This is a genomic window from Peribacillus acanthi, from assembly GCF_003073175.1.
Lineage (GTDB): Bacteria > Bacillota > Bacilli > Bacillales > DSM-1321 > Bacillus_BN > Bacillus_BN acanthi.
Genome location: NZ_QBBX01000001.1, coordinates 69,827 through 117,684, shown reverse-complemented (window position 1 = coordinate 117,684; position 47,858 = coordinate 69,827). Strand labels below are relative to the sequence as shown.

Sequence of the window (47,858 nt, the reverse complement as noted above, 5' to 3'; positions counted from 1 at the left end):
CTCCAACTTTTTTCGCAAAAGCACCTATTCCCACCTTCATAAATGGAAGCTGGAGTGGGGGAGTTGATGCTCCTACCGAAATTGCCTTATCTGCAGTGCCTGGTGATCCCACAGTCCAGACGTTAGGTCCAGAATTACCATTTGATGTGACAGCTATGATTCCATGCTCCACTGCATTATTTAAAGCGACGGTAATCGGTAAATCTGGACCATTAACCGAATTACCTAGTGATAAATTCAATACATCTACTTTATCTTGAATCGCGTAATCAATGGCAGCAATGACCTGTTCCGTATTACCAAATCCACCTGGACCTAGTGCTCGATAAGCATAAATTTCCGCTTGGGGTGCAACACCCATCAGCTTGCCATTCGCTGCTATAATTCCGGCTACATGAGTTCCATGCATGGTAGACAAATCCCCGGCATTCTTCGTCTCCATTGGATCTGAATCACCATCTACTAAATCCCGTCCTCCTTTATAAGACCTTTGAAGATCAGGATGCATGTAATCTATTCCCGTGTCGATCACTCCCACTTTGACTCCTTTTCCCGTTAGCCTCCGATTTTCCTCATCAAAATAACCTCGTATGGCATCGCCTCCGATGAACGGCACACTCTCTTTTAAATCCGTCTGGTATGAAAAGACTTCTGACACTTTATCCACCATACGATGCTGCTCTAAACGTTCAAGGTCTTCCCGTTTCCCTTTAACCGAAAAGCCTTGCAAAGCAAAGGAATAGACTTTTCGAATCTCGATTCCTTTAAAGTCAGACAGAAGCTGGTCCATTTCTTGTTTAGTCACCTTTTCCTTAGTCGTGACTATCGCTACTATTTCTTCTTCAGAGTGAGTAGGCAACTCAGGTATAGAAAGTATCTTAGAATAGGTAAAGGACGTTGAACAAATAAAAAATATAAATGTGAAAAGAAAGACCTTTTTTAGCATATTCATCCCTCCTTTCCATATCGTGTCACTAGAAGTGAAGTCTATACATTTGAAATTCGAGGCTACTATGATTAGAAAACTAGGCTTCATTCGTAATAGGTTAAAAGTAAAATAAAAATCCACAGGTGATTTCACCCGTGGATTCATGTAAGAAATTATTTATTATTAAAATAGGAGCTAATCGCATCAGCAATACGCTCAGAAGCGTGTCCATCCCCATATGGGTTTTGAGCTTTTGCCATTTTCTCGTAAGCTTCTGAATTCGTTAAAAGTTCAGTTGCTAATTGATATATCGTATCTTCCTCAGTACCAGCTAGCTTTAATGTGCCCGCTGCAATACCCTCAGGTCTTTCAGTCGTATCACGTAAAACTAGAACGGGAACCCCTAAAGAAGGTGCCTCTTCTTGAACTCCACCTGAATCTGTCAAAATCAGATGAGATCTTGAAGCGAAGTTGTGGAAGTCAAATACATCAAGCGGCTCAATTAATTGAATGCGAGAATCGTTCCCCAAGATTTCGTCCGCAATTTCCCTAACAACAGGATTTAAGTGTACAGGGTAAATTACTTGCACATCAGGCTGTTCTTCCACAATACGCTTCACAGCCCTGAACATATTTCTCATCGGCTCACCAAGGTTTTCACGACGGTGTGCTGTTAGAAGAATCAAGCGGTCATTCCCTAATTTATCTAATACTGGGTGGGAATAGTCGTCTTTCACTGTTGTTTTCAGTGCATCAATTGCTGTATTACCAGTGATGAAGATTGTTTCTTCTTTCTTATTCTCATCCATTAGGTTTTGAGCCGAGATTTTTGTCGGAGCAAAATGAAGGTCTGCCATCACGCCTGTTAATTGACGATTCATCTCTTCAGGGAATGGTGAATATTTATTCCATGTACGCAAGCCAGCTTCAACGTGCCCCACTACAATTTGATTATAGAAGGCAGCCAAACTCGCAATAAAAGTAGTCGTAGTATCGCCATGAACTAGAACGATATCTGGTTGAACTTCTTTCATTACTTTGTCTAGACCTTCTAATCCTCTTGTTGTCACATCGATTAATGTTTGGCGGTCCTTCATGATATTTAAATCATAATCAGGTGTGATAGAAAAAATTTCTAACACTTGGTCAAGCATTTGTCTATGTTGGGCTGTAACCGTCACGATAGACTCGAAACGATCGGGATGTTTTTGGAGTTCCAATACTAAAGGAGCCATTTTAATAGCCTCAGGTCTTGTACCAAAAATAGTCATTACCTTAATGGGCTTTTTCATCTTGAATCACCTTTTTCTTATTTAGTTCCAAACAAGCGGTCACCAGCGTCTCCTAGACCTGGAACGATATATCCTTTTTCGTTCAGCTTTTCATCTAATGCTGCGATGTAGATATCAACATCGTCATGAGCTTCTTTCACTGCATCCACACCTTCTGGAGCTGCGATTAGACACATGAATTTAATATTTTTTGCTCCGCGCTTCTTTAAAGAGTTAATCGCTTCGATAGCCGATCCACCTGTAGCTAGCATAGGATCAACTACGATGAAATCTCTTTCTTCGACGTCGCTTGGAAGCTTCACATAATACTCAACTGGCATTAATGTTTCTGGATCACGATATAGACCCACATGTCCAACCTTTGCAGCAGGGATTAATTTAAGAATCCCATCTACCATACCAATACCAGCACGTAAAATAGGAATGATACCTAATTTTTTTCCAGATAACACTTTAGATTTAGCCTTGCTTACTGGAGTTTCAATTTCTACTTCCTCTAAAGGAAGGTCTCTTGTAATTTCAAACGCCATTAATGTTGCTACTTCATCCACTAGCTCACGGAATTCTTTTGTTCCAGTTGCTTTTTCGCGGATAAAAGTTAATTTGTGCTGAATTAATGGATGGTCAAACACGTATACCTTTGCCATAGGGATCTCTCCTATTCATTTTCAAGTTCTAAACACACTTCTGTACATTTTACAGAAAAAAACATGGAAGGGCAATAAAGAGAATGTGAACGATTGCTTTTCTCAAAAAAACCCTCAGCTAAATTGGGCTGAGGGTCTGTATATTACAACGAAGGATATAATTCGAACTTACTAGAAAGCGCTTCTACTCGCTTACTAGCTTCTTCAAGCTTGCTTTCATCTTCATGGTTTTTCAAGGCTAATCCAATGATTGCAGCGATTTCGTCCATGTCTTCAAGACCAAAACCACGAGATGTAACAGCTGCAGTTCCGATACGGATACCACTTGTTACGAATGGGCTTTCTGGATCGAATGGAATCGTGTTTTTATTGACAGTTACCCCGATATCATCGAGTACCTTTTCAGCTACTTTTCCTGTTAATCCAGTGGAGCGAACATCGACTAATAGTAGGTGATTGTCAGTTCCACCTGAAACAAGGTTAAAGCCTTCATTCACTAGGCCTTCTGCCAAACGCTTTGAATTATCAAGAATTTTTTGTGCATAGTCCTTGAATGATCCATTTAATACTTCACCAAAGGCAACTGCTTTAGCCGCGATAACATGCATTAGTGGACCACCTTGAATACCTGGAAAGATCGATTTATCGATTTTCTTCGCGAATTCTTCTTTACAAAGAATCATGCCACCGCGTGGACCACGAAGTGTTTTATGAGTTGTAGTCGTTACAAAATCCGCATAAGGAACTGGATTTTCGTGAAGGCCAACTGCTACTAATCCAGCAATATGGGCCATATCGACCATCAAGTATGCGCCAACCTCATCGGCGATTTCACGGAAACGCTTGAAATCGATCGCACGAGGATACGCACTAGCACCCGCTACGATCAGCTTCGGCTTATGTAGTTTTGCTTTTTCTAATACATCATCATAATTGATGAGATGTGTCGTTTGATCAACACCATATTCAACGAAATTATACTGAACACCACTAAAGTTGACTGGGCTACCGTGAGTTAAATGGCCACCATGAGAAAGATTCATCCCAAGAACTGTGTCACCTGGTTGAAGAACAGTGAAATAAACTGCCATGTTCGCTTGTGCGCCTGAGTGAGGCTGAACGTTCGCATGCTCTGCGCCAAAGATTTCTTTAGCACGATTACGAGCCAAATCTTCTACTATATCTACATATTCGCATCCACCATAATAGCGCTTAGCTGGATAGCCTTCTGCATACTTATTGGTTAAAACAGAGCCCTGCGCTTCCATGACTGCTTCACTTACGAAGTTTTCAGAAGCAATTAGCTCAATTTTCGATCTTTGACGTCCAAGTTCTTCTTGAATTGCTTGAAACACTTGTTGATCTTGCTTTGCTAAATGATTCATTGCCTTCCTCCTTCATCTTTCTCCGAACGCCTAAAATTTCACGCCCGCAGTCCTTCATCCTTCTAGTATATCTTTTTGAAAGATTTAATCATCTATATTCTATCACGTTCGACTTCTAAGTGGTAGTATTGTCTTTTTTTCGAGAAAATTTATTTTATCTAACATAATATCGAACATTATTGTGAAAAAATATTATAATGTACGTCTTTTAAAAATCAGTCCATTTCCAGTAGATAAGCCCTCCTAGTTTTTCACTTCTATTTTGGGTACGATCTTAAATTTAATTGCTCTTGATTTTGCTTTTTTTACTGAATGGAAGGGGATTTTCCGAATGGGGCCTTGGTTTTACCGAACGGGCCGCTCTTTTTACCAAAACAAAGTCACTTTTTACCGAAACAGTCCCTCTTTTTACCGAAACTCCCTCTTATTTTACCGAATCCTCTTTTATTACCGAAATAGGTCCCCATTTTACCGAACGGGCCACATTTTTTACCGAAACAGCCGTACTTTTTACCGAAACACCGGCTTATTTTACCAAACTCACTTTTATTACCGAAATAGGCCCACATTTTACCGAACGGGCCACATTTTTTACCGAAACAGTCCCTCTTTTTACCGAAACTCCCTCTTATTTTACCGAACCCACTTTTATTACCGAAATAGCGCACATTTTACCGAAACTCCCTCTTATTTTACCGAACCCATTTTTATTACCGAAATAGGCCCCGATTTTACCGAACGGGCCTCATTTTTTACCGAAACAGCCGTACTTTTTACCGAAACACCGGCTTATTTTACCAAACTCACTTTTATTACCGAAATAGGCCCACATTTTACCGAACGGGCCTCATTTTTTACCGAAACAGCCCCACATTTTACCGAAACACCCTCTCATTTTACCGAACCCACTTTTATTACCGAAATACCATCTTATTTTACCGAACCGTATTTTCCACATAAAAAAGCCTTGCTCCCTCGGTTAATCACCCGGGGAGCAAGGCTCTAATTCATGAACAATTTTCATTTGATTTGGTTTTTTCGTAGACAGCCCTAGTTCCGCCAATTAACTTCGGTCGGCTGTATGCCATGGTCACATGAGCATGTCCGATATTTTTTTGACTGCTTCGAACCGGTACAGCTACGGGTTTCAAGTGCATACCAATAAAGGTGTCACCAATATCAATGCCCATATCTGCCTTTATATTCTCTACTACTACCGCATCATCCAGTCGTTCGAATGCGGTGGCAGCTAAGGCTCCCCCTGCATTTCTGACAGGGACGACACTGACTTCTTCATAGCCATATTTTTGAGCAGTAGTAGACGTAAGGACAAGGGCACGATTTAAGTGCTCACAGCATTGAAAAGCAAGCTGGACTCTTGTTTTTTCATGGAATTCATGAAAAATAGAAAAAATCGTATCCGCTATCTCCATCGTCCCTGCTGTTCCAATTCGTTCTCCTGCTATTTCACTTGTGCTACAACCAATCACCAGTAATTTTTTATCATTAATAGCTACCGATTCCGAAAAATCATTAAGTATTTTATGGAGTTGTCCTTTGAGCAAAGTCTGATCCATTAAACAAGCCTCCTTTTCGAAAAGGGGCGGAGCGACGCAAAAAGGAATGTTTAAGTCAACAAATTCTAATAAAACAAGGATTATCCTAATTTGTTGATTCGTTCTTGCTCTGCTCACACCACCTTAGTGTCTTCTAAGAATGACAAGGGCTTTTACACAGGAAATATGACCTGCAATAATCGTTCTTATGAAAGATTTTGTTCCTCATAACTAGTGATTTTCCCAACACGATTGGCATGACGACCGCCTTCGTATTCGGTCATGAGCCAAGTTTTAGCGATTTCTCGAGCCAATCCTGCTCCAATCACTCGTTCTCCCATCGCTAGCATATTGCTGTCGTTATGCTCACGCGTTGCTTTAGCGCTGAACGTATCATGGACTAAAGCGCAACGAATGCCTTTGACTTTGTTAGCCGCAATACTCATGCCAATTCCAGTGCCACAAATTAGAATGCCACGGTCGAACTCACCATTTGCTACTTTTTGCGCTACAGGTAGAGCATAGTCAGGATAATCTACAGATGTATCGCATTCACATCCAAAATCCTCAAACTCTATGTTCATTTCTTCCATTAACGATTTAATTTCTTCACGGATATTTAAACCTCCGTGATCCGATGCTATTGCAACCTTCATGTCATGTCCTCCTTTTCATTAAGCCATTTCTTATTATTCCCTATCTTATCAGAAAAGCTGACATTCGGTTTTTTAAATATTACTTGGTGCTGTTAAGCTAGCTTGTTAATCAACACCGAAAAAGCTTTCATAAATTAGACCACAACTTAAACTTGGAATCTTGTAATGGTTTGCTTTAATTTTTCAGCTTGTCCTTGTAGTTCCTTCGCAAGGACTTCTACATTAGCTATGACATTCGTTTGTTCTTGTGTAGCAGCGGTAACTTCCTCTGCACCAGCCGAGGTTTCTTCTGCGATTGCAGCGACTTCTTGAGACTGACTTGACGTGTCTTCTATGTATTCCATTTGTTTATCCACTAGGACTGTAATGTCTTGTACAGCAGCTGCCACACTATGGATGGTTTCTGTCATTTCGGCGATAACCCTTGTTGAATCAGAACCTTTTTTCGCTTCAGTATTGGCCGTGTCAACCTGTTCGCTAATTTGTTTAACAACAGATTGAACATCTAGTTGGATATTTTGGATTAAAGAAGAAATGCCTTGAACGGCCTTTGCACTTTCATCTGCAAGCAAACGAACTTCTTCTGCAACAACTGCAAAGCCTTTTCCATGTTCCCCAGCACGTGCCGCTTCGATGGACGCATTTAATGCCAACAAATTCGTTTGTGCTGCGATATCTCCCACCAGTTGAATGATTTGTTCAACTTTCTTGGCATTATCTTCTAATCGTTTTACTGCTACTAACGATTGTTGATTTTCATCAGCTAACTTTTGAATTCCCACTATTAAAGAGTGGAGAACTTCTTTGCTTGTTGATAGTTCTGAAAGCATTTCATTAGAAATATCAGAAGAAGTATTCGCTTTATCTTGTACCTCTTTAGCAATCGTAATAATATCCTCTACAGACTCTGCTGTATTTTGGATAGATACGGCTGAGCTATCAGCCCCTAATGATATTTCTTGGATGGTACGGGAGATACTTTCCGCTTGCTCAGCAGCTTGTGATGATTCTTTCGAAATGGCAATTACCTTTTCGTTTGTCTCGCGGAAGTTTTCATCAATACTTTGAACCATGCTTCTCAAGTTGAATAGCATATGATTGAAAGCAATGCCCAGTGAACGAATTTCATCATCAGATTTAGAAAGCTCTAAATCTTCCCTAATATCCCCTTCAGCTGCTTTTAACGCAACATTTTCAAGCTTCTGCAACGGTTTAATAATGAATCCGGCAGCGAAATATGCTAATACCCCTGACCAGAAAATCCCTAATGCTAGTGTAATAATTGAAAATAAACCTTCATTTATTCCACTAAAAAATGTTGGATGGACATAAGAAATAAAAAATCCACTTGTCGAGTATGTAATAAGTGCTAAAACCGTAATGAACAAGGCAAGTTTTTTTCTAAGCCCAAATTTGAAATGCTTTTTCTCCTCCACAGTCATTCTCCCCTTAATGAATTTACTTCATTTTTTCTATTAGTTGATCTATTAGGTCCTTTAGCTCATCAAAGGTCTGCGAATAAATCTCCTTTGAACCGCCGAAAGGATCAAAAACGTCCTTATTATATTCATCGGTTGAAACATATTCTTTTACAGTGAATATTTTACCTTGAGCATTGGGAAACATCTGATTAATTGCGTGTTTATGCCCCTCCGTCATTGTCAGGATATGCGTTGCCCATTCCAAATCCTCTTCACTTAATAAACGAGAGGCATGGTTATGGGAAATTTGATTTTCATCTAGGACTTCTTTCGCATATCGAGATGCAGGTTGTCCATGACTTGCATACACTCCAGCTGACTTTACTTCTAGACCTGGGATGTTCTTGCTCCTTAAAATAGCCTCGGCCATAGGACTTCTGCATGTGTTTCCTGTGCAAACAAATAATACTCGATTCATAAGATAAGGACCTCCTCTAAAAAATAGTATAAATTATCCAAACTTTTTTCCATACCCCTATTATACCTTCGTAGCTATATTTCCACTTAAAGTTTCATGATAACCATTCATAAATATGGTTTTATTAAATGTGACAGAATTGGCAAGATTTCGTAGTTAATCAAAATAAAAAAAGATTGCCGAGAAGTGTTCGGAAATCTTTAAAGGTAATTATAATGGTAACAAAAGCTTAATTCCAAAAGCTATTAGAATACTTCCACCAACGAATTCGCTATACTTTCCGACGAACCCTTGTACTTTCTTCCCAAGTATCAATCCAGCCCATGTTAAAAATGTTGCAGCAAGTCCAAAGAATAAAACAGTAACCAAGGTTCGTGCCCCGTAGATTCCTAACGTCAATCCGACTGAAAAGCTATCCAGGCTTACACTTATTGCAAATAATACCAAACCTATTCCCACAGGCGCCAGGATCGTTTCTTCCTCTTCTTTAAATCCTGTTATGAACATTTGGATTCCCATGATGATCAGTAGGATTCCCCCTGCATATGACGCAAACATCCCAAACTGATCAGACAAGAACCTTCCTGTCGCCATTCCCAATAGTGGCATCCATATATGAAAAAAACCGACCGTAAGGCCAATGAAAAATATCCTTTTTAACCTTAACTGATACATCCCCATACCCAAACCAATCGAAAAGGCATCCATGCTTAATGCAAAGGCCATGATTAATAGTGTAAGTACTTCTCCAACTACTGTATTCAACGTTCTACCCCCTTGGACGTGCCTACGATTAACTTATGTTCGTCCAAGAGAAAATAGAATAAAATTGGTTATGAGATTACAACTCAAAAAAATAACACATGACGTTCCGTATTACTCCGCCATGTGTTTTATCGTTTTATCTACCATTTCAAACATATAGTACCTATTCCTCTATAATCCTGTGTCCTGCAGCTTTCATCAGACGATTCATGATTGCTTGTCCGATTCCTACTTCAGGAAAAACTTCGCCAAAAATGACATCTACATTTTGATCATCGAAGTTCCGTAAAGCTTCGTAAAGTTTAGCGGCCACTGTTTCTAAATGAGCCGCGGTTCCGACCGTTTCAATATGGTCCGCCTGATAGAAGGACTGATTTTCTTCTGTTGTTAAAACACCTACCTGTAACCCTTTTTCCTTCGACTGATTGATTTGTTCTTGGATGAAAGAAGGATGACCTTTTACTAAAGTTAACGATGCCGCCGGAGCATAATGTGTATATTTCATGCCAGGAGATTTAGGTGCTTCTTTTTCATTTTGAAGAGCGGCATCAATTTTTACTTCTCCGATTGTTTCTTCTAATTGTTCCTTTGTTATGCCACCTGGTCTTAAAATGACAGGAATGGACTCTGTACAATCCACCACTGTGGACTCCAACCCTACTCCTGTTTCTCCGCCATCCACAATTCCGGCTATTTTTCCGTATAAATCCCTTTTTACATGGTCAGCCAAAGTAGGACTCGGCTTCCCTGATGTATTGGCGCTTGGAGCTGCAATCGGAAGACCGCTTTCCTTTATTAACGAATGAGCAACCGGGTGATCTGGCATACGGACCGCCACAGTATCTAGCCCTGCTGTTACAAGCTTCGAAAGACCTTCTTTTTTCTTGAAAATTAGTGTCAATGGACCTGGCCAAAATCGATCCATTAATACTTCAGCTTTCTGGCTAATTTGTCCAACTAACGCTTGGAGTTGTTCTCTTTCCGCAATGTGGACAATCAGTGGATTATCACTAGGACGCCCTTTTGCCTTGAAGATTTTCTCTACCGCTCTATCACAAGTTGCGTCTGCTCCTAGGCCATAAACCGTTTCTGTTGGAAAAGCCACTACTTCTCCCTCTTTTAAAAGCTGAGCTGCTTGTGTAATTTGTGGATATTTTTCATTTTTATCCACATAGTTATCCACTATCCATAATTTTGTTTCCACTTCTTCCGCACCTTCTATCTTTCACTCGTCTATACTTTTTCGAATACCGAATTATATTGATTTATTAACCTTTCCTATTTTATCATACCTATTTTTGGAGGAAAGCATAAAGTAATGCTTGACAATAAAAAAGATGTTATCCACAAAATGTGGATAACAATGTAGAAATGGTGGATAACTTTGTGGATATATAACACCTTTATAGTGTTATCCCCATAAAAAAGACGTTTTCATTGTCGTGAAGGCTCGTAACAGGTGTGGATATAAGAATTTCCTCTGGAAGGTTACTTTTTTCCAACCCTTCAAATCCAATTGCTTGAAACAAACCTTTACTATTAGCGTTATGAGTCGCTAAAAATAGATGGGTTAATCCATTTTGCTGGGCAATTAATAACGTTTGTTGAAGAAAGGCTGGAATTTTTTCCGGTGAAAAGCCTGTGGAAAAAACAAAAGATCGTAACAATCCTTTATCCTCAAAACGTTCAATCCCAATGGTCGCAATGATTTTTTTCTCCACATCTTCCAGTAAAAAATAATCTGTGGATAAATTGTGGATAGCATCTGTAGACAATCCTGCTTCCTGTATAAAGTCTATCAAAGCCTCTCTATCACTACTTTCAGCCTTCCTCATTACCATCATACTTTATTCTCCTCCCTATTCTTCTCTTCTATTAACTAATCTATGAACTCAATAGAATGTAATAGAACAAAAAAATAGAGAAATAAAGATGAGGTCTTTCCTTACTCAGTGTTTTAGAAAGATATGAGGAATCAGCTCCCCTTTTATCCTTTTTCACTGATGTAGGTCCAGACCTCAGTCGGTTTATTAAAAAATGTCTTTAAATAGCTCGATTAGGAAGAATTTTCTCTCCATTGGCTGTGAGCTTTCTTGTACAAAAACCTTACTATCTGTGTTTTGGCTTTCAGCATTTTGATTTTCTTCCATTACTTCAGGCTCATAATCTACTCCATCATTTGCAACAGGTGTATTCGCTTCTATTTCAAAAGTATCCTCTTGTCCATTTGTAACGGGAGTAGCCTCTTCAATTTCAGAAGTATCCACAGCCTTATCCACATTTTCGATTACCGCTGTCTCATCATCTTCAAATGAACCTTGTGTTACAGCCGTTCCGCTTGAGAAATCCAAGAAGCAAAGCGGAGGAAATAGTACGCACCACCAGTTGGCTCCTTTTCCTTCTCCTAGAGTAATTACAATTGCTTCATATTCTCCGGCAGGATATAAGTATTGTCCATATAACTTGGTTGGAAAGTTCGCTTTTCCAAATGAAACTTTTACACTTTGGTTTAATTCATATTCCTGTAGTTTTTCCATCGCACGTTTTTCCACTTCAGGCAGGTGATTCTGGATTACTGTTCTAGCGTCCTCTAAGCTTGTTAAATCCTTCACCCATTCTGTAATGTCTGCATTCACAGCATCACGAATCGCTCTTTTTACTTCTTGATCTTCATGGTTATCACTGTTAGCTAGAATACGTAAACGAATAGCTTCTTTTGGAATGACCACCGTTTCTTCCATCGCGTTTGCACGTTCTTCTTTTGGCATATATAAACTTAATATAGTTCCCATCGTCAATAGAACTAGATAAAATGCTGAAAGGTACTTTTTATTAATTTTCATGTTCATTTCTCCTCCCTTACAGCACTAAGTCTAGTCAAAATTCTCTTATCTTAAACTAGTAAATTAGAAAAAATTTTATAAGGGAAATGGGATCATAACATTTATCAAAATCTAGCATTCTATTACTTCTATATTTTTTCAAAAAAAAGAGAAATAGGCTTTATCCCCATTTCTCATATCAACCTGTAATCTCCGCAAAAACCATCCGGTCTTTTCCGTTAATGTCGAATTCAACGGATACTATAGCTGCAGGGAAGGCTTTCTGTAGCATGGACTTTACCACTTCACCTTGTCTGAAACCCACTTCAAACCCGATTATCCCTGGATTATTAATGACACTAGGTAATTGTTCCATTAACCTTCTATATAATACTAGGCCATCATCTCCAGCAAACAGTGCGCGATGGGGTTCATGCTCTGTTACGACCACCGACATCTCTTTCATATCACCAAGAGGAATGTATGGTGGATTGGAAAGGATGACATCAAACCTTTTTCTTTCATTTATAAAAGGAAGAAGCAGATCTCCTTCTATAAATGACACTTCCGCGCCTAAATAATTGGCATTGTTTTTAGCAACTTCTAAGGAAGGAGCCGCAATGTCACTAACGGTTACTGCAAGTTTCGGGTTCTCCAATTTCATTGTGATCCCAATTGCCCCACTACCAGTCCCTACATCAAGCAATGTAAGGTCTGGCTTTGTTCCCCATATGGAGTTGATTTTCTTTAAAGTATGATAGACCAACTCTTCTGTTTCTGGTCTAGGGATTAATACTTCTTCATTGACCTCAAAACGACGCCCGTAAAATTCTTCATGCCCGATGATATACTGAACCGGCTTCCCTTTCACATGCTCATGGACAGCTTGTTCAAATTTCAGCCACGCTTCCTCGGGTAATAAATCTTGCATGCTAGCGAAAAGACGCGAGCGCTCCATGTTTAAGATGTGTCTTAATAACAATTCACCAGCATTTTCATCACGATTTTGTTCTTTTAATAAAGAAGAAGCCCAATTGAGGGCTTCATATATCTTCTTGGTCATATTACTCACCTGCGTTTTGCAGCTTATCGGATTGATCAACTAATACAAGCGCATCAATCACTTCGTCTAACTTACCTTCCATAACTTGATCAAGCTTTTGAATCGTTAAACCGATTCGGTGGTCCGTTACACGGTTTTGAGGGAAGTTATACGTACGAATACGCTCTGAACGATCTCCTGTTCCGACCGCAGACTTACGATTTTGATCATACTCAGCTTGGGCTTCTTGTTGGAACTTGTCATAGACACGAGCACGTAAAACTTTCATGGCTTTGTCTTTGTTCTTATGTTGGGATTTTTCATCCTGACACGAAACGACGATTCCAGTTGGAATGTGCGTTAAACGAACAGCTGACATCGTCGTGTTAACACTTTGACCACCTGCTCCAGATGAAGCAAACGCATCAAAACGAATATCTTTGTCATGGATTTCAACTTCCACTTCTTCCGCTTCCGGCAATACAACAACAGTAGCAGTAGATGTGTGGATACGACCACCTGACTCTGTTTCAGGAACACGTTGAACTCGGTGTGCACCGTTTTCAAATTTCAGCTTGGAATAAGCACCTTGACCATTAATCATAAAGATGATTTCCTTGTAACCACCTAATCCTGTCGCATTGGATTCAATAACTTCAGTTTTCCAGCCTTGAACCTCAGCATAACGGCTGTACATGCGATACAAACTGCCTGCGAACAAAGCAGCCTCGTCTCCACCTGCAGCTCCGCGAATCTCCATAATAACGTTTTTGTCATCGTTCGGGTCTTTTGGCAATAATAATACTTTCAGCTTAGCTTCAAGCTCTTCCATCGAATCTTCAAGCTCGCTGATTTCTTGTTTCACCATTTCACGCATTTCTGCATCCAGCTTTTCTTCTAGCATAGATTTTGCTTCTTGTAATTGCTCACGGAATTCTTTATATTCACGATACACATGAACCGTTTCTTGAATAGTAGATTGTTCCTTTGAATATTCTCTTAACTTCTTTGGGTCATTAACGATTTCTGGATCACTTAAAAGCTCATTTAATCTTTCGTAACGATCTTCAACCGCTTGCAAACGATCTATCACAATGTTTCACCTCGAATTTTATACATACCTCTCACTATTATAGTACACTTAAATTGTTAACGTCAAAATTCCATGTATGTAAAATCCCCTGCCATCAATTGACAAGGGATTTGTAGCTTATTTATTTCGTTGTTCTTCAACCTTCACTTCAATGTTATATTCAGGCAGTGCTTTGGCTAAAGTGCTATGCAGCCAAGCCTCTTGATTTCTTTTTTCCTCAACGGATTCAAAAATCCCTTTGCTATATGCTGTCACCCATAAGTCGTTCCCATTTAAAGTGATTGGTCCTGGTACAAATGTTGTTTTTTCCAATACAACTAATCTGGCAGTATTTACATCTGAATTTTGTGCCGCATTATATTCTCCTGCACTAAGAGGATAAGGATTGTTTTGCGCATATGGATTAAGGTTAGGATCATAACTTCTTTCTGGAGAATAACGGATTCCACCATCTTCGTACGCGTTTGGCTTGTTGGTAATTAATCGTGTTCCGTTTTCATCCTGAAATTTATTCTCATGGGCATTATTATTGACGCCACAAGCTGAAAGGAAAACTACTGACATTAGTGATACAGCTAACAATTTGTGCATGTCACGCACCTCCTGTTAGTAGCTTTTCCACTTTTAAAGATGGTCTACAATGCAATTTTAGCCAAAAGATTTTTTTAATGGTACCCTGAAAAGCTAAAAAGGAACACCATAAGTAAGCGGACCTCAAGAGGAGCTCGATATCGAAGCATATATACTCTAAACCATGCGCGGCCCTTTGGTTAATTTGTCGAAAAATCGATATTTGTGGATTTTCGATTTTATTTTTGGCCGTTTCGATTTTATTTTTCTTGGTTTCGAATATATTTTTCCCGTTTCAATTTTAAATCCTTCAGTTTCGATAAAAGGTACATGGCCCTTCTAAGAATATTGAGTTTAAGTGCAGAATTGATGATGAAAATGTATATTGGAGCATTAAACGGAGATAACATATTGAGAATTTTACAATACTAATAAAAAAAACCCTATACATTAGGGTCTTTTCAATCTATATTGTTTCTTCAACGACTTTTGTTTCCACAGTTTCAGTTGTTTTGCCAGGCACTTCGTGGTGATGGCGGCAACGAGGCTCATATGCTTCTGAAGCCCCCACGAGTATGATTGGTTCGTTGTAAGAAGCTGGTTTTCCATTGATTAACCTTTGAGTTCGACTAGAAGGTGATCCGCATACAGCACATACAGCTTGTAATTTCGTAACTAGTTCAGCTAAAGACATTAGTTTGGGTACCGGTCCAAAAGGCTCTCCCCTAAAATCTTGGTCAAGTCCAGCCAAAATTACTCGATATCCGGTATCTGCTAGGTGTTGGGCAACTTGTACAATTTCCTCGTCAAAGAATTGGACTTCATCAATGGCAATTACATCAATTTCCTCTGAGATAAATTTAAATATATCTGTGGATTTTGAAATAGACAATGCCATAACTGAGGTTCCATTATGTGATACAACCGCTTCTTCCGCATATCGATTATCGATTGCAGGCTTAAACACAATCGTTTTCTGTTTAGCAAATTGTGTTCTACGTACTCTTCGAATTAATTCCTCGGATTTTCCTGAAAACATGCTTCCACAAATCAGTTCCATCCAACCTGATTGTTTCATTACATACATGAATGAGACCTCTCCCTTCCTATGTACCCTATTGGAAAGCTGAAGCGTCATACGACAAAACCAGCTTATATATATTAAAAAGTTCAACACAATCAAGACAAGATTGTATTTACCACTAAAAATCGTCGGAAAATGCTAAAAATACCCCTTAAAAGAGTAAAAAAACAGGCAAGTGGTTTAGTTCTTGCCTGTTTTAGAAGTTTAAAATTATTTAATACCGTATTTTTTGTTGAAACGATCAACACGGCCGCCAGCTTCAGCGAATTTTTGACGTCCAGTATAGAATGGGTGACACTCGTTACAAGTCTCAACGCGCATTTCTTTAGCTACTGAGCCAGTTTCAAATTCGTTACCACAAGCACATTTAACAACTAACTTATTGTAATTTGGATGAATTCCTGCTTTCATTCTTTTCATCTCCTTCCGCCCTGAATCATTCTGAAACAGAGTTATATGCACTAATAAAGTGATATTAGCTTTTCACATATTTTTGTAAAACATACTATTTGATTATAGCAAGGTCAATTCTATTTTGCAAACAGGAAAATCCTGTTTTTCCTCAAAAAATTGACCGTTGTGTTCCGTTACAGCCACTTGCTTTCCGTAGGGAGGGGTGGGGCCAACTGGACGATATACTCTACCTTTTCCCTTTATTGCCCAATAGAATTAAATGCCTTATTACAGCTTATTTACGGAAATGTATTTCAAATAATTAACAATTATGACCCTCGCTTCGAGGTATTGCCTTTCATTTCTTCTTCCAGCATGGCAAAGAATTCTTCATTGCTCTTCGTCTGGCGAAGTTTACGCAAGAAACGTTCTGCGAAATCAGGAGTGTCTGACATCGTTTTACGAATTGCCCACAGCTTATCAAGATGATCTTTTTGAATTAACAATTCTTCTTTACGTGTTCCAGAACGACGAATATCAATTGCAGGGAAGATTCTTCTTTCTGCTAACTGACGATCTAAATGAAGCTCCATATTACCTGTTCCTTTGAACTCTTCATAGATGACATCATCCATTCTTGAGCCTGTATCGATTAAGGCTGTTGCCAAAATCGTCAAGCTTCCGCCTTCTTCAATATTACGGGCCGCACCGAAGAATCGCTTAGGTCGATGGAATGCAGCTGGGTCGATACCTCCAGAAAGAGTTCTTCCGCTTGGAGGAATGACCAAGTTGTAGGCACGAGCTAAACGTGTGATGCTATCCATCAAGATAATAACGTCACGTTTATGCTCCACTAGGCGCATCGCACGCTCCAACACTAATTCCGCGACTTTAATATGATTCTCTGGAACCTCATCAAACGTTGAGCTTACAACATCACCAGCAACAGAGCGTTCAATGTCCGTTACCTCTTCGGGACGCTCATCAATTAAAAGAACGATCAATTCCGCTTCTGGATGGTTCGTAGTGATTGCATTCGCAATTTCCTTAAGAAGCATCGTTTTACCAGCTTTTGGAGGAGCGACAATTAATCCACGCTGTCCAAAACCAACTGGTGCAATAACATCCATAATACGTGTTGATAAGTTTTTTTGTGTAGTTTCCAGCTTGATTTGACGGTTTGGATATAAAGGTGTTAATCCTGGGAAATGGACACGTTCTTTCGCAGATTCAGGGTCATCTCCGTTTACGGCTTCCACATGCAATAATCCGAAATAGCGCTCATTTTCTTTTGGTGGACGTACTTTACCTGATACTTTATCTCCATTACGTAAATCAAATCGACGAATCTGTGAAGCAGAGATATAAATATCTTCCGAACTAGGAGAGTAATTGATTGGCCTTAAGAAACCAAATCCTTCAGAAGGAATAATCTCAAGTACTCCTTCCATGAAAAGCAATCCATCTTGTTCTGCTTGTGATTTAAGGATGGAGAATATCAATTCTTTTTTTGTTAATTTGCTGTAGTAAGAAATCTTATATTCCTTAGCCAGCTCGTACAATTCTTTTAATTTCATATGTTCAAGCTTTGAAATCGTTAAATTCATCGTGACACCACTCTTTTTAAATTTGAAAAAATCATAGAAAAAACTAACGTTTGATTGAAAAAAAACGCAAGCGTAGACGCACCTTGGTTGCTACCTAAGGCTGAGTATTTAATTCAATCTTGAATGTTTAAATAAAGGAATTTGTTTTTCTTTTTAAAGAAGACAATATTGAAGGATAAAACTTTACAACTCTTGAAGGGTTGGAGTAATTTTGAGTATTAATCTTTTTCCACAAATAGATAATCACTGTCATTTATTCGGGGAAGTTTCACTCTATTGTACTTTTTCTACGGAGAATATTCAACTTAAATGTTGAAGCGAGCTTTTTCAGCTCGCTTCAACCTTATTATTTTACTACTATCGTCAAGATTGGCCTATATTATTCCTATCAGTGACTTTTTATTTAATAACTAGATTTGGTTTTTTCTTTAAGCTATGACGTCCATCAATGAAACGGACCGTTCCCGATTTTGCACGCATAACTAAAGAGTGTGTTTCCCCGTAGTTCGCTTTATATTGGACACCACGTAAAAGTTCACCGTCCGTTACACCAGTAGCAGCGAAAATAGCATCGTCACCACGAACCAGATCTTCCATTAACAAGATTTTATTAATGTCTAGTCCCATTTTTAAACAACGTTGTGCTTCTGCGTCGTTTTGAGGAAGAAGTTTACCTTGGATTTCCCCACCTAGACATTTTAATGCTACTGCAGCAATTACACCTTCTGGAGCTCCACCAGAACCAAATAGAATGTCAACACCCGTTTGATCAAAAGCTGTGTTGATAGCACCCGCAACGTCACCATCATTAATCAGCTTGATTCTTACGCCTGCATCTCTTAGAGTTTGAATAAGTTCAGCGTGTCTAGGTCTATTTAAGACAGTAGCAACAACATCTTGAATATCTTTATTTTTTGCTCGAGCAACCGCTCTAACATTGTCTAGAACCGGGGCATCAATACTAATTTGGCCAACAGCTTCCGGTCCAACTGCAATTTTATCCATATACATGTCTGGCGCATGCAATAGATTCCCATGGTCCGCAATGGCCAATACCGCTAACGCATTCCATCCACCAGAAGCCACAATATTCGTTCCTTCTAACGGATCTACAGCTACGTCCACTCTAGGACCATACCCTGTGCCTAATTTTTCACCAATGTAAAGCATTGGAGCTTCATCCATTTCACCTTCACCTATAACAACCGTTCCTTTCATTGGAACCGTATCGAATACATCTCTCATCGCAGAAGTTGCAGCACCATCCGCCTCATCTTTTTTACCTCGTCCCATCCAGCGAGCTGAAGCTAATGCAGCTGCTTCTGTAACGCGGACAAGTTCCATCGATAAACTTCTTTCCATTCTGATTTCCTCCTAAGCAATATATAGAAATGCATAAGGTACATGCGTTTGAATAATCCGTATAACACATTAACGAATATATTGTAGCACAATAGTAAAGATTAGTGACAAATAAACTCAATTTTTTTAATGGAAGTCTTTACAACTCCCCTAATGCTTGGAGAATGCTGTGTGTTTTTTCGACAAGTTGGGCGTAAAACTATAAAAGTTGGGCGTAAAATCAGAAAAGTTGGCCGTTAAACTAAAAAAGTTAAGTGTAACTTCATTGAACTTGGGCGTATCACGCTTTTATGTATGCTAGAACGGAAAGAAAAAACCTATCTTCACAATTGAAAATAGGCTTTCTTTATTTCATTAAGAACTCTTCAGTTGCTCAACTTCTTCTTCAGTCATTTTTTCTCGCCAGACGGTTGCACCTAATCCATTTAGCTTGTCCACTAGATGGCTATAGCCTCTGTCGATATGATCTAAGCCCGTTATCTCTGTGATTCCTTCTGCCATTAGTCCAGCAATGACAAGTGCTGCACCTGCACGAAGGTCACTGGCTTTCACTTTGGCTCCTTGTAATTGGACAGGACCATTAATGATGGCAGAACGGCCTTCTACTTTGATATTGGCATTCATTCGGCGCAATTCATCAATATGTTTGAAACGAGCTCCGTAGATGGTATCGGTCACCACGCTAGATCCTGTTGCCTTCGTTAATAAAGTAGTGAAAGGCTGTTGCAGGTCTGTGGCAAAGCCCGGATAGACCAATGTTTTAATGTCAACAGATTTAAAGGCTGGGCCTGGAGTAATAAAGACTTGATCATCCCTTGTTTCAACGCTGACGCCCATTTCCCTTAATTTTGCAATCAAGGATTCCAAATGCTGAGGAATGACATTATCGATTAAAATGCCTTCTCCTACTGCAGCTGCCATAATCATAAATGTTCCTGCTTCTATTCGATCAGGTATAATGGTATGACGGCATCCTTGCAGGCTATCTACTCCATCGATACGGATGATATCGGTTCCGGCTCCCTTTATCTTGGCTCCCATATTAGTCAATAGAGTGGCTACATCAATAATTTCAGGTTCTTTAGCCGCATTTTCAATGATGGTACGACCTTTTGCACGAACTGCAGCGAGCATAATATTAATAGTAGCTCCCACACTTACTACATCCAGATAAATCTTTGCGCCTCTTAACTCATCTGCACGGAGATAAATTGCACCTTGTTCATTTGTAACTTGAGCGCCAAGTGCTTCAAAACCTTTAATATGCTGATCAATCGGTCTTGGACCTAAATAACAGCCTCCTGGAAGTCCGATGACCGCCTTTTTAAACCGACCAAGCATAGCACCCATTAAATAATAGGAAGCACGAAGCTTTTTTACACGACCATTCGGAAGGGGCATTGGAATCATAGTACTCGGGTCAACTCTCATTTCCCCGTCATTGAATGAAACCGATCCACCAATTTCTTCTAATAATCCTTTTAAGATTTCAACATCCGAAATTTCTGGTAATCCTTCAATGGTAACTGGAGAATCTGCCAAAATGGTTGCTGGAATTAAGGCCACCGCACTATTTTTAGCTCCACTTACACGAATTGTCCCTTTAAGAGGGTAACCGCCTGCAATTTTAAGCTTTTCCATATTATACTCCCTTCTGCGTAAAAGCCGTTCGAAAGAAAAAAATATTACTACATTCATTTATATCCATGTTTTACCAACAGATTCAAACATAATTTGACATTATTCTTTATCTTATAGTTTACACAAAATTCTTATTCTCATGTAAATTTTGATAAAAAAATTAAAAATGAGGATATAGTAACAAGATTTCGAACGTTTTATTCAGAAAGATACTCTTTTCTTATGATCTTCCTGCCCAATCTTTTAAAAACGCTTCTATTCCTTTATCAGTCAATGGATGATGGAACATCCCCATGATGACTGTGAATGGTACTGTAGCGATATGGGCCCCTTTTAATGCAGCTTCCGTCACATGCATCGGATGACGGATTGAAGCTGCAATAATTTCTGACTCAATACCATGGATTGCAAAAATATCAGCAATATCAGAAATCAGTTTCAAGCCATCGTGACCGATATCGTCCAACCTTCCTAAAAACGGAGAAACATATGTAGCCCCAGCACGTGCAGCCATTAACGCTTGGTTCGCACTAAAAATCAACGTTACATTCGTTTTGATTCCCTCTTTTGTAAAGGTATGCACAGCCTTTAATCCATCTGGAGTCATCGGTACTTTAATAGTAATATTAGGCGCAATAGCCGCTAATTCTCGACCTTCCTTGATCATACCATCATAATCCAAAGCGATGACTTCTGCACTTACTGACCCTGATACTAAATCTGTGATTTCCTTTAATCTATCAGGAAAAGAAATATTTTTTTCCTTAGCTACTAAAGATGGATTCGTTGTCACCCCTGATAGTAAACCAAGCTCATTAGCCTCACGAATTTCATCTATATTTGCAGTATCAATAAAAAATTTCATGTCTATACCTCCCATTGTAAATCTTATGATTACTTTTTACAGTGATATTAATTCGATACCCTCTCATACTTCTGATAGGACAAAGGAAACCGCCTGTATGGGGCGGTTTCCTGAATCATTAAATAAAATTTATTAATGGAATTAAGCTTTATTACTTGAACCGAATTCACGCATTTTGCCGATAACGGTTTCTTTAATTGCGTCACGACCAGGGCCGATATATTTACGTGGGTCATATACTTCAGCATTCGAGTTTAATACTTCACGAACAGCTTTTGTAAACGCGATTTGGTTTTCTGTATTCACGTTGATTTTGGACGTTCCTAAAGAAATAGACTTTTGGATGTCTTTAGTAGGAATTCCAGTTCCGCCGTGCAATACTAATGGAATGCCCGTCAAATCACGAACTTCTTCCATTTCTTTGAAGCCTAAATTAGGTTCACCTTTATAAGGACCGTGAACAGAACCTAGTGCTGGCGCAAGGCAATCTACACCTGTTTGTTTCACTAGCTCTTGGCACTCTTTTGGATCCGCATAAATTACGCCATCAGCGACAACATCATCTTCTTGTCCACCAACAACTCCAAGCTCAGCCTCAACAGAAACGCCTTGTGAATGAGCAAGTTCAACCACTCTTTTAGTCGTTGAAACGTTCTCTTCAAAAGGACCGTGAGAAGCATCGATCATAACAGATGTAAACCCTGCTTCAATCGCTTCTTTACACTTATCATAGCTTGATCCATGATCAAGATGAATCGCAACTGGTACTGTTATCTTCATATCTTCTAACAGACCTTTTACCATCATAACCGTTGTTTTGAAACCACCCATGTGGCGTGCAGCACCTTCGGATACACCAAGAATTACTGGTGATTTTTCCTGTTCTGCCGCAGCAAGAATAGCTTGAGTCCATTCAAGGTTATTGATGTTGAATTGGCCCACTGCATACTTTTCTTTTAGTGCTTTGTTGAGCATATCAGTCATTGAAACTAAAGGCATTCTATTTCCTCCTTGTAGTAGAAACTATCCAAACTGCTGTAAGGTTTAGATCCCCTTTTCAATTTTTCCCTAAAAAGAAGAATCCCTATACTAACCAACTTTTTAAGCCCCTACAAAAAATACACCTTTAGCATATCAATTGAATGAAAAAACGGCAACAAATTCACATGTAATCATTGAATTTATGAAATGAACGACCTTAAATCAAATTAGGATGTTTTAATTGGTAAGTATTGGCGTACAGCCTTTCGCATGTCATCGATGTCGAAAGGTTTTGCGAAGTGAGTCAGTGCACCCAAATCCTTCGCTTCTTGAATCATATCAAGTTCTCCATAAGCAGTCATAATAATGACTCGAATATCAGGGTTCAGCTTTTTCATGCGTTTTAAGATTTCAATCCCATCCATTCCTGGGATTTTCATATCTAATAACACTAAGTCAGGAGCTTGGTTGGTAACAATATCTAATGCTTGAATTCCGTTTGCAGCTTGAAAAGTTTTATATCCCTCTTTTTGGAATACTTCATTCAATAAAATCCTTATACCGAATTGGTCATCTACGATTAATAGTTTTTCTCCCATGCCAGCACCTCGTTTTTGTAGTTACCCCTTTTATTTACAAATCTATATCTAATATTTAATCTTTATAAATAACATAATATACATTCTGTAGAAATGCTCAATATTCCTTCCTTTTTTAAAAAAGTTCAACCGACAAATTCTGCACATTAGCTTTTTTCGCATAGATTGTTGTTTTTATACTATATAGTTTGACTGTAGATTTCCTCTACAATCAACTCAGACTTTTAAAGCAAATTAAATTGAAAACAAAGTTTACGAAAATAGCCATTTATTATTATTTCGCTATAAATACCCTACATTCGCATTTAAATGTTCGATGATTTATAATTTGAACTACTCTCATTTATTTCTGTGATTTGTAAAGGAAGGAAAACGTCATGCTAAAAATTTTTTCTACGCAACTACAAGGTAAGTTTAAACCGTTTGTAGATGATGAAAGCTCAATAGAAGAGGCAGCACGCTTAGTAGCTCAAGCAATTGTTGGAGAAGGGAATGTCTATTTTTACGGTGGCGATGAAATGGGTGGGGTACTATCAGAAGCTCTGTTTGGTTTAGAGCCATTTCCACGTGCCAAAAGTTTGGAATGGAATGCAGGAGAATTACCTTGTACAACAATCGATCGTGCAATCGTTTTTTCGCGTTTCTCACAGGATGAAGAAGCAATAAAAATAGCCCAGACTTTAGAGCAGCAAGATATACCATTTGTTGCAGTTTCCACCGTTGAAAAAAAGGATGAAGTGGGATTACATACAATTGCAGATGTGCATATTGACTTAAAACTACTAAAAGGATTACTTCCAGATGAATTAGGAAATCGGTTTGGATATCCGGCTCTTATGCTTGGCTTGTTCGTCTATCATGGCATTAAGTTCACCCTTGATGAAATCTTAGGTGAATTAGAGGAAGAGGAAGAAGAGTTGTAAATAAAAGGAAGTTTCAGATGTATTTTCTGCTACCTAAAACGACCTGAGTTGTTTGTCAAAGATACATTCGTAATACTTCGTGGTGTGACAATTCGAAACATCTTATTCTTTGTCCTGCGAAAAAGCAACGGATAACCCATTTAGTATAAAAACACCAATCTATGCAAAAAGAATAAAAACAGGCGGTCCAAGAAAGGATCCGCCTGTTTATTTTCATTTATATTATTCCGCAGATTTTAATGATGCTTCTACAAAGTCACGGAACAATGGTTGTGGTCTAGTAGGTCTAGATGTGAATTCTGGATGGAATTGAGAAGCCACGAACCAAGGGTGATCTTCCAATTCAATCACTTCAACTAAACGGCCATCTGGGCTCGTTCCTGAGAATATGAATCCTTTCGCTTCCATTGCTTGACGGTAGTGGTTGTTAAACTCATAGCGATGACGGTGACGTTCGTAAACGACTTCATCTTCATAAGCAGCCATAGCTTTTGTTCCTTCCATCAACTTACAAGGATATAAACCTAGTCGAAGCGTTCCACCAAGATCTTCAATATCTTTTTGCTCCGGCAGTAAATCAATGATAGGATGCGCAGTTTGTGGATCAAGTTCTGCTGAATGAGCTCCTTCTAACCCTAAAACGTTACGAGCAAATTCAACTGATGCCAATTGCATACCTAAGCAAATGCCAAGGAAAGGCTTTTTGTTGACACGTGCATATTCAGTCGCAACGATTTTACCTTCGACACCACGGTCCCCAAATCCACCTGGAACAAGGATTCCGTCAACACTACCAAGTAATTCTTCTACATTTTCTTTATTAACATGCTCAGAGTTAATCCACTTGATTTGAACGTCCGCATCAAATGCATAACCTGCATGTTTTAACGCTTCCGCTACAGAAATATAAGCATCTTGTAATTCAACATATTTCCCTACTAAAGCGATTGATGTTTTCTTAGACAAGTTCAATACCTTGTCTACAAGTGCTTTCCATTCTGTCATTTCAGCTTCACGAGCCTCAAGCTTTAAGTGATCACAGACGATTTGATCTAGGTTCTGATCTTGAAGTGCTAATGGCACTGAGTATAAAGTATCCGCGTCACGAGCCTCGATTACAGACTTTTTATCGATATCGCAGAACAATGCAATTTTATCCTTCATATCTTGAGAAATAGGCATCTCTGTACGAACTACGATTACATTTGGTTGAATACCAAGGCTACGTAATTCTTTTACACTATGTTGTGTAGGTTTTGTTTTCATTTCGCCTGCAGCTTTAATGTAAGGAATTAAAGTACAGTGAATATACATAACATTGTCGCGACCAATATCACTCTTGATTTGGCGGATCGCTTCAAGGAATGGAAGAGACTCGATATCCCCAACTGTTCCACCAATTTCCGTGATAACAACGTCTGCATTTGTTTCTTTTCCAGCACGGAAAACACGTTCTTTAATTTCGTTCGTGATGTGTGGGATAACCTGAACCGTTCCACCCAAATAATCTCCACGACGTTCTTTCTTTAAGACCGTTGAATAAATTTTACCTGTTGTTACAGTACTATATTTACCTAAATTAATATCGATGAAGCGCTCATAGTGACCTAAGTCCAAATCTGTTTCAGCACCATCATCCGTTACGAAAACTTCTCCGTGTTGGTATGGACTCATAGTTCCAGGGTCCACGTTAATATAAGGATCAAATTTCTGAATAGAAACGCTCAATCCTCTATTTTTTAAAAGCCTTCCTAATGATGCAGCTGTAATTCCTTTTCCTAGTGAAGAAACTACCCCACCAGTTACAAAAATATACTTTGTCATGTCCGCTTCCCCCTTTTTATCAGTTAATCATGGAGCTAAAAATGAAATGAGCTGCATGGCAGCCCTTACTTTTGCACTTAGTTTTTATAGTATTAGCTTTTCCACTTCCAGATAGAAAATGCCCAATAAAAACAAAAACGCCCCTCTTACAAAAGTAAGGGGAGCGATATAAATTAAATACGTGTCCTTTTAAAAGGAGCCCAAAAATGATTCTACAAATTTCGAATTAAAAAGTCAAGTACGATTATAGCTCTTCGTCCTCTTCGAATTCCTCATCTTCTTCATCTTCGTCAAGGTCACTGTCTTCGTCTTCTAATAGAAGCTCATCTTCTTCGATGAGGGTGTCTTCATCCAAATCCTCATCTTCGTCAAGGTCTTCAATTAGTTCAACGTCTTCTTCTTCATCGTCATCATCAAGATCGTCTTCATATTCATCTAAATCGTCAAAGCCATCTAGCTCATCTTCTTCAATATCATCAAAGTCATCGATTTCGTCTTCATCTACAGCTTTTTTCGCCTTTTTCTTCTTAGGCTTCGTAGTAGTATGGACAATTTCATCTTCGATTTGATCTACAGGATACCAGCTTTTCAGACCCCATCTGTTATCTCCGATACAACTGAAGCGGCCATCAATGTTTAAATCTGTATAGAACTGGGAAAGACGTTGCTTCAGTTCCTCATCAGATAATTCTTGAATTGCCTTAATTTCGTCCACAAGCTCTTTAAAGCTAACTGCTTGTTTTTTCTCTACCAAAAGCTCGTAAGCCGCTTCTAGCATTGACATTTCCTGTAAATCTTCTTTAGAGTATTGGCTTAAACTCAATTCCTGCACTCCCTTTCTCTATCAAAAGCACATCCAGTGCGACACTATACGATCCATTTAGAATAGTCACAAATTCCCTATTCTAATAGATATATACAACATTATAAACAATATGATGCGGTTTATGCTACCACTAACTTTATCAACTCGATGAAACATTCATAAACGTTCTTAAACTAAAACTCATGATGATTTCTTGTATTCTTTATATGCCAAATAAAAAAAATAGAATGAAAGTGGTAAAAAGACCACAGACCCTAACGATTTCTGATAAAGAATATAAGTGATAACTGCAAGAGCAATCATGCCAATACCAATCGCTAGATTTTTCAAGCTCATAGTCCCTTCTCCATATAGAAATACACTGTTTAGTCTATTGTGTTTTGACCTTTCATTCATAAAGCCTCACCTGTGTTTCTTATTATTGTCGGGAACTTCTAGACATTCATTCTTTCCCGATTCTATATTAATTATAAGGTAAAATTAATAAAAATTTGTAAATTTTTCATTTTTGATTTGTATAGATAGAAAGAAGCCTGACACCTTCTATGGTATCAGGCTTATGCATTTCTTATTACATATTTCTTCGGTATTGTCCGCCAACTTCATATAGGGCTTTAGTTATTTGGCCAAGGCTTGCTACTTTAACAGTTTCCATTAATTCCTCGAAAATGTTACCACCGCTCATAGCTGCCTCTTTTAGTCTTGTAAGCGCTTCGTCTGCAGCATGTTTGTTTCTTTCTTGGAATTCACGAAGGTTTTGAATTTGACCTTCTTTTTCCTCTGTTGTAGCACGCGCAATTTCCATATTATCCACAGATTCTTCAGATGGTGGGTTCGGATTCAAGTATGTGTTCACACCGATGATTGGTAGTTCACCTGTGTGTTTTTTCATCTCATAATACATGGACTCATCTTGGATTTTTCCACGTTGGTATTGAGTTTCCATTGCCCCTAGTACACCACCACGGTCATTGATGCGATCGAATTCTTGTAACACCGCTTCTTCAACCATATCTGTTAATTCCTCAACGATAAAGGATCCTTGCAGAGGATTTTCATTTTTCGTTAAACCATGCTCTTTTGTAATGATCATTTGAATAGCCATCGCACGACGTACGGATTCTTCCGTAGGAGTTGTAATTGCTTCATCGTATGCATTCGTATGAAGTGAGTTACAGTTATCGTGCAATGCCATTAAAGCCTGCAATGTTGTACGAATATCATTAAAATCGATTTCCTGAGCATGAAGTGAACGACCTGATGTTTGTACATGGTATTTTAGCTTTTGGCTACGATCATTCGCACCGTATTTATTGCGCATAACCGTTGCCCAAATTCGGCGTGCTACACGACCAATTACTGTGTACTCTGGATCTAATCCATTCGAGAAGAAGAAGGATAGATTCGGTGCAAAATCATCAATGTTCATGCCTCTACTCAAATAGTACTCAACATATGTGAAACCATTTGCCAGTGTGAACGCAAGTTGTGAAATTGGATTCGCACCTGCTTCAGCAATATGATAACCAGAAATCGAAACTGAGTAATAGTTACGAACTTTTTGATCAATAAAGTACTTTTGGATATCGCCCATCATACGTAATGCAAATTCTGTAGAGAAGATACACGTATTCTGACCTTGGTCTTCTTTTAGGATATCTGCCTGTACAGTCCCACGAACGGCTTGAAGCGTTTGCGAACGTACTGCATGGAATTCTTCCACTGTCAGCATTCTTCCAAGCTCATCTTCTTTGACTTTCACCTGTTGGTCGATTGCCGTATTCATATACATCGCTAAAATGATTGGAGCTGGACCATTGATTGTCATGGATACAGATGTAGATGGGTGGCATAAATCAAATCCATCATACAGCTTTTTCATGTCATCCAACGTACAGATATTTACACCGCTCTCTCCGACTTTCCCGTAAATGTCTGGACGATAATCTGGATCTTCGCCATAAAGAGTCACAGAATCAAACGCTGTACTTAAGCGTTTCGCTGTATCATCCTTAGATAAATAGTGGAAACGACGATTCGTACGAGTAGGTGATCCTTCTCCAGCAAACTGACGCTTCGGATCTTCACCTTCACGCTTGAATGGGAACACGCCTGCTGTGAATGGGAAATACCCTGGTGCATTTTCACGATACACCCATTTCAAGATTTCACCGTAGTCTGCATATTTTGGAAGTGCTACTTTCGGGATATTTAATCCGGAAAGACTCTTTGTTTTTAACTCTGTCACAATCTCTTTGTCACGGATTTTCGTAACAAAACGATCCTGTGCATACTGCTCTCGGAAGTTACTCCAGTTAGCTAGGATGTTCTTGGATTCTTCTGTCAGCTTAGTGGCAGTATGATCACGTAAAGCCTCTAAGGAAGACAATACTTCAGAGTTCGTTTCTTGCTCTTTTACAGCTTCAATCGCACCTTCAAGCTGGAATAGCTTACGAGCTATCTTTACTTGCTCTTCAGCTTTAGTGTGGTACGTTCTGACCGTATCAGCTATTTCACGTAAGTAATAGCGTCGGTCATTCGGAATGATGACATTTTGTTTTTTTACATCCGCTTCTTTTGAAAATCTAGTCTTCCAGTCCGTTCCTGTTTTTTCATTAATTTTTTCAATTAATGCAGCAAATAAAGCATTCGTTCCTGGATCATTGAACTGGCTAGCAATCGTTCCGTAAACTGGCATTTCAGAAAATTCCTGATGAAACAAATTACGGCTACGTTGATATTGTTTTTGTACTTGACGATGAGCATCCTCAGAGCCTTTTCTCTCGTACTTGTTAATGACAATTAAATCAGCAAAATCGATCATATCAATTTTTTCAAGCTGTGAAGGAGCACCGAACTCACTAGTCATGACATACATGGACGCATCACAGAACTCAGTGATTCCAGCATCACCTTGGCCGATTCCAGATGTTTCAACAATGATAAGATCAAAACCAGCTGCTTTTACGACCGTAATCGCGTCAGCAATAGCTAGTGATAGCTCACTTTTAGACAAACGTGTTGCCAAGCTTCTCATATAGACACGATTATTGAAAATCGCGTTCATGCGGATGCGGTCACCTAGCAAAGCACCGCCTGTTTTTTGCTTTGTTGGATCTACTGATAAAATGGCTACTTTTTTCTCAGGAATTTCATTCAAGAAACGGCGAATCAATTCATCCGTCAATGAGCTTTTTCCAGCTCCGCCCGTTCCTGTTATTCCGACTACTGGAGTTTTCTGTTGTAGGTCTTTGACTTTATCAAGAAGAGCTTCTGCGCCGGCAGCCGCTTCCATTGAAGAATCGACACGGTTTTCAGCAAAGGTAATGAATTGAGCAACTGCTCCTGGGTTTCCTTGCTTCAAAGCCTCCAAAGAATCTGATAAGTTTCCTTGAACCGGTGAAAAATCACATTCTTCAAGCATACGATTGATCATGCCTTGCAAACCGTATTCACGACCATCATCAGGAGAAAAAATCCTTGCGATTCCATAATCATGTAGTTCTTTAATCTCTTTAGGGATGATGACTCCACCGCCGCCGCCGTAGATGCGAATATGCCCAGCACCTTTTTCTTGGAGAAGGTCGTACATATATTTAAAGTATTCGACATGTCCCCCTTGATAGGAAGAAATGGCAATCCCTTGAACATCCTCTTGAATCGCCGCATTCACGACTTCTTCTACAGAACGGTTATGTCCTAAATGAATGACTTCTGCCCCGCTCGCTTGTAGGATACGTCTCATAATATTTATAGAAGCATCATGTCCATCAAATAAGCTAGACGCTGTTATGAAACGAATATGATGTTTTGGTTTATAATTCTCAACCGTGTTCATCTTGGTCCCCCTTTGGTTCTCATGATTGTTTTTTCAAACCGTCAATCAATACAGAAGTTTGCATTTCAATAAACTCTTCTAATGTAAACAAATTTCGCAAGGCCCATCTACGGAATCCCCACATTTGACCTTGGACGAAAATGTTGTGTGCAATCAATCGAATTTCTTGATCTGAAAGCTTCAGTTCCCCATTTTGTTGGCACTTTTTTAATAAATGCTCAAACATCCCTACCATTTCGAGCTCTTTATTCAATACGTAAGGTAGGGCATCCTTCGTTAATGATTTGGCTTCTTGATACATGACTAAAACTTCATCTTGCATCTCGTCCATGACCTTAAAATAATAGGCTATCCCTAGTTTCAGACTTTCAAGAGTCCCCTCTTTTTGATAAAGGTCTTGTTGCAGCCGCTCTTTTACTTCATCGTAAATGCTATCGCAAACAAGATACAGGACATCCTCCTTTGTACGAATGTACTCATACAACGTGCCAATGCTAAATCCTGATGCCTTTGCTATTTCTCTAGTCGTTGTGCGATGGAATCCTTTTTCCTTAAAAAGAGATACGGCCCCTTTGATCATCTGATTGCGACGTTTCTTGACGAGACGTTCATCTTTCACAGAAGCATGCACTTCTCTTTTATCCAATTCGTCACCGCCTGTCATCAGTTGAAAAGGGCGTAGCTGTGCTATCATTGTGTGTCAATTCACTTCGTCGATTGCTACTACGCCTCTTATATTCTTTTAAAGTTTGCGTCTTTTCCCAAAGATTGGGTTTTAAACTTGTAATAAGTCCGCTGATTTCCGCTACAGGCACTTACTTTCCGCGGGGAGGGTGGGAGCCTCCTCGGCGTACCGCCTGTGGGGTCTCCCACTTCCCTCTACTTCCCGCAGGATTCAAGTGCCCTCCGCTATAATCAACTGGGATAATTCAAGTTATTACTGCAAATGACCATCAAAGTTTCCGAAAAACAACTAAAGTTTTATATATATTAATCTTTAGTAATCATACGAGAGATTACTAGACGTTGAATTTCTTGAGTACCTTCATAGATTTGCGTGATTTTAGCATCTCTCATGAAGCGCTCTACTGGGTAATCTTTCGTATAGCCGTATCCACCAAATACTTGGACCGCTTCTGTCGTTACCTTCATCGCTGTGTCGCCTGCAAATAGTTTAGACATCGCTGATTCTTTTCCGTATGGAAGACCTTCAGACTCTAACCATGCAGCTTGATACGTTAATAGTCTTGAAGCTTCGACACTTGTTGCCATGTCTGCAAGTTTGAATCCAATTCCTTGTTGGGCAGCGATTGGTTTACCGAATTGTTGTCTTTCTTTTGCGTAGGCTACAGATGCATCTAAAGCTCCTTGAGCGATTCCGACAGCTTGAGCTGCAATTCCGTTACGACCGCCATCTAAAGTCATCATCGCGATTTTGAAGCCATCTCCTTCTTCTCCTAGAAGGTTTTCCTTCGGCACACGGCAATCTTCAAAGATGATTTCTGTAGTAGGAGATGAACGAATACCTAATTTCTTTTCCTTCTTTCCTACACTAAAGCCAGGGAAATCGCTTTCCACGATAAATGCGCTTGTTCCTTTGTGCTTAGATGTTGGATCCGTTAGTGCGAACACCACATAAATGTCTGCTTCTCCACCATTTGTGATGAAGATTTTTGAACCATTCAACACATAGTGGTCTCCGTCAAGCTTAGCAGTTGTTCTCATGCCACCTGCATCTGAACCTGAACCTGGCTCCGTCAATCCATAAGCACCTATCTTTGTACCTTCTGCCATTGGACGAAGATATTTTTGTTTTTGCTCTTCTGTACCGAATTTGTATACTGGCCAACCAGCTAATGATGTGTGTGCTGAAAGAGTTACACCTGTTGAAGCACATACTCTTGAAAGCTCTTCGATTGCGATGCAGTATGCAAGATAATCACTTCCGATTCCACCGTACTCTTCAGGCCATGGAATACCTGTTAATCCAAGCTCCGCCATTTTATCGAAAATTTCACGGTCGAAACGCTCTTCTTCATCACGCTCTGCAGCAGTTGGTGCCACTTCGTTTCTTGCAAAGTCACGCACCATTTTTCTAATCATTTCATGCTCTTCAGTTAATTTAAAATTCATGCTAAAATCCCTGCCCTTTTTGAAAGATTATAAGTATTTATTAATAACGATTCGTTGAATTTCACTTGTACCTTCATAGATTTCCGTGATTTTCGCGTCACGGAAATAGCGTTCAACTGGATACTCTTTTGAATAACCGTAGCCACCAAACACTTGAACTGCTTCTATAGCCGTTTCCACTGCAGTACGAGAAGCGAATAGCTTAGCAATGGAGGCTTCCTTGCCACAGGCTTTTCCTTCAGATCGTAAAGATGCTGCTTGATAGACTAATAGCTTAGCAGCTTCAATGTTTGTAGCCATGTCCGCCAATTTAAAGCCCACACCTTGTTGAAGGGCAATAGGTTTACCAAACTGCTTTCTTTCTTTTGCATATGCAATGGCATGTTCCATGGCACCTTCTGCAATTCCTAAGGACTGTGCTGCGATTCCGATTCGACCAGAATCAAGGTTCGCCATGGCAATTTTAAAGCCTTCTCCTTCTTGTCCAAGCAGGTTTTCAACAGGCACTTTCATATCTTCGAACGAGAGTTGAACCGTTCTTGAACCATGCAGTCCCATTTTGTGCTCATCCTTACCGATAACAAGTCCTGGAGTATCTTTTTCTACGATAAATGCGGACACTCCCTTAGCACCTGCTTCCGGGTTAGTCGATGCAAACACGATGTACACATCTGCTTCTCCACCATTTGTGATGAAAACCTTGGATCCATTAATCACATAATGATCACCAGATTTAACGGCTCTAGATTTCAAGCTGGATGCATCTGACCCTGCACTTACTTCCGTTAAACAGAAGGCTCCTAAGTATTCACCAGCAGCAAGCTTCGGCACATACTTTTGCTTTTGTTCCTCTGTCCCAAAGTAAAGGATTGGATTTGTTCCAACAGAAGTATGAACGGATAAAATGACCCCTAAAGTAGCGCTCACTTTCGAAATTTCATGAATCGCAATGATATACGATACGAAATCCATTTCCGCTCCACCATAAGCTTCAGGTACTGGAATTCCCATCAAACCAAGTTCGCCCATCTTTTTGATTAATTCTCTAGGAAACTCGCCTTCTTCCATCTTTTCAACAAAAGGTGCAATCTCTTGTTGTGCAAAGTCACGCACCATTTTTCTCATCATCTCTTGCTCTTCCGTAAATCGAAGATCCATTCTGATTCCCCCCCAGATGTTTTGTAAATCATACGCCATGTCAAAAATCTATTTACTATTCGTAGCTGTAGAAGCCTCTACCAGTCTTTCTTCCAAGCCAACCAGCTTTTACATATTTTCTTAATAGTGGGCATGGGCGATATTTGTCATCTCCGAACCCTTCATGTAACGTCTCCATGATATACAGGCATGTATCAAGACCGATAAAATCTGCTAGAGTTAAAGGTCCCATTGGGTGGTTCATACCTAGCTTCATAACCTCGTCAATGGCTTCTTTTGTCGCAACACCTTCATACAGTGTGTAAATGGCTTCGTTAATCATTGGCATTAGAATTCTGTTCGAAACGAAACCAGGGAAATCATTTACCTCTACTGGGATTTTCCCAAGGGCTTTAGACATATCTTCAATTGCTTGATACACTTCATCCGTTGTAGCTAATCCTCTGATGATTTCTACAAGCTTCATAACAGGTACCGGATTCATAAAATGCATCCCGATCACTTGCTCCGGTCTTTTAGTAGCTGCCGCAATTTCCGTAATAGGAAGTGAAGAAGTATTAGATGCTAGGATGGCATGTGCTGGTGCAATTTCATCCAACTGAGAGAACAACTTCGATTTAATTTCCATATTCTCGACTGCAGCTTCAATGACTAAATCCACTCCGGATGCATTTTGTAAATCCGTAGACGCTGTTAATAATGAAAGGGTTTGATTTTGAGCTTCTTCCGTCATTTTTCCTTTTTCCACTTGGCGAGAAAGGTTCTTTTTAATAACCGAAAGTCCTCGATCAACAAATTCCTTTTTTAAATCGTGTAAGAACACTTCAAATCCAGCCATTGCACAAACCTGTGCAATACCAGAACCCATTTGACCTGCACCTATGACCATAACCTTTTGGATTTTCATATGAACTCCTCCGTCTCCCATTTATGTAACTGTCTATGTTTTGATTAAGAGAGGAGCCATAAAAGTCGGCCCCTCTAATATTTATACTTTATTACGCTTTCGGTACTTCAATCATGATTGCGTCACCTTGGCCGCCACCGCTACAGATTCCTGCGATACCGATTCCTCCGCCACGTCTTTTTAATTCATGCATTAAAGTGATGATGATTCTAGCTCCACTCGCACCAATTGGATGTCCAAGAGCAACTGCTCCACCGTTTACGTTTACTTTCTCAGGATCAAGATTTGCAAGACGTCCACTAGCAAGTGCAACGGCCGCAAAAGCTTCGTTAAGTTCAAACAAATCGATTTCTTCTAATGTTTTACCTGTTTTCTTAAGAATTTCATTCACGACTAATCCTGGTGTTTTAGGGAAATCCTTTGCTTCCACTGCTATTTCAGCATGACCGATAATGTATGCAATCGGTTCTTTCCCTTCTTTAAGGGCTCTTTCTTCGCTCATTAATACCAGTGCACCTGCTCCATCATTGACTCCAGGAGCATTACCAGCCGTAATCGTACCATCTGCACTAAATGCTGATTTTAAGGTAGCTAGCTTTTCTACAGACGTATCTTTTCTTGGAGACTCATCTTCAGAAATTAGAATAGAATCACCTTTACGCTGTTTTACTTCTACAGGCACGATTTCTTCCGCTAAGCGACCAGCCTCAATCGCTGCAATCGCACGTTGATGGCTTGTGTATGCCCATTGATCTTGTTCTTCACGTGAAATTTCTAATTCAGTAGCCGTGCTGTTTCCGTATGTCCCCATATGAACACCAGTAAAGCTACAGCTTAATCCGTCGTGGATCATTAAGTCTTTAACTGTTGAATCGCCCATTCTGAATCCCCAACGAGCTTTTGGTAGCAGGTATGGCGCATTGCTCATTGACTCCATTCCACCTGCAACGATAATCTCTTCATCTCCAGAACGGATAATTTGGTCTGCAAGAGTAACTGCGCGTAAACCGGATGCACAAACTTTATTAATAGTTTCCGTCTTTACTTCCCACGGGATGCCTGCATGACGTGAAGCTTGACGTGAAGGAATTTGACCTTGACCACCTTGAAGAACCGTACCCATGATTACTTCGTCAACCTGAGATGGATCGACACCTGCACGATTCAAAGCTTCCTTGATAGCGATTCCGCCTAATTCAGAAGCAGAAAAACCGCTTAATCCTCCACCAAATTTACCAAACGCTGTTCTGACACCGCTTACAATTACTGTTTTAGTCATTGTTATATCCCCCTAATAATTAGTTTGCAAGGTTTAACTATGGAGTGACTCTTGTTGACTATCGAATCCCTGACTGAACGCTCGCTCGATACTCGTCTAGAAAAAAAACTGCATAGCAGCCTCATCTAAAAGTTTGAAAGCGTTTTATTCATAATTTCATTGTACATTAAATTACTAAAAATTTTAAATATTTTCTCTTTAATTTAATTAAATTTCCATTACTATCCTATTCAAGCTATTGAAATGTGATGCTCTTAGATTGAATTTTTAAATAGTTGATAGCTTCGATTACCTTATATAAAAAGGGGGACCCACAAAGCCGCCATGTAACGATCTTGCGAGTCACCCCTCAGACGAACTCAAACTATAAATTATGCGATTTTTGGACCTACAACGGACATTTCAAGCAGCTCTGCTACATCGTATGTCTTCACTTGATCTTCTACTTCTTTTGCTTTCGTTCCATCTGTAATCATCGTCAAGCAATAAGGACAGCCTGAACTAATGACGGATGGATCTACAGCAAGAGCCTGTTCTGTACGAGCTACGTTAATGCGGTGACCGGTTTCTTCTTCCATCCACATTAAGCCTCCACCAGCTCCACAGCACATTCCCTTCTCACGATTTCTTTCCATCTCAACTAGCTTCACGCCTGGGATGCTCTTCAAGATATCGCGCGGTGCATCATATACTTCATTGTATCGACCTAGATAACAGGAATCATGGAATGTAATCGTCTCATGCACTTCATGGGTTGGGACTAGCTTTCCTTCCTTCACTAACATAGCCAATACTTCTGTATGGTGATATACCTCTGCCTGTAAACCAAAGTCTGGATATTCATTTTTAAAAATGTTGTAAGCATGCGGATCAATGGTAACAATCTTTTTAACTTCATTTTTCTCGAACTCTTCGATATTGTTTGTTGCTAGCTCTTGGAACATGAATTCGTTTCCTAGACGACGAGCCGTGTCACCAGAGTTCTTTTCCTTGTTTCCAAGGATCGCGAATTTCACGCCTGCTTCATTCATGAGCTTAGCGAAGGATAGAGCGATTTTCTGGCTTCGATTATCATATGAACCCATTGAACCAACCCAGAATAAGTACTCAAACTCTTCTCCAGCTTTTTTCATTTCTTTAACCGTCGGAACGATTACATCCTCACGAACTTCACGCCAGTTTTCACGTTCTTTACGGTTTAATCCCCAAGGGTTACCTTGACGTTCGATGTTTTGCATTGCACGTTGAGCATCTGCATCCACTTTACCTTCTGTCATAACTAAATAACGGCGAAGGTCAATAATTTTATCAACATGCTCGTTCATAACTGGACATTGGTCTTCACAGTTACGGCAAGTTGTACATGCCCAGATTTCTTCTTCTGTAATGACTTCCCCGATTAAACTTGGGCTGTATGCTGAAGCAGCCGCTTGTTCTAAAGCACCTTGTTCAGCAGCAGCTAATGCAAGCTGATTACCTTTTGTATTATTAAAAATAAATCCAGGTACCCATGGTTGTTTTTTCGTAACGACAGCACCTGTATCCGTTAAATGATCACGAAGCTTTAAAATCAAGTCCATTGGAGAAAGCATTTTCCCCGTTCCCGTAGCCGGACACATATTCGTACAACGACCACATTCCACACAAGCATATAAGTCGATTAATTGATGTTGAGTGAAATCCTCTATCTTCCCTACCCCAAACGACTCTTGAGTTTCATCTTCAAAGTCAATTTTCGATAATTTCCCAGGGTTTGAAAGACGATGGAAGAATACATTGGCAGGCCCAGCAATTAAGTGAGCGTGCTTGGATTGCGGTACATACACTAAAAATGATAATAAGAAAATTGTATGCATCCACCAGAAGAAATAGAAAGCAACAATAGCTGGAGTTTTACCCATCCATGCAAAGATACCTGCAATCAATGAAGCTATAGGCTCTGCCATAGACGCTTCATGACCGTGCCAGATCATGGACATTCCGTTTCCAAATAAAACGGACACCATTAATCCACCAATAAAAATTAATACTAAACCAGATTTGAACCCACGTTTTAAACGTACTAATTTTTCCACATAACGACGATGGAATGCCCAAACCACCGCAACCAGGATTAGAAGTGTAACGATTTCCTGGAAAAACGTAAAGGCAGGATATAAAGGTCCTAGTGGCAAATGAGCACCTGGCTTAATTCCTTTAATGATAAAATCAATAGCTCCAAGTTGAACTAGAATAAAACCATAGAAGAACATGACGTGAATAATTCCACTCTTTTTATCCTTCAAAAGCTTTTTCTGTCCAAAAACATTGACCCATACAAGTTCAAGTCTTTCTTTGACTCTATTGTCAAATTCGACTTTCTTACCCATCTTGATATACTCGATACGCGTACGAATCAAATAAACGAACATATACACTGCGTAAGCGGTTACAAGTAAGAATGCAAGCAAGTTTACCCAAAGCAACCCTTCCATAATTGATGCCCCTTTCCTGTGAAGAATAGTGTCTGCCCCTAAAATCGACAGACCTATAAATTTAAAAATGCGAAACAATCCAAACAATTATATTTTTCAGAATTTTAGTCCTACTTACATTATATTATGAATGAGCATTCAGTCAACCAATTTATTTTCATCTTTAGTGGATTTTCCCATTACTTAGGGCTTATGCCTTGTTATAGTAGGAAATTTTTTTATTTTCCGCTTGATTGCTCTCTTTTTTGGGAATAGGTTTGATATCAAACCTATTAAGGCAAACTATATGAATCGGGAAAAGTGAAGGGGGAAAGAAAAAATGGTTAAATTCGTCGCAATTATTCTTCTAATTCTATTTTGTTTGACCATCTGGCTTTTCACCGATTATAAACTCGGTCGTAAAAAGCATCTCCAGAATTTTAGAGAAAAAAAATACCCTAAACGACACAGCGATATTCAGTTGTTTTCTAATGGAAACCCCCTATTTAAGGATATGTTTGATGAAATTCGTTCTGCCAAAAAGCATATTCACATTCTGTTTTACATCGTCAAGGATGATAAAATGAGCACAGAGTTTCTTCAATTGCTAAAGAAGAAAGCAGAGCAGGGTCTAGAAGTACGATTATTGCTAGACTGGATGGGTAGTTATAAAGTCAAACGAAGCATCATTAAGGAAATGAGGGCTAGTGGAGTTTCGTTTTCTTTTTGCCAAGTTCCTAAGTTTCCTTATTTGTTTTATTCATCACAGGAAAGAAATCATAGAAAAATTACCGTTATTGATGGCAAAATTGCCTATCTAGGTGGCTACAATATTGGCAAAGAATATATCGATCAAGACCCTGAGCTTAGTCCTTGGAGGGATTATCATATTAAGATGACTGGTGAAGGAGTTCAGGATTTGCAGGAAGAATTCTTAACGGATTGGTTTAATGCAACCCACCAAGATTTAAGAAAAGATGAGACATACTTCCCTGCTTTAGAAAAGGGAAAATGTCAGCATCAACTTGCCCCGACTGAAGGTGTATTGCTTGAAAGAAAGTATTTGCAGATTCTTGATACCGTTAAAAAAGAGGTTGTAATTGGAACTCCTTATTTCATACCTAGTAAAGCTTTGATGCAAAAATTAATTGAAGTATTACGAAAAGGAATTAAGCTGACCATCCTTGTCCCTTATAATCCAGATCATGCTTTAGTTAAAGAAGCAGCCTTCCCTTATTTCAGAAAGTTACTTACGGAAGGTGCGGAGGTTCATCAATATCGCAAAGGCTTTTACCATGCTAAGTTCATTTTAATCGATCATGAAGTGCTTGATTTAGGAACTGCCAATTTTGATAAACGCAGTTTATTCCTGAACCATGAAATGAATTGCTATATTTATGACAAAGACTGCATCCGAAATATGCACGATGAATTAAAGAAGGATGTTGAAAACAGTACCCCATTAACTCTTAAAATGCTAAACGAGCCGAATGTAATGCGATCCATTAAAGAAAAGCTCGGGACACTTATCTCACATTTTTTATAAAATTGAAGGAGAACGCCATGAAAATCCGCTTCGGATACGTTTCCCACGCTTTAAACCTGTGGGAGGCAACTCCAGCTAGAACGATGACCTTTAAACGATATACCCAACTAGGAAAAGAAGAACGTGATGATAAATTAAAAGAAGTGACGCTAGCAAACTTGCGCACCACCTTACGAATTCTCTATTACAATGTCGCTCAAGGAATTGAGCTATATCGAATGTCCAGTTCCATCGTCCCTCTTGCCACACACCCTGAAGTAAAATGGGATTTCATCACCCCTTTTAAACGCGAATGGGAGGAACTTGGAGAGATTGTGCAAATCCATAATCTCAGAGTCAGTTTTCATCCGAATCAGTTCACTCTTTTCACGAGTCCAAAAGAAACGATCACGGTAAATTCCGTATCAGATATGGAATACCATTACAACATGTTGAAAGCAATGGGAGTTCATGAATCCTCTTACATCAATATCCATGTTGGAGGAGCTTACGGCGATAAAGCCTCCTCCCTTGAGCGTTTTCACGAAAATATAAAAATGCTACCTACAGAGATTAAACAGCAAATGACACTTGAAAATGATGATAAAACCTACACGACAGAGGAAACATTGAATGTCTGCTTACGTGAGGACATCCCTTTTGTTTTTGACTATCATCATCATATGGCTAATCTATGTGAGACTAATTTAGGTGACTTGCTGCCTGCTACCTTTAAAACCTGGGAGAGAACTGGTATTCCTCCTAAAATCCATATCTCCTCACCTAAAGGAGAAAAAGAATTCCGTTCACATTCTGACCTTGTAGATCCCTTGTTTTTGGCCCCTTTGATGAAATTGATTAAGAGTATTGGCCAGGATGTTGATTTTATGATTGAAGCAAAGCGCAAAGACCAAGCGATGCTGCAGTTGATTGAAGATTTGTCTAAGCAACGTGGGATTAAACGAATCAGTGGCGGAGTCTTGGAGATTAATTGATGAAAATGATGCCTTTTGATGGGCATCATTTTTTTTAGAAGGAAATTAGGCTGGCTTCAACAAATGTGGAAACCTCTGTTGATATTTAGTAGGTGGAAAGAAAATTTTGTGGAAACAGATTGGAATACGGAAAAAAGTGAAGGGTTACTCGTGATGTCTGAAAGGTAATAGCGATAGAACGTGGATAACGTAGGCTATGTGAAGAGTATTTTTGTAGATTTCATAAAAAGTGAAGGGTAAAATTTCAAAAGCGAAGGGTAATTCCATTGAAAGTGAATGGTATCTGGGGCGGAGTGACGGGTATCCAGTCGGGAATGCATGATAAAAAGAAAAAGTGTAGGACTTATTTGCTTATACATCAGATTTATTTTTGGATATTACCGAACTAGGAGTATATATTACCGAACGGACCACATTTTTTATCGAAACAGCACCAGATATTACCGAACCACCAAAATCTCAACACACAAAAAACCTGGAGGACCCATCCTCCAGGTTTTTTCACGACACATATTACATTTTTTCCGGTGCTGTAACTCCAATTAGAGCTAAAGCGTTTTTCAATGTAATTTGTACAGCTTTGATTAATGCAAGTCTTGCTTTCGTACGTTCCATGTTATCTACATCTAGTACTTTTTCTGCTCCATAGAAGCTGTGGAAAGTAGACGCTAGGTCAAAGATATAGTTAGAAATACGGTGAGGCAGACGTTTTTCTGCTGCCTCTGCAATGGCTTGAGGGAATTCCCCTAGCTTTTTCAGGACATCCATTTCTTTTTGTGCAGAGATTTGGCTTAAGTCTAGCTCTCCGTCAAAATTGATGCCTTGCTCCGCGCCTTGACGAAGGATGCTACAAATACGTGCATGTGCGTATTGTGCGTAGAATACTGGGTTTTCATTGGATTGTGAAACTGCTAAGTCCAAATCGAAATCCATGTGAGTGTCAGCACTTCTCATTGCAAAGAAGTAACGAGTTGCATCAAGACCTACTTCTTCAATTAGGTCACGCATCGTCACAGCTTTTCCTGTACGCTTACTCATTTTCATTTTTTCGCCGTCTTTATATAAATGAACAAGCTGGATGATTTCTACTTCTAATTGATCACGATTGTAGCCAAGCGCTTCGATGGCAGCTTTCATACGTGGGATGTAACCATGATGGTCCGCTCCCCAAATATTGATTAGCTTTTCGAAACCGCGCTCTAATTTATCTTTATGGTAAGCGATGTCTGGAGTCAAATACGTATAAGAACCGTCTTGTTTAATTAATACACGGTTTTTATCGTCTCCAAGCTCGGTAGAACGGAACCAAGTCGCACCATCTTCCTCGTAAATATGGCCTCTTTCTTTTAATGTTTCTAGGGCCGCATCTATTTTTCCATTGTGGTATAGAGATGTCTCTGAATACCACATATCAAAGCCTACACGGAAGTTTTCCAAGTCCTTTTTCAGCTTCTCCATTTCATACTTCAAGCCGTACTCTCTAAAGAAGTCAAAACGAACTGTTTCGTGTTCCATGACAAACTTGTCGCCGTACTCATCTGCAAGAGTTTTCCCAATTCCAATAATGTCATCACCATGGTACCCATCTGCAGGCATTTCCTTTTCAATTCCAAGAGCTTGGAAATAACGCGCTTCAACTGAAAGAGCTAAATTGTTGATTTGATTACCTGCATCATTGATGTAATATTCACGAGATACATCGTAGCCAGCTTTCGCTAAGATGTTGCAAAGAGAATCTCCAACAGCCGCTCCACGAGCATGACCTAAATGCAGGTCTCCAGTTGGGTTCGCTGATACAAACTCCACTTGGATTTTTTCACCGTTTCCAAACTTGCTTTCTCCGTACTTCTCTCCTGCTTCTAGAATAGTAGGGATTAGTTTCGCCAGATAGCTATTATTCATGTAAAAATTAATGAACCCAGGTCCTGCGATTTCCATCTTTTCGATGGATGCTTTTGAAGTATCAAAGTTTTCAATGATAGCTTCTGCAATCATCTTTGGTGCCTTCTTCGCAATTTTAGTCAATTGCATGGCCATGTTTGTGGAATAGTCCCCATGTGCCTTTTCCTTTGGAGTTTCTAAAATCACATTAGGCAATTGATCTTCTGTAGCTAGATTTGCTTTGATTACAGCTTCTTTAATTGCTTGTTTCAGATTTTCCTGAACTTGTGCCGCTATATTCATTACTTCTGCTCCTCCTTATATAATATCGTCATCTCATATTGACCGATCTTGTTTCCCTGCATGTTCAAATCATAGATAAGACTTATGATACCTTCTTTTTCGAGATTATTCCATGTATACTCCATCTTGTTTGTATAGGTTAACATTTGCATGGATCCGTATTGGCTTTCATATATACCAACCGTTTCAACATCGCGCCTGAACCGTTGACGCATCTTGACTGGACCCTTCCTCATGATAAACGCTTCTTCATCATTCCATTTAACGACAGTTTGAATTCTTTCCTGATTGTCGTCTTGAATTTCATCATACTGCAGGTAAAGAGTTTCCCCTTTAGTTTGTGCAGTGCCAAAGGTGATAAATTCGTATTCTTCTTTTTCATTCCCGCTGGAAATCACGGTTTTAAGTGTGACTTTCACATCTTTTTGTTCAGACATTGTATTACACATCCTTAATTCCGGACTAATTGCTTAATTAACTTAGTATAAAGATTCTGTACTGAAGTTTCAACCATTGAAAAAGCGCAAAGAGGGTGCCCCTTAAGAGTCTTTCCGACACATGAAATAGATTGTTCATAAACAAACTATTTCAAAATGCGGAGTCTGACACTTAATTAGGAGTCACCCTCTTTTAAAAACGGGCTCTTAGATTAACGCTTTTGTACCCATCCTAAGATCATTTCACGAATCAGCTTACTAGCAGTGTTTGCAGTTTGCTCTGATACATCATAGATTGGTGCTACCTCTACTAAATCACAGCCTACAACACGAATATCAGATTTAGCAATTTCATGAATAGAAGCTAGTAATTCTTTAGAAGTGATTCCACCGCAATCCACTGTTCCAGTTCCTGGTGCATGGGCAGGATCTAAAACATCGATATCAATCGTTACATAAACAGGGCGTCCTGCTAATGTAGGAAGGATTTCTTTTAAAGGCTCTAACACTTCAAACTTGGAAATGTGCATGCCATTTTCTTTTGCCCATTGGAACTCTTCTTTCATTCCAGAACGGATTCCAAAGGAGTACACATTATTGGGTCCAATATGTTCAGCAATCTTACGAATTGGAGTTGAGTGTGATAATGGCTCGCCTTCATAGTTTTCACGAAGATCTGTATGAGCGTCCATATGGATAATTGCCAAGTCAGGGTATTTCTTAGCCATTGCCTTCATAACCGGCCATGAAACTAAGTGCTCCCCTCCCATACCAATTGGGAATTTATCTTCAGCTAATACTTTATCTACAAAGTCTTCAATCATATCCAAGCTCTTTTGAGCATTTCCAAAAGGAAGAGGGATATCACCTGCGTCAAAGTATTTCACATCTTCTAATTCACGGTCTAAATATGCACTATATTCCTCAAGACCAATCGATACTTCACGAATACGTGTAGGACCGAAACGAGAACCTGGACGGTAGCTTACTGTCCAATCCATTGGCATTCCGTAAAGCACCGCTTCTGCTTCTTCAAAGTTTTGATGACTCTTAATAAATACATTTCCTGAATATGCTTCATCAAATCGCATGGGGTTGCCTCCTCTTATGTATAAATAAATTTCTGATTCTTTGACTCTGTTAATTTTGCCTGTTGATTTCCTTTTCTAACGCTTGGGCGTTCGCTGAGCCTTTTGGTCGCTAGTGCTCGAAGGGTCTCGATAGTAACGCTAATCCAAGTCAAGCAAGTGTCTTCCACACCATCAACAAACAGCATAAATTCAACTATGGACTATATCTCAGACTATTCGCTAAAAAAGCGGCTGAAACAAAGCATTCTCGCGTCATTTCAGCCGCTTAGTTAAGCATCTGATTATTTTGTTAAATCGCCAACAAATTTAGGCAATACAAAAGCCGCTTTGTGAAGTTCTTTTGTATAGTATTTTGTTTCGATTTCGTGGAAACGCTCTTCACTTACTTCAAGTGGATCATGCTTTTTAGAACCTAGTGTGAAGCACCACATTCCACTTGGATAAGTTGGGATGTTCGCAATGTATAAACGAGTGATAGGGAAGATTTCCTTAACATCCTTTTGTACTTGGCGAATTAGATCCGCTTTGAACCAAGGGTTGTCCGATTGAGCAACGAAAATTCCATCTTCTTTCAATGCTTTGGAAATTCCAGCATAGAAACCTTTCGTAAATAGGTTAACTGCAGGTCCAACTGGTTCTGTAGAGTCAACCATGATTACATCGTATTTGTTTTCAGCAGTCGCGATATGTAAGAAACCATCGTCAACTTGTACATCTACACGCTCATCTTCAAGCATACCTGCAATTGCTGGTAGATACTTTTTAGAGTATTCGATTACTTTGCCATCGATTTCAACTAAAGTTGCTTTTTTTACACTTGGGTGCTTTAACACTTCACGGATTACTCCGCCGTCTCCGCCACCTACTACTAGTACATGCTCAGGATTTGGATGTGTGAATAAAGGTACGTGTGCAACCATTTCATGATAAACAAACTCATCCTTATCAGAGGTCATAACCATATCATCTAACAGAAGCATTGTTCCCCATTCTTCCGTTTCAACCATGTCTAGCTTTTGGAAGTCCGTTTGTTCTGTATGTAAAGTGCGATTCACTTTCATTGTAATACCGAAGTTCTCCGTTTGTTTTTCAGTAAACCAAAGTCCCATCGTAATCGCTTCCTCTCTTATTTCAATATTTTATAGGTTTGTCTAACTGTTTGCGCCTTGTTATCTAGAAGGGAGTTTGCATTTTAACCACATGCTATTAACGTCCCCTAACTAGGTTGTATCAAAACAAAAAAACGTAAAAAAACCATTCCATTATAGAAAACTTGGCTAGCGTCTTGACTAAGCTTTGATAAATACCTAGTTGCACTTATACTTTAATCCTAAAATTGGCCACTACGTTGATTTACATCTTTGCTGTCAATTTTTACATTCTTAAAGTATAAAAAAACTCGGTACAGCCATTCCCTTTGGAAAGGTGTCCGGGTTTGTGGTTTAAATCTATACTTTTTTATGCACAAAAAAAAGTATAGAACAATGCAGAAAAAATGCAAGAAAAATTTTGTATTTCTTATAAGGAGCTTACATATTCTCTCACCATATTACTTAGTTTCTCTTACTTCCTTCTCCTATTGATAAGAAAGTTTCCATTCCATGTTTAAAATGGCGGATGTTTTTTCATAATGGTTAATACACATTTTTGGATGAACTCTGTAATGGGGGTGGAAACATTGGAAGTAATGGCTCGTCAAAGATTTAAGAAATCGGCAAAGTACATGCGTGCAGGAATCATCCTTCTTTTGATGGGAATCATTATTGCTTCCATCATCTATGGATCAATTCTTGTATACGCTAAAATACTCGGTGCACCACCACTCGCTGTTCCGCAGTCTTCTTTGTATTACAGCAGCGATGGATCAATCATCGGGGAATCACATAGTGGGCAAAAACGATATTGGGTTACGCTAGATGAGATTTCTCCCCATTTAGTCGATTCTGCCATTTCGGTGGAAGACCGTAAATTTTATAAACATGGTGGATTTGATTTAAGAAGGATTGCTGGTGCAGTACTTGCTGATATTAAAGCCATGTCTAAGGTCCAAGGTGCAAGTACAATCACGCAACAATACGCACGAAATCTTTTTCTCGAACATGATAAGACGTGGAAAAGAAAAATAAATGAAGCACTCTACACAATCCGAATTGAAATGAATTACTCGAAGGAACAAATTCTTGAAGGGTATTTAAATACGATTTATTTCGGTCATGGAGCCTACGGTGTACAGGCAGCTAGTCTTTATTATTTTGGCAAGGATGCTAAGGATTTGACACTTGCTGAAGCGAGTATGTTGGCAGGGGTTCCAAAAGGTCCATCTAGGTATTCGCCTTTTATGTCGATGGACCACGCTAAGTCTCGTCAAAAAATTGTTCTTCGTTCACTTCAAGAGGTGGGACTTATTACCAAAAAGCAAATGGAGCAAGCGGTCCAAGAAAACATCGTATTGACTGGACAACATGTGACCGTGAAGGAAAAAGTTGCACCCTATTTTCAAGATGCTGTAAAGCTAACTTTAAAAACTGACTTAGGTTTGGATGAAAAAACGATTGAACTTGGTGGTTTGAAGGTATACACCACACTCAATTTAGAATATCAAGCTCAAGCTGAGAAATCTTTTGCATCCATCATTTCAAACTCATCGGACATACAAGGTGCTCTTGTAGCAATGGATCCTAAAACGGGTGAGGTCAAAGCTTTGGTCGGAGGAAAAGATTACAGTAAAAGTCCATTTAATCGGGCTACACAAGCCATTCGCCAACCTGGATCAACAATAAAGCCATTATTATATTACACTGCTCTAGAGCACGGGTTCACCCCTTCTACGACATTAAGAAGTGAGGCCACAACCTTTACCTTTGATGATGGGAGAGCCTCTTATGCACCACGTAATTTCAACCACCAGTATGCCGATGGTGAAATTACGATGGCACAGGCAATTGCCTTGTCGGATAACATTTATGCAGTGAAAACCCATTTGTTTATGGGTGAGGAAGCGTTAATCAATACTACAAAAACGTTTGGTATAACTTCAAAAATGAAGAAGAACCCATCGTTAGCCCTTGGGACATCTGGGGTTCGTGTCATTGAAATGG

At 39.4% G+C, this 47,858-nt stretch carries 42 protein-coding genes; 5 read left to right on the top strand and 37 right to left on the bottom strand.

The genetic code is table 11. The annotated features are described in order from the left end of the window. From DBX25_RS20980 to DBX25_RS00645, 4 genes are all read right to left on the bottom strand, one after another. Nucleotides 1-946 (bottom strand): S8 family peptidase (locus DBX25_RS20980; RefSeq protein ID WP_240620094.1); only part of this gene is annotated, 946 nt, incomplete at its 3' end. A gap of 155 nt (nt 947-1,101) precedes the next feature. After that, nucleotides 1,102-2,220 (bottom strand): non-hydrolyzing UDP-N-acetylglucosamine 2-epimerase, encoded by a 1,119-nt coding sequence (gene wecB / locus DBX25_RS00655; RefSeq protein ID WP_108668853.1) that lies wholly within the window; start codon nt 2,218-2,220, stop codon nt 1,102-1,104. 17 nt (nt 2,221-2,237) lie between these two features. Further along, nucleotides 2,238-2,867 carry a uracil phosphoribosyltransferase gene (gene upp / locus DBX25_RS00650; RefSeq protein WP_108668852.1) on the bottom strand — a complete coding sequence of 210 codons (630 nt, stop codon included), beginning with the start codon at nt 2,865-2,867 and terminating at the stop codon, nt 2,238-2,240. 143 nt (nt 2,868-3,010) lie between these two features. Further along, nucleotides 3,011-4,252 carry a serine hydroxymethyltransferase gene (locus tag DBX25_RS00645; protein WP_108668851.1) on the bottom strand — a complete coding sequence of 414 codons (1,242 nt, stop codon included), beginning with the start codon at nt 4,250-4,252 and terminating at the stop codon, nt 3,011-3,013. A 284-nt stretch (nt 4,253-4,536) separates the two neighbouring features. Between DBX25_RS00645 and DBX25_RS20445 the strand changes: the two genes are divergently transcribed. After that, nucleotides 4,537-4,974: a hypothetical protein gene (locus DBX25_RS20445; protein WP_157950818.1), complete on the top strand. Its 438-nt coding sequence runs from the start codon at nt 4,537-4,539 to the stop codon at nt 4,972-4,974. A 285-nt stretch (nt 4,975-5,259) separates the two neighbouring features. Here DBX25_RS20445 and DBX25_RS00635 read toward each other — a convergent pair whose 3' ends face one another. The 19 genes from DBX25_RS00635 to DBX25_RS00545 form a co-directional block, all read right to left on the bottom strand. Further along, nucleotides 5,260-5,829: a TIGR01440 family protein gene (locus DBX25_RS00635; RefSeq protein WP_108668849.1), complete on the bottom strand. Its 570-nt coding sequence runs from the start codon at nt 5,827-5,829 to the stop codon at nt 5,260-5,262. A 185-nt stretch (nt 5,830-6,014) separates the two neighbouring features. Further along, on the bottom strand, nt 6,015-6,464 hold the full coding sequence (rpiB, locus tag DBX25_RS00630) for a ribose 5-phosphate isomerase B (protein ID WP_108668848.1): 450 nt from the start codon (nt 6,462-6,464) through the stop codon (nt 6,015-6,017). Nucleotides 6,465-6,610: 146 nt separating this feature from the next. Then, complete coding sequence (locus DBX25_RS00625; RefSeq protein ID WP_205685161.1) at nt 6,611-7,906, bottom strand: methyl-accepting chemotaxis protein; 1,296 nt, start codon at nt 7,904-7,906, stop codon at nt 6,611-6,613. Nucleotides 7,907-7,922: 16 nt separating this feature from the next. Then, complete coding sequence (locus DBX25_RS00620; RefSeq protein WP_108668846.1) at nt 7,923-8,363, bottom strand: low molecular weight protein arginine phosphatase; 441 nt, start codon at nt 8,361-8,363, stop codon at nt 7,923-7,925. Between the two features lie 210 nt (nt 8,364-8,573). After that, nucleotides 8,574-9,128, bottom strand: coding sequence for a manganese efflux pump MntP (locus tag DBX25_RS00615; RefSeq protein WP_108668845.1), 555 nt, complete (start codon nt 9,126-9,128; stop codon nt 8,574-8,576). Between the two features lie 163 nt (nt 9,129-9,291). Then, the gene (locus tag DBX25_RS00610) at nt 9,292-10,332 is read right to left on the bottom strand and encodes an L-threonylcarbamoyladenylate synthase (protein ID WP_108668844.1); all 1,041 of its coding nucleotides are present in this window, start codon (nt 10,330-10,332) and stop codon (nt 9,292-9,294) included. Between the two features lie 199 nt (nt 10,333-10,531). After that, nucleotides 10,532-10,972 (bottom strand): GNAT family N-acetyltransferase, encoded by a 441-nt coding sequence (locus DBX25_RS00605; RefSeq protein ID WP_108668843.1) that lies wholly within the window; start codon nt 10,970-10,972, stop codon nt 10,532-10,534. Nucleotides 10,973-11,158: 186 nt separating this feature from the next. Then, on the bottom strand, nt 11,159-11,971 hold the full coding sequence (spoIIR, locus tag DBX25_RS00600; RefSeq protein ID WP_420812878.1) for a stage II sporulation protein R: 813 nt from the start codon (nt 11,969-11,971) through the stop codon (nt 11,159-11,161). Nucleotides 11,972-12,149: 178 nt separating this feature from the next. After that, nucleotides 12,150-13,013, bottom strand: a complete 864-nt coding sequence (prmC, locus tag DBX25_RS00595; protein WP_108668841.1) for a peptide chain release factor N(5)-glutamine methyltransferase — start codon at nt 13,011-13,013, stop codon at nt 12,150-12,152. 1 nt (nt 13,014) lies between these two features. Then, nucleotides 13,015-14,085, bottom strand: a complete 1,071-nt coding sequence (gene prfA, locus DBX25_RS00590) for a peptide chain release factor 1 (protein ID WP_108668840.1) — start codon at nt 14,083-14,085, stop codon at nt 13,015-13,017. Nucleotides 14,086-14,202: 117 nt separating this feature from the next. Then, nucleotides 14,203-14,676 (bottom strand): hypothetical protein, encoded by a 474-nt coding sequence (locus tag DBX25_RS00585; RefSeq protein ID WP_108668839.1) that lies wholly within the window; start codon nt 14,674-14,676, stop codon nt 14,203-14,205. 445 nt (nt 14,677-15,121) lie between these two features. After that, nucleotides 15,122-15,742 carry a thymidine kinase gene (locus tag DBX25_RS00580; RefSeq protein WP_108668838.1) on the bottom strand — a complete coding sequence of 207 codons (621 nt, stop codon included), beginning with the start codon at nt 15,740-15,742 and terminating at the stop codon, nt 15,122-15,124. 207 nt (nt 15,743-15,949) lie between these two features. Continuing rightward, a complete protein-coding gene (gene rpmE / locus DBX25_RS00575) occupies nt 15,950-16,150 on the bottom strand; it encodes a 50S ribosomal protein L31 (protein WP_108668837.1) in 201 nt (66 codons plus the stop codon). A 311-nt stretch (nt 16,151-16,461) separates the two neighbouring features. Beyond that, complete coding sequence (rho, locus tag DBX25_RS00570) at nt 16,462-17,739, bottom strand: transcription termination factor Rho (protein WP_108668836.1); 1,278 nt, start codon at nt 17,737-17,739, stop codon at nt 16,462-16,464. Between the two features lie 399 nt (nt 17,740-18,138). Continuing rightward, nucleotides 18,139-19,101: a class II fructose-bisphosphatase gene (glpX, locus tag DBX25_RS00565; protein ID WP_108668835.1), complete on the bottom strand. Its 963-nt coding sequence runs from the start codon at nt 19,099-19,101 to the stop codon at nt 18,139-18,141. 354 nt (nt 19,102-19,455) lie between these two features. Further along, nucleotides 19,456-20,742 carry a UDP-N-acetylglucosamine 1-carboxyvinyltransferase gene (locus DBX25_RS00560; protein ID WP_108668834.1) on the bottom strand — a complete coding sequence of 429 codons (1,287 nt, stop codon included), beginning with the start codon at nt 20,740-20,742 and terminating at the stop codon, nt 19,456-19,458. 220 nt (nt 20,743-20,962) lie between these two features. Further along, nucleotides 20,963-21,607: a fructose-6-phosphate aldolase gene (fsa, locus tag DBX25_RS00555; RefSeq protein WP_108668833.1), complete on the bottom strand. Its 645-nt coding sequence runs from the start codon at nt 21,605-21,607 to the stop codon at nt 20,963-20,965. Between the two features lie 141 nt (nt 21,608-21,748). Then, nucleotides 21,749-22,606, bottom strand: coding sequence for a class II fructose-bisphosphate aldolase (locus tag DBX25_RS00550; protein ID WP_108668832.1), 858 nt, complete (start codon nt 22,604-22,606; stop codon nt 21,749-21,751). Between the two features lie 209 nt (nt 22,607-22,815). After that, nucleotides 22,816-23,187 (bottom strand): response regulator, encoded by a 372-nt coding sequence (locus DBX25_RS00545; protein WP_108668831.1) that lies wholly within the window; start codon nt 23,185-23,187, stop codon nt 22,816-22,818. A 377-nt stretch (nt 23,188-23,564) separates the two neighbouring features. On the opposite strand from DBX25_RS00545, the gene DBX25_RS00540 reads away from it, so the two are divergent. Further along, complete coding sequence (locus DBX25_RS00540) at nt 23,565-24,110, top strand: DUF2529 domain-containing protein (RefSeq protein WP_108668830.1); 546 nt, start codon at nt 23,565-23,567, stop codon at nt 24,108-24,110. 222 nt (nt 24,111-24,332) lie between these two features. On the opposite strand, the gene DBX25_RS00535 is transcribed toward DBX25_RS00540, so the two are convergent. From DBX25_RS00535 to DBX25_RS00490, 10 genes are all read right to left on the bottom strand, one after another. After that, the gene (locus tag DBX25_RS00535; protein WP_108668829.1) at nt 24,333-25,934 is read right to left on the bottom strand and encodes a CTP synthase; all 1,602 of its coding nucleotides are present in this window, start codon (nt 25,932-25,934) and stop codon (nt 24,333-24,335) included. A gap of 244 nt (nt 25,935-26,178) precedes the next feature. Next, nucleotides 26,179-26,757 (bottom strand): DNA-directed RNA polymerase subunit delta, encoded by a 579-nt coding sequence (gene rpoE, locus DBX25_RS00530; protein WP_108668828.1) that lies wholly within the window; start codon nt 26,755-26,757, stop codon nt 26,179-26,181. Nucleotides 26,758-26,940: 183 nt separating this feature from the next. Next, nucleotides 26,941-27,096: a hypothetical protein gene (locus tag DBX25_RS00525; protein WP_157950816.1), complete on the bottom strand. Its 156-nt coding sequence runs from the start codon at nt 27,094-27,096 to the stop codon at nt 26,941-26,943. A gap of 235 nt (nt 27,097-27,331) precedes the next feature. Beyond that, nucleotides 27,332-30,598, bottom strand: a complete 3,267-nt coding sequence (icmF, locus tag DBX25_RS00520) for a fused isobutyryl-CoA mutase/GTPase IcmF (RefSeq protein WP_108668826.1) — start codon at nt 30,596-30,598, stop codon at nt 27,332-27,334. 19 nt (nt 30,599-30,617) lie between these two features. Continuing rightward, nucleotides 30,618-31,244, bottom strand: a complete 627-nt coding sequence (locus DBX25_RS00515) for a TetR/AcrR family transcriptional regulator (RefSeq protein ID WP_108669046.1) — start codon at nt 31,242-31,244, stop codon at nt 30,618-30,620. A 344-nt stretch (nt 31,245-31,588) separates the two neighbouring features. Next, nucleotides 31,589-32,731 (bottom strand): acyl-CoA dehydrogenase, encoded by a 1,143-nt coding sequence (locus DBX25_RS00510; protein WP_108668825.1) that lies wholly within the window; start codon nt 32,729-32,731, stop codon nt 31,589-31,591. Nucleotides 32,732-32,758: 27 nt separating this feature from the next. Next, nucleotides 32,759-33,889, bottom strand: coding sequence for an acyl-CoA dehydrogenase (locus DBX25_RS00505; RefSeq protein WP_108668824.1), 1,131 nt, complete (start codon nt 33,887-33,889; stop codon nt 32,759-32,761). Between the two features lie 55 nt (nt 33,890-33,944). Next, nucleotides 33,945-34,796 carry a 3-hydroxybutyryl-CoA dehydrogenase gene (locus DBX25_RS00500; RefSeq protein WP_108668823.1) on the bottom strand — a complete coding sequence of 284 codons (852 nt, stop codon included), beginning with the start codon at nt 34,794-34,796 and terminating at the stop codon, nt 33,945-33,947. A 91-nt stretch (nt 34,797-34,887) separates the two neighbouring features. Beyond that, a complete protein-coding gene (locus DBX25_RS00495) occupies nt 34,888-36,075 on the bottom strand; it encodes an acetyl-CoA C-acetyltransferase (RefSeq protein WP_108668822.1) in 1,188 nt (395 codons plus the stop codon). Nucleotides 36,076-36,446: 371 nt separating this feature from the next. Next, complete coding sequence (locus tag DBX25_RS00490; protein WP_108668821.1) at nt 36,447-38,549, bottom strand: (Fe-S)-binding protein; 2,103 nt, start codon at nt 38,547-38,549, stop codon at nt 36,447-36,449. Nucleotides 38,550-38,868: 319 nt separating this feature from the next. Between DBX25_RS00490 and cls the strand changes: the two genes are divergently transcribed. Continuing rightward, nucleotides 38,869-40,074, top strand: coding sequence for a cardiolipin synthase (cls, locus tag DBX25_RS00485; protein ID WP_108668820.1), 1,206 nt, complete (start codon nt 38,869-38,871; stop codon nt 40,072-40,074). Nucleotides 40,075-40,091: 17 nt separating this feature from the next. Beyond that, entirely contained in the window at nt 40,092-41,048 is a 957-nt protein-coding gene (uvsE, locus tag DBX25_RS00480) for a UV DNA damage repair endonuclease UvsE (protein ID WP_108668819.1), read from the top strand. Between the two features lie 513 nt (nt 41,049-41,561). Here uvsE and argS read toward each other — a convergent pair. The 4 genes from argS to speE form a co-directional block, all read right to left on the bottom strand. Continuing rightward, nucleotides 41,562-43,232, bottom strand: a complete 1,671-nt coding sequence (gene argS, locus DBX25_RS00475; RefSeq protein ID WP_108668818.1) for an arginine--tRNA ligase — start codon at nt 43,230-43,232, stop codon at nt 41,562-41,564. Beyond that, nucleotides 43,232-43,669, bottom strand: coding sequence for a YwiB family protein (locus DBX25_RS00470; protein ID WP_157950815.1), 438 nt, complete (start codon nt 43,667-43,669; stop codon nt 43,232-43,234). The genes argS and DBX25_RS00470 overlap by 1 nt, the downstream gene beginning before the upstream one ends. A 212-nt stretch (nt 43,670-43,881) precedes the next feature. Next, nucleotides 43,882-44,760, bottom strand: a complete 879-nt coding sequence (gene speB / locus DBX25_RS00465) for an agmatinase (RefSeq protein WP_108668816.1) — start codon at nt 44,758-44,760, stop codon at nt 43,882-43,884. Between the two features lie 281 nt (nt 44,761-45,041). Next, complete coding sequence (gene speE, locus DBX25_RS00460) at nt 45,042-45,869, bottom strand: spermidine synthase (protein ID WP_108668815.1); 828 nt, start codon at nt 45,867-45,869, stop codon at nt 45,042-45,044. Nucleotides 45,870-46,438: 569 nt separating this feature from the next. On the opposite strand from speE, the gene DBX25_RS00455 reads away from it, so the two are divergent. Continuing rightward, nucleotides 46,439-47,858 (top strand): transglycosylase domain-containing protein (locus DBX25_RS00455; protein ID WP_240620093.1); only part of this gene is annotated, 1,420 nt, incomplete at its 3' end.

Bases quoted from the DNA above. Each gene is read 5' to 3' on its own strand.
- wecB (WP_108668853.1), bottom strand. From the start codon at position 2,220: ATGAAAAAGCCCATTAAGGTAATGACTATTTTTGGTACAAGACCTGAG.
- upp (WP_108668852.1), bottom strand. From the start codon at position 2,867: ATGGCAAAGGTATACGTGTTTGACCATCCATTAATTCAGCACAAATTA.
- DBX25_RS00645 (WP_108668851.1), bottom strand. From the start codon at position 4,252: ATGAATCATTTAGCAAAGCAAGATCAACAAGTGTTTCAAGCAATTCAA.
- DBX25_RS00635 (WP_108668849.1), bottom strand. From the start codon at position 5,829: ATGGATCAGACTTTGCTCAAAGGACAACTCCATAAAATACTTAATGAT.
- rpiB (WP_108668848.1), bottom strand. From the start codon at position 6,464: ATGAAGGTTGCAATAGCATCGGATCACGGAGGTTTAAATATCCGTGAA.
- DBX25_RS00625 (WP_205685161.1), bottom strand. From the start codon at position 7,906: ATGACTGTGGAGGAGAAAAAGCATTTCAAATTTGGGCTTAGAAAAAAA.
- DBX25_RS00620 (WP_108668846.1), bottom strand. From the start codon at position 8,363: ATGAATCGAGTATTATTTGTTTGCACAGGAAACACATGCAGAAGTCCT.
- DBX25_RS00605 (WP_108668843.1), bottom strand. From the start codon at position 10,972: ATGATGGTAATGAGGAAGGCTGAAAGTAGTGATAGAGAGGCTTTGATA.
- spoIIR (WP_420812878.1), bottom strand. From the start codon at position 11,971: ATGAAAATTAATAAAAAGTACCTTTCAGCATTTTATCTAGTTCTATTG.
- prmC (WP_108668841.1), bottom strand. From the start codon at position 13,013: ATGACCAAGAAGATATATGAAGCCCTCAATTGGGCTTCTTCTTTATTA.
- DBX25_RS00585 (WP_108668839.1), bottom strand. From the start codon at position 14,676: ATGCACAAATTGTTAGCTGTATCACTAATGTCAGTAGTTTTCCTTTCA.
- DBX25_RS00580 (WP_108668838.1), bottom strand. From the start codon at position 15,742: ATGTATGTAATGAAACAATCAGGTTGGATGGAACTGATTTGTGGAAGC.
- rpmE (WP_108668837.1), bottom strand. From the start codon at position 16,150: ATGAAAGCAGGAATTCATCCAAATTACAATAAGTTAGTTGTTAAATGT.
- rho (WP_108668836.1), bottom strand. From the start codon at position 17,739: ATGAATTTAACGATTTCAAAGCTTGAACATATGAAATTAAAAGAATTG.
- glpX (WP_108668835.1), bottom strand. From the start codon at position 19,101: ATGGAAAGAAGTTTATCGATGGAACTTGTCCGCGTTACAGAAGCAGCT.
- DBX25_RS00560 (WP_108668834.1), bottom strand. From the start codon at position 20,742: ATGGAAAAGCTTAAAATTGCAGGCGGTTACCCTCTTAAAGGGACAATT.
- fsa (WP_108668833.1), bottom strand. From the start codon at position 21,607: ATGAAATTTTTTATTGATACTGCAAATATAGATGAAATTCGTGAGGCT.
- DBX25_RS00550 (WP_108668832.1), bottom strand. From the start codon at position 22,606: ATGCCTTTAGTTTCAATGACTGATATGCTCAACAAAGCACTAAAAGAA.
- DBX25_RS00545 (WP_108668831.1), bottom strand. From the start codon at position 23,187: ATGGGAGAAAAACTATTAATCGTAGATGACCAATTCGGTATAAGGATT.
- DBX25_RS00540 (WP_108668830.1), top strand. From the start codon at position 23,565: ATGCTAAAAATTTTTTCTACGCAACTACAAGGTAAGTTTAAACCGTTT.
- DBX25_RS00535 (WP_108668829.1), bottom strand. From the start codon at position 25,934: ATGACAAAGTATATTTTTGTAACTGGTGGGGTAGTTTCTTCACTAGGA.
- DBX25_RS00525 (WP_157950816.1), bottom strand. From the start codon at position 27,096: ATGAGCTTGAAAAATCTAGCGATTGGTATTGGCATGATTGCTCTTGCA.
- icmF (WP_108668826.1), bottom strand. From the start codon at position 30,598: ATGAACACGGTTGAGAATTATAAACCAAAACATCATATTCGTTTCATA.
- DBX25_RS00510 (WP_108668825.1), bottom strand. From the start codon at position 32,731: ATGAATTTTAAATTAACTGAAGAGCATGAAATGATTAGAAAAATGGTG.
- DBX25_RS00505 (WP_108668824.1), bottom strand. From the start codon at position 33,889: ATGGATCTTCGATTTACGGAAGAGCAAGAGATGATGAGAAAAATGGTG.
- DBX25_RS00500 (WP_108668823.1), bottom strand. From the start codon at position 34,796: ATGAAAATCCAAAAGGTTATGGTCATAGGTGCAGGTCAAATGGGTTCT.
- DBX25_RS00495 (WP_108668822.1), bottom strand. From the start codon at position 36,075: ATGACTAAAACAGTAATTGTAAGCGGTGTCAGAACAGCGTTTGGTAAA.
- DBX25_RS00490 (WP_108668821.1), bottom strand. From the start codon at position 38,549: ATGGAAGGGTTGCTTTGGGTAAACTTGCTTGCATTCTTACTTGTAACC.
- cls (WP_108668820.1), top strand. From the start codon at position 38,869: ATGGTTAAATTCGTCGCAATTATTCTTCTAATTCTATTTTGTTTGACC.
- uvsE (WP_108668819.1), top strand. From the start codon at position 40,092: ATGAAAATCCGCTTCGGATACGTTTCCCACGCTTTAAACCTGTGGGAG.
- argS (WP_108668818.1), bottom strand. From the start codon at position 43,232: ATGAATATAGCGGCACAAGTTCAGGAAAATCTGAAACAAGCAATTAAA.
- DBX25_RS00470 (WP_157950815.1), bottom strand. From the start codon at position 43,669: ATGTCTGAACAAAAAGATGTGAAAGTCACACTTAAAACCGTGATTTCC.
- speB (WP_108668816.1), bottom strand. From the start codon at position 44,760: ATGCGATTTGATGAAGCATATTCAGGAAATGTATTTATTAAGAGTCAT.
- speE (WP_108668815.1), bottom strand. From the start codon at position 45,869: ATGGGACTTTGGTTTACTGAAAAACAAACGGAGAACTTCGGTATTACA.